Origin of the sequence: Gaetbulibacter sp. NE (assembly GCF_025548475.1) — a bacterium.
Lineage (GTDB): Bacteria > Bacteroidota > Bacteroidia > Flavobacteriales > Flavobacteriaceae > Gaetbulibacter_B > Gaetbulibacter_B jejuensis.
Window position 1 is genome coordinate 1 of sequence record NZ_JAOQHY010000012.1, and the last position, 57,671, is coordinate 57,671.

A 57,671-nucleotide genomic window follows, 5' to 3' on the forward strand; every position below is an offset into this window, starting at 1 on the left:
TCCGAACAGAGAAGTTAAGCCCGTTAGCGCCGATGGTACTGCAACTGTGGGAGAGTAGGTCATCGCCTTTTTTAGAATCCTCAACATTTATTTGTTGGGGATTTTTTTTATTTTATGCTTTTCAAATGATATGATAATAAGCCTTCACTCTCTATGTTTTTTAAGTTAAATCACATTTAATTAATTTGTATGTTATTGTGCTTTTTGAAGTGATTTTTTTGAATAATAATAAAAATATTTCATTGCCCAAATCTCAGCATAGATTCCAAGATATTGTTAATTTCATTTCGCTTTTGCCTTGAAACTGGGATTTCTTTTTTATCGTTCATAAGTACTGTTCCTCCATCTTGTTTAAGAATGGCTTTAACAAATTGTGGATTGATTAAATGGGATTGATGTACACGTAAAAAACCATAATCACTAAGCAATTTTTCTATTTCTTTAAGGGTTTTACATATAAGTAGATTATTTTCATTGACTAAAAAAAAATAAGTATAGTTATTATCTGATTCACAACGTACAATATTTTTTATATCCACAATATGGTAGCCTACTGCTGTAGGCAATGCAATTCTAGAAGCATTAATTACCGAACTGTTTATATTGTTATGTAATAATTGCCATTGTTCTATAGTGGTCTTTTTGCGTCGTTTTTCCCAGCCGGATAGTGCCTTTACGATGCTTTTCTCTGTTATGGGCTTTAGCAAGTAGTTAATGGCACTATACTCAAAGGCGCGAATAGCATATTGGTCATAAGCTGTTGTAAAAATAATATCAAAATCTATGGGTAATATTTTATCCAACAAAGCAAAACCATTAAGATTGGGCATTTCGATATCTAAAAATAGAAGGTCTGGTGGATTAGTTTTAATAAATTCCAAACCTGTTTCTGGGTTGCTAAATGTTCCGATAATCTCATAGTCAGTATTTACTTTTTTTATAAGACTTGTCAGTACGTTTATGCAATGTATTTCATCATCTATAATTATAATTTTTTTCATTGTCTAATCGTTATATGTTATTGTTATGCGCGTGCCAGAAGGTTTACCGTTATCTTCCAAGTCCAAAATGCTGAGTTGCATTTGGGTATGACTTACATGGTTGTAAAGTGTTAACCGTTCCTTTGTAATATTGGTTCCAGCAGATTGATGTGTTTTTTTTGTCTTACTACTTTCTTTTCGTCCAATTCCATTATCTTCAATAATAATTTGCAGTTGTTTGGAAGTGTCAAACACCAATGAAAGGTTTTTTTCAGGTTTATTACTTGGATAAAGCCCATGCCATATAGCATTCTCTACGAAAGGTTGTAACAATAAGGGTGGTATGTTATATTGTGATAGTATTTCACGGGAATCACATTGGATGACATAGGAAAAATTATTCCCTAACCTTCTTTTTTCTAGAGAAAGGTATAGTTCTAATATTTCAAGTTCTTCTTCTACGGTAATACTATTTTTACTGCTGTTTTGCAATATGTTACGAAGCAATAAAGAAAAATTATCCAAATAACTAATAGCATCTTCCTCTCGTGATTGCATGACTAAATTTTTAAGAGCATTTAAACTATTGAATATAAAATGTGGGTTCATTTGCGAGCGTAATGCCAACATTTTCATGTTTCGTAAACGTTCATTAAACGATTTATTTAGTTGTTCTTCTTTTTGTTTTTCAATTTTAGAGTAGACCTGTACCAGTTCTTCAGTTTTTTGGTTGATTTGTTTGTCCAATTCCTTTCGCATATTGGTTTCCATAATCTGGTTTTGCTGTAACTGCTCAATCAATTTTTGGCTCGTCTTTTCTTTATCTTTTTGCACAAGAAACATACTTTCTCCTAGAGCTATTGAAAAACAGAGTACTTCGCCCAAAAGCCCTGCCATAAAGATGATGTTTTGCGAGTGTGGGAAATTAAAAATGCCATTGGGTACTTGGTTTAAGCCACTGTAGAAAACAATGGATGAAAGAACAGAACCTATGAAAAAAAGACTTTGTCCCACAACAAAATATTTCAGTAATGGATGTTTTACCTTAAAAATTATCCAGAAAAACAAGAATAGATTAAGTGGTAAAACAATGGCACGGATAATAATGTTAGACATTCTTCTGATTTCGAAATCGACTCCAAAAAGATTAAACCCAAACCATAATATGGCATAAGAGAAGCAAATAATAGCAAATATTGTTAATGTTTTGGCCAATTTTAGGTCAAACATTTTTACTGTAAGCAAATGCTGTATAAACAAAATATAAAAACCAATAAAGGTAAATTGTGCGGTTTCCGAAATTAAGTTTGAAAAATAGGGAAAGTATGAGGCAAGGTTCGCAATGGTGGCAGGTGTAGCCTGTAAGACCACAAACGCATAAACAATCTGAAAAAATAAATACCCAAAGTAGTAGACATAAATTCGTTTCTGCAAGCGAAAGCAGAATACTAATACAAAAAGTGCAATACAGCAAAGTGAAATTAGATAAACATACATAAACGCTATAGGCGAATCATATTCCTTTTGAGCATTGTCCATAAACTCCAGATACCCATGTTTTGAGTACAGAATGGGAGCGATAGAGCCTACAGCTTTATATTCAGAACTCAATTTTATATAGCATTGTGACTGTTGTAAGGGCGAAAGTGAGAGCTCGGTAAAAAAATACGATTTAGGTTCAGGACGTTGGTTTAATGGCCTGAAGTAGCCGTTCTTGTAATGTTGATATCCATCTTCTTTTTCCAGATAAATATCGATATAAGAGCCACTGTAAAAAATATAGGTAGTAAGTATCTCTTGAGTAGGGTTTTTCAGTTTGAACCTCATCCAAACTGCTGTGTCTCTACTTGCCGTAAAAGTAGAGTCATAAGCTTTCCAAGAAGTACTTTTTATAATATTATCAATCGAAACATCGCTAACGCTTTTTAAGGCTTGCACCTCTGGATTGCCAATTAGTTTGAAACTTGAGTCAATAGCATCAGCCTTTATTTGGGCAGATAAGGTATAAAAAGCCAAAAGATAGAGAAGCGTAATGATAACCAGTTTCTTCATTTTGCCATATATTTTAAAGCCAAAAGCATCTAACCTTCAATTGCTTACAATATATAAAATGATTTCTACTCCTTTCTACAAAATTTAGAATTTGGCTGTCTGGGTTTAGAATTTGGTTAACTAAAGCTACTTTTTCCAAATTCTAAACCCAGACAGCCAAATTCTAAATATGTGTTTTTAAAACAAGTGTTGATGGTTAAGTTTGTTTCAAAACAATCATTATGAAAAAGACAAGGTTCATTGTATTCTTTTTGTTGTTGGGCTTAACACAAACTTCAGAAGCCCAATTCTTAAAAAAACTAAAAAAGCGCGTTGAGGAAAAGGTAGAACAAACCGTTGTGGAAAAGACTGCGGATAAAGCTTCCGAAAAAGCATCCAATTCCATGGACAAAATTTTTGACATCAACCTTAAAAACACGCAGGCAAAGGGCAAAAAGGTAGATGCTAAAAATGTTCCGGATTCTTATCATTTTTCATATAAATACCAGATGAAAATGATCACTTCCAGCGGAGAGATGGACGTAGATTATTTTCTGGAGCCTGATGCCACATATATGGGTATGAAAATGGATGCAGGTATGCCTTTTTTTATGGTTATTGACGATGATGCAAATGCCACTTTTATGTTTATGGAAAGCGGTGGCAACAAAGTGGTAACGGCCACCTCGTTAGAAATGAACGAAGACCTGGAGGATATTGAAGACATTGAATCTCCATCGCTGGAGGATTTAACCATAACAGACTTGCCCAACAAAACATTTTTGGGTTACGATTGCATAGGTAAAAAGTTTGAAAATGATGAGTATGCATTTGTATCCTACTCTACCGTAGATGCGCCCGTGAGTTTTGATCAAGTTTTCAAGTCAGAAATGGATCGTTATCCTGAACCTATAAAAGAACAGTTCAAAAATTATAAGGGCGCACTTTTGATGCATATGGAAATGATCGATAAAACAAACAAAGGTAAAAAAAACACTTCGGGAACTATGGAGTGTGTGGCCATTGAAGCTTTAGACTATAAGTTTAGCACCAAAGATTATTTAAAACTATAAAATACGATTGACTATATGAAATCTTTTATCTATTCTATTGTTTTTATGCTCAGTATGTATGGTACTACCGCTTTAGGGCAATCACTTTCAGGTAAACTTATTGTTGAAGGTTGGGGTAAAAGCACCACATTGAAATCACAGGAACCAGTAGCTCTGTTCAAAAACTTTAGAGATGGCAAGCACAAAATCCTGTTCCGTTTTAAAAACATTTCGGGAAGCGAAGGGTTAGTGCTCTTTCAAATGAAAACTACCATTATCCTTAACGGAAAAACCATTGGAAGCAGCAGCCGTAACGATTGGCCATGGTTGCCTGGTGATATGTATGTTCCTGTGGAAGCTTTCGATTTTATTCCGTTGCTTCAAAAAACGGCCAATAAAAACAAAGGCAAGTTTGCTCCGGGAAATTATGAGATACAATTGGAAATGAAACCCGTAAAGGCAAATTCAGAACCCATAAGTACCACGCTTTCGTTTAAGGTTGGGTAATTTTTAGATTAAAATAAAACATGAAATATATATGAAAACAACATTACAAAATTTTGCATTTTTTATAGTTTTATCTCTATGCACTATACCATTGTCCTCGGCACAAAGCTGGGAATATGTTGGATCACCTGGGTTTTCAAACGGAGGTGTGAGTTATACTTCGATGGCTCTCAATAGTGCCGATGAGCCTTATGTTGCTTTTTTGGATTCTTTACATTTGAATAAAGCCTCTGTGATGAAATTTAATGGGACTGATTGGGAAGCCGTGGGAACGCGAGGTTTTTCTGCTAATTCTGTGGAATGGTGTTCGCTCGCTATAAACAATAGTGGAGAACCTTATGTAGCTTTTCAAGACCATTCAGTTAGTGCATCTCGTGCGAGCGTCATGAAATTTGATGGAATTAACTGGACATATGTTGGTTCACCGGGTTTTTCTGCTGCTGGAGCTTATCATACTTCGCTTGCCATCAACAATGCCGGAGTACCTTATGTAGCTTATAGAGACCACGGTAATGGGCTCGGAGCAACTGTCATGAAGTTTAATGGAACTAATTGGGAGAATGTAGGGAGTCCTGGGTTTTCAGATGATCAAGTAGCCGATGTTTCCCTGAAGCTTAATGCTTCTGGAGTGCCTTATGTGGTTTTTAAAGACTACGGAGGTGCCTACTCGGAAAACGAGAGGATTACAGTAATGAAATTTAATGGCTCAAGCTGGGAAGCGGTTGGCATGCCCAGGTTCTCGGATGATGAAGCAGATTATTGCACGTTAGCGTTTAGTAATACAGATGAACCTTATGTAGCTTTTACCGATAAGGCCAATCAATTTAAGGCTACTGTCATGAAATATAATGGTAGCAATTGGGAAACGGTAGGTTCGGCTGGATTTTCCCCTGATAGGGCTTTTAGGCTCTCACTCACATTCAGTAGTGTCGGAGTGCCATATTTAGCTTACATGGACAGAGATAATGAAGACAAGGCTACCGTAGTCAAGTTTAATGGAACTAATTGGGAAACAGTTGGAAACCATGGATTTTCAGAAGGTAGGGCATTTCATCCAACTTTATTGCTAAACAGTAGTGACGAGCCTTATTTGGCAATTAGCGAAACGTCTTTAATAGGTTTATCCTACCGAAGAGCTTCGGTCATGAAATTCACAAACACCATGAGTGTAGAAGACAACGAAGTTTCAAGGGTTTCGTTATATCCCAATCCAGCAAATGATTTGGTTACCTTGGCAGATTTACCCTATGGCGAAACGCACATAAAAGTTTTTGACATTACTGGAAAAGAAATGTTTTCAACAAATAGTAACACAGCAATAGAAACCATTGATACTGCCAATCTTGCCAACGGTGTGTACCTTGTTAGCATAGCTAATAATGGAAACCTTGCCCATAAAAAATTGGTGGTAAACAAATAAATATAGGAATGTCATTTCAAGGTATGAAAAATGAACAATGAAACACTTGTTACGACCGATTGCCACAAAGTAAAGATTGTTTCGTTTTATTCTGCTTGTGAGGGTTGTAATGACAATTTGTAAAAAGACATAAGAAAAAATACAATGAAACATCAATTACTTACATTTCTTGGTTTACTACTATGTATTTCGGGGCATACACAAACCCATACCGGAAAGCTTGAAAACCCGTTAAAGAATATGCCCGAAATGGACATAGTACTTTGGCCTATGGGGATGGACAGCGCTGTAACCATTGGGAAATTAACCACCAATGGTACTTTGGAATTCAATTTTCCGGAAAAAGAAGCTTTTCAATCTGCCGATACGGAAAAACAAATGGTAGCGGACGATTTTAAATACGCACTCCGTTTTAATTGCATTGGGCAAGACGAACCCAAGTATCCAAATGTTATGGCAACTAGTATAAGCCCCATTTCGTTATGGCACAAAAACCGTTATGTGGGCGTGTTGTTTCCCGTTACCGACGAGAGGTTGATGCATTGGATGGAAGACGAAGCCTACAACAATCCCATTGAGGGCACATTTTACGAAATAGTTTACGTTGCTGAAGCCACCACACTTAAAACCGAATGCGCTGCTACATTTCAGTTTTCAGAAGAGACGGTAAACGCCAGCTACCACTATCAATTGGAACTAGAATCAGGATTGAATGTTATTGCCTATACCATTGAAGATATCCATAAAATGAATTCCAAGGTTACCTCCAACAAACCCAGTAAGGTTGTAGTTAAAAATGTTAAAGCAGAAGATGGTATTAAATGGATAGCAAAATATTTCTAAACAATAGGAAAAAACAAGATGACTTGTATATGTTGAATTTTAAAACCAAAACCTTATGAGACCCATTTTTTTGATGCTGATTTTCATCTTATTTGCAACAAGTTCATGCAAGCAATCTTCAGAAAAAGAAAACAATTTGATTGAAAAAAAGATTGATGAACTTGAAAATTCAACTAAAGTTGGTTCTTGGCAACAAAATTTGATAACAACAGAACCATTGCAAATAGACCAACTCAAGGCTAAATTGCCTAAACAATTGGCAGGCTTGCCTTTAAGAAGTTCAGATTCTCCGGCAGCTCAAACCGTTGTAGGAACCTATAGTGTAAGTACAAACCCTAATCATGAAACCGAAAATATTACAGTCCAAATTTTGGATGGTGCCGGAAATTATGGTTTTGGGCATGTCAATGCCGTCCACAAAATGATTTCCATGGAGGTAAACAACAAAGGGGATAGTAATTGGGCAAAAACCCAAGACCATCAAGGTGTTAGGATTTTATTAAAAGAAGAGCGTGTTAAAGACATCCAATTTTCAGAGTTGCAATACATCAAACAAAACCGCTATCACATATCCTTGACTGGTAGAAGACTTGACAGTAAAAAGCTGTTGCAGGCAAAAACCGATTTAGAAAAAACCAATTTTTAATAGATTGATGCCTTAAAATGGGTTCGGTAATAAGAATGAACTGAATAGGACAATTATAAAAAACGAAATAACAAAAACAGATTCACATGAAACATATACTACACATTATGGTGTTTTTCCTTTTCGGAACCATTTTCGCTCAACAGGGTATTAACTATAAGGCTATTGTAAAAGACGGCTCTGGTAACGTGGTTGCCAACGATTTAATACAGGTGCAGTTTACCATTTTACAAGGTGCCACAAGTGTATATCAAGAAATCCACAGTCCAACCACCGATGCCAACGGCATTGTTGTTCTAAACATTGGTGAGGGCACACCTATTTCAGGCACATTCAGCACCATTGATTGGAGTGCAGACGACCACTACCTAAACGTACAGATAAACACAGGAGGTGGCCTTACCGATATGGGTACGACGCAGTTTATGGCAGTACCTTATGCCATACACGCAAAAACTGCAGAAAGTGTAAGTAGTGTAACCACCTATTCTGTAGGTGACTTTGCTCACGGAGGCATTGTATTTTGGGTTGATGAAACAGGACAGCATGGACTGGTATGTGCAAAAGAAGACCAAAGCACAGGAGTAAGATGGCATGCCGGAACTGTTGGAAATACACGAGCATATGGCAATGGCTTGTATGCTGGTAAGACCAACACATCAATTATTATTGCTGCACAAGTTGCTCTTGGTGATGATGGTAGCACCTACGCAGCCCGTATTTGTAATGAATTACAAATTACAGAAGGCGGTAATACTTATGGCGATTGGTACTTACCCTCGAGAGAAGAATTAAACCTGATGTATCAAAACAAAGCAGCTATTGATGCCACAGCAGGGGCAAATGGAGGCAGCAGTTTTGCTAGTACCTACTATTGGAGTTCTACCGAGTACACTTTCGACGGAGCTTGGGGGCAGAACTTCGTCGGTGGTGACCAAATCTACGGCAATAAGGGCAGCATGGTCAGGGTTCGTGCTGTTCGGGCTTTTTAACTATTGTTCATTGCGAGGAACATAGCGACGAAGCAATCTCATCAAATATTTTCGGTTTCGACTTCAACTTCGACTTCGATTTCAAAGAGATTGTCACGACCTAAAGGTCTCTTGTAGTAGTGATAATTATAAAACAAATTGAAATGAAAAACATACTAACATTCATAATGGGCTTTGGGTGCTTATGGACACAAGCCCAAACCATAGAGAAATTCTCCATAGACAGTGGTGGTAACAGTACTTCAAACGGCAATATAACTGTACTTTATACCATAGGTGAAGTAAACGTACAAGAACTCAATGCAGGTAACATTCTTTTATCTGAAGGATTTATCAGTTCTGATTTTGGTGAAACCTTAAGTATTGGTGATGAGAATTCTATTGATAACCAATTGTTGATGTACCCAAACCCTGCTAAAGATTTTGTAACTATTACCAATTTGCCTCATGGAGAAATACAAATGATAGTTTTTGATATAAATGGAAAAGTAATTGTTTCAAAAATAGTAAATACGGAAACAGCAAGAATAGATACATCCAATTTTTCAAATGGAGTTTATATTGTGTGGTTAAACCATAATGGATACATTATTCATAAGAAATTGCTTGTAAACAAATAGCAGATCTTATTTTGAGAAATGATTTTAGGAGGTAACCTTAAATGGGTAAAAATAACCTCGTTTCAACTGTCTTGAACAACAGCAGGAAAGTTGACAAAAACAATTAAAAATTAAGCAAAAGATATGATTTACACAGTGCCTTATTGTTGTTTTCTATATACAATCTTTAATGGAAGACATTAAGCCTCACATAATATTTAGTAAACCATTGCATCTTATTAATTCAAAATAACTTTTAATTTTAGACACATTTTTGTTGTTATATAATTTAAAGAAGGTGTGTCTGGATTTTTTTGTTTTCTGCCTATTTCTGAAAGAAAATTTATATAAACAGAATTGTAATCCCTTATCAAGTTAGAGGTCAAAATTCAAGGTGGTTATAGCATTGGGACTCACCTCTTACCATTCCGAACAGAGAAGTTAAGCCCGTTAGCGCCGATGGTACTGCAACAGTGGGAGAGTAGGTCATCGCCTTTTTTTGTTTTATAAAGCTTAAGATAGGTGAGATTTGTTAAGAATAAATTATAGTATAATTACTAATTATTAAACATACTATCTAGAATAGTTTTTAAGCCTTTAAAAGCAAAAAAGATAGCTAACCCACAGATTAAACATCCAATAATTAAAATAGGAATATAGAGTGGTTTTTCTTGATTGCTAAATGCGATGTAAATTAGAGTAGGACCAAGAAACATACACAATAAAGAGAGTCCCATTTTTTTTAGGCCTTGTATTAAAACTTCTTTATTTGTTCGTTTAGTTTCCATGCTTATAGTTTTGAATAGCTAAGCGTACACTTTTATGTTTATTTAATAAGTGTTGTGCTTCCTCTTGTTGAATGTTAAGTTCGCTCATGATCATTTTTGTACCTCTATCAACCAGTTTATTATTGCTCAATTGCATATCAACCATCTTGTTTCCTTTAACATGGCCAAGTTGAATCATAGTGGTTGTTGTTATCATGTTTAAAACAAGTTTTTGGGCTGTTCCTGCTTTCATTCTTGAGCTTCCTGTAACAAACTCTGGACCTACAATGACTTCTATAGGAAATTGAGCTGTAAGTGACAAAGGACTTTTATAATTACAGGTTATGCATCCAGTTGCGATGCCTTCTTCATTACATTTTTCTAAACCACCAATAACATAAGGTGTTGTACCAGATGCTGCAATACCAACGACTACATCTTTTTTAGAGACGTCATATTCCTTTAAGTCTTTCCATGCTTGGTCTTTTGAGTCTTCAGCGAATTCTACTGCTTTTCTTATTGCTGTATCTCCTCCTGCAATTAAACCAATAACTAAATCGTGAGAGACACCAAATGTTGGAGGACATTCTGACGCGTCAACAATTCCAAGTCTGCCACTTGTGCCAGCTCCTATGTAAAATAATCGACCTCCATTTTTTAATTTTTCAACTATTACTTTTACAAGTGCTTCAATTTGAGGAATTGCTTTTTCAACAGCCATTGGGACTGTTTTGTCCTCGTTGTTGATGTTAGTCAATAACTGGTTTATTGTCATCTTTTCTAGATGATTGTAATTGGAATCTTGCTCTGTGGTTTTTGTAAAGTCCATAGCTCAAAAATAATGATTTTTTTGCTGCGTTAATGATGGTAGTGACATCCTTTTTTGTTTTTACAAAAAAGATATAACGGACAGCATGACCCGAAGGGTAACGCCCTAAAAATAAAAAAGCTCCTAATTAAAGGAGCTCTTATATTAAATTGAGTTTATAATATTGTTGAAGGTGCTGCTTGGTCGCATTACTTTGCTTTCGATGTCGTCTTCGGTTAGGTAATAGCCTCCAATATTTGTTGTTTGACCTTGAACTGCATTTAACTCGTCAACGATTTTGGTTTCGTTTTCGGTAAGTGCTTTAGCTACTGGTGAGAACATAGTTTTTAGTTCGCTGTCGTTTGACTGGTTAGCCAAAGCTTGAGCCCAATACATTGATAGATAGAAGTGACTCCCACGATTGTCTAACTCACCACATTTTCTTGAAGGTCCTTTACCGTTTTCTAAGAGTTTTCCGGTTGCTTCATCTAAAGTATCAGCTAAAACTTGAGCTTTCTTATTGTTGAAAGTTTCGCTTAAATGCTCTAAAGAAACCGCTAAGGCTAAGAATTCACCTAGAGAATCCCAACGTAAATGGTTTTCTTCTAGCAGTTGTTGTACGTGTTTTGGAGCTGATCCACCAGCACCAGTTTCGAACAAACCACCACCATTCATTAATGGTACGATAGATAACATTTTTGCACTTGTACCTACTTCTAATATTGGGAAAAGGTCTGTAAGGTAGTCTCTTAATACGTTTCCTGTTACTGAAATGGTGTCTTTTCCTTCCTTAATACGTTCTAGTGTGAATTGCGTTGCAGCAATTGGGTCTAAAATTCTTAGGTCTAATCCAGAAGTATCGTGTTGTGGTAAATATTGGTTAACTTTTTTGATTAACTCTGCATCGTGAGCACGATTTTCGTTTAACCAGAATACTGCTGGAGTTTGTGATGCTCTTGCTCTTGTTACTGCAAGTTTAACCCAGTCTTGAATTGGTAAATCTTTAGTTTGACACATTCTCCAAATATCACCAGCTTCAACTGTGTGCTCCATTAATGTGTTTCCTGATGATGCATCAACAACTTTTACTGTTCCGTTAGAAGTAATTTCAAACGTCTTGTCATGCGATCCATATTCTTCTGCTTTTTGAGCCATTAAACCAACGTTAGGAACTGTTCCCATTGTTGTTGGGTCAAAAGCACCATGTTGTTTACAAAAATCGATTGTAGCTGTGTAAATACCAGCATAACTACTATCAGGAATTACAGCTTTAGTATCTTGTTGTTTTCCTTCGGCATTCCACATTTGACCTGAAGTACGTATCATTGCAGGCATTGAAGCGTCAATAATAACATCGCTTGGTACATGTAGGTTGGTAATACCTTTATCGCTATTTACCATAGCTACTGCAGGACCATTATTGAAAGCTTCGTTAATTTCAGCTTCGATTAAAGCTTTTTTGTCGGCTGGTAATTTTTCTAATTTAGACACAAGGTTACCAAATCCGTTATTTTCTTCTACACCAATTTCTTCAAGAATATCTCCATATTTTTCATACACATTAGCAAAAAATACTCTTACTGCATGACCAAAAATAATAGGGTCAGACACCTTCATCATTGTAGCTTTCATGTGTAATGAAAAAAGTACTCCTTGCGCTTTGGCGTCTTTAACTTGTTCTTGTAAAAAGTTTAATAATGCTTTTTTGTGCATTACAGTACCATCAATGATTTCACCTTTCAAAATTGGGAAACTATCTTTTAAAATGGTTTCATTACCATTTTGGTCTGTATGAACAATTTTTATAATAGTATCGTTATCTAGTGTAAGTGATTTTTCGTTGTGAGCAAAATCTCCTTCAGTCATTGTAGCAACATGAGTTTTAGAGTCTGAACTCCAAGCTCCCATTGAATGCGGATTTTTCTTAGCGTAGTTTTTTACCGCTTTAGGTGCACGTCTGTCTGAGTTACCTTCACGTAACACAGGGTTTACAGCACTCCCTTTAATTTTGTCATATCGTGCTTTGATAGCTTTTTCTTCGTCATTTTGAGGATCTTCAGGATAGTTAGGTACATTGTAACCTCTTTCTTGAAGCTCTTTAATTGCAGCTGTTAATTGCGGAATTGAAGCACTAATATTAGGTAATTTAATAATATTTGTTTCAGGTAATTTAACAAGTTCACCTAGTTTAGCTAAGGCGTCTTCTACTTTTTGGTCTTCTTTTAAAAAGTCAGGGAAGGTTGCTAAAATTCTTCCTGCTAATGAGATATCTTTAGTTTCTATAGTAATTCCAGACGATTTTGTAAATGCTTTTACAATTGGTAAAAATGATTGAGTTGCCAACGCTGGAGCTTCATCTGTTTTTGTATAAAATATAGTAGAAGATTTTGTCATTTGTTGTTAAATTTTATCTATTTATGAACTTTGTATTTTTAAAATCTTGCAAATATAATAATTTCAAGCGGCTATCCCTTGTAGTTTATAGGCAATTATTCAATTATGATATTGTATGTGTTTAAAAGCCCAAAAATTTGCTCTTTTGAAAATTTTGCTTGATTAATAGTATTAATTTCTGGATTGATGCTGTAGTTAATTGCCGACCTTAAGTCGGCTTTTTCAAGGTTGGTGTTATCAAAAACAGCATTTTTAAGATCACAATCCGTAAAGATTGCTTTAGAAATATTAGTTTTTGTAAAATCTACTTGCTGTAAATTACAGTTTAAAAAATGAGTGTCTTTAATATTTAGATTTGTAAATGAAGCTAGATTTAAACTACAGGAATTGAATGTAAAGGATAATAAAAAATCATTACAATCATGAAAGTGGAGCCCTAAAAGTTTACAATTGTTGAACTGTACATTATTGAAAGTAGTGTGTTTTATGTTAGTATTACTAAAGTTACAATTGGTAAACTCACACTCCAGGAAACTAATATTTGAGACATCAGCATTAGAAAAATCACAATCTATAAACGAGCAATTGTCGTATTCAGCTTTTGGTAAAAGGGTTTTTGTGTAGTTTTCAGCGCTAAATGTTTTATCTAAGAGTAGTGGTAGGTCCATATTATTGTTTAAAACATCAAATATAGGTGTTAAAAAAACAAAAGCCATATCATTGTAGCTAACTACCTTGACATGGCTTTCTCTGAAACTGTTACTACGTGATCTAATTAACACTTCTGCTAAATCAGCCGTATTGGAATTTACATTCACAATCGTCTTTTTCAATTCAAGTTTCACAGTATCAATGAAACATCTCCATAACTTTCAAAATGTATTGACTTGTTATTCAATGTTTCAGTTTAATTGTTTTTCTTGATGTTTTGTCTGTTAAACTTCGTTTTCACGTTACTTACTTTTCAAAACATTGCACCTATCTTAACATTCGCTTTCGTTCCTGTTACCTTCGAGTACTTTCCACTTTTCTAGTTTTTGTCTGCCTAAACATACAGTACTTTTAAAAGCTTCATGGTTTTTCAACTTAATCATGCCTACACATGCTGTTTCAAAACCTCAAAAAACAATTTTATAAAGAACGTTACTTTATTCCGACTTTAACATTAACACCTTTTTTTATGGTGACCAACTCAAGGTTGTTGTTTAATCGTTTAGCTAATATAGGTCAAGAAATGAAAATTGCAAATTTTTTAGACCATTAGATATCAACTATTTATGAACCGAAGTTGTTAACAATGGTTAATAAAAAAAGCCTTGAGAGTATCAAGGCTTTATTATTATATGGTTTGAAGTGCTTATTTTCTAACTTCTTTAATTCTTGCTTTTTTACCAGTAAGACCTCTAAAGTAGTAAATTCTTGCACGTCTAACTTTACCTCTTTTGTTAACTTCAATTTTTTGAAGTGCTGGTAAGTTAATTGGGAAAATACGCTCTACACCAATTGTTCCAGACATTTTTCTAATGGTAAATGTTTCAGAAGTACCAGATCCTTTACGTTGTAATACTACACCTTTAAAAAACTGAGTACGTGTTTTACTACCTTCTTTAATTTCGTAGTATACAGTAATTGTATCACCTGCACCAAATTCAGGTAAGTCTTTTCTTGTTACAAATTCGTCTTGTACAAATTTTACTAAAGAATTCATTTTGTTTAATTTTAAAATGGTTGATTCAAACCAACATTCACGGATCTCGCCAGAGGTTAATCTGAAATTGGCTGCAAAGATAATTAATAAATACTAACGTACAATTAATAATTAATAATTTTTTGGTGTTCCCAAACCAAAGTGCAAACACTTGTCTTGGTCAGGCTATCCATTATATCTTTTTACGTGTCTTCGTCAGGCCTTGACTGACGTAAAAAGGATGCCATTTCTATCCTTAACACAATACACTACCTAGTCTTTCAATTTAAGAAGGATAATTAATATTGTGTTACTCCTCTAGTAAATCAGGTCTGCGCTCTTGTGTACGCTTGTAGGCTTGTTCTTCGCGCCATTTTTCAATTTCAGGGAAATTACCACTAAACAAAATTTCAGGTACTTGCATACCTTTATACTCACGAGGTCTAGTATATATTGGAGGTGCTAAAAGATTATCCTGAAACGAATCGGTTAGGGCAGAGGTTTCATTACCCAATACACCAGGAATTAAACGTATTACAGCATCGCATAATACAGCAGCTCCTAACTCGCCACCAGATAACACATAATCGCCAATTGAAATTTCTTTGGTAATAAACTTATCACGTACGCGTTGATCAACACCTTTATAATGACCACATAATATAATAATGTTTTCGTGTAAGGATAGTTGGTTAGCAATACCTTGGTTTAAGCGTTCACCATCTGGTGTCATATAAATAATTTCATCATACTTGCGTTGTGCTTGTAAACCAGAAATACATTTGTCAATAGGTTCAATCATCATGACCATTCCTGCTCCACCACCAAACTGATAGTCGTCTACAGACTTATAATTATCGGTTGTGTAGTCTCTAAGGTTATGAAAATGAACTTCTACCAAGTTAGCATCAATAGCTCGTTTAAGTATAGAGGCTTCAAACGGACTACTTAATAACTCAGGTAAAACGGTTATAATATCTATGCGCATGTTTTAAGTATTGGCTGCAAAGATAGGTTTAATTAGATTATGTTTTTAGGAGGTAATCAACTTCAATTATAAATAGTATGGATTCAATAATTTATAGATGCTGTATGGGTCTAATGCTGATGTTTTGCAATAATTTTTGTTAAAAAAATATCTTTTAAACAAAAAAACGTGCTTTTTGTCGGTGTTTTTGAGGATTCAGAATAAAAAAGCAAATATTGTTTTAGTGATAAATGGAGTGAAAGCATATAAATTAATGCTTGAAGAAGGATTTTAAAGTGTAGCGTTATGAAGTTTAAAATAAAACCTGAGTTTTTTTTTAAGAAGTTATTAATTGTTATTTTTTTATTATTAATTGGTAATATAATTGTTAATTTTTTAAAATTCAGTGATTTTCCCAAACCTCGAATAGTTGAAATTATAATCGTCTTTTTTGATTTTGATTTAGAAGAAAACCTACCAACATTTTACTCGACGTTAGCTATATCAATAGCTAGTTTGTTGCTTTTAATTATTGCAATGCGAAATAAGAAAAGGAACCTTAAATATATCGATTGGTTAGGGTTATCTTTTGTGTTTTTGTTTTTAGCAGTTGACGAGTTTACTAGAATACATGAATATTTATGGAACCCGACACATAATTTATTACAAACTACAGGACTCTTATACTACTCTTGGTACATACCTTATGCCATATTGTTTTTAATAATAGCTGTTTTTTATATAAAATGGTTTAATAGATTGCCAATTGAAACCAAAAAGTTATTTGTTGTATCAGGACTCATTTTTATAACAGGAGCTATTGTTTTTGAAGCGGTTTCAGGCTATTTTGATGAGCTATATGGTGTTTCTAATTTTTGGTACTGCTTTTTCTATACCATTGAGGAGTTATTGGAAATGCTAGGAATTGCATTGTTTATTTATGCATTATTAGAGTATATATCTGAAACAAAGTATTTAAAAATTAAAATATCTTAAACTCTTAGGTTGTTTTTTAGAAGTAGGCGAGAACTAGCAATTACTTATAGCCATTGTTATGGTTGATTTTTATTTCGGTTAATTTATTTTTTAATCTTTCAGGTTGTCTTATAGGATTATATAAAAATGGATTTTTCAACATAATAGCCAAAGTAGCATTCTCATCAAAATTCAGTTCGGAAATTTCTTTATTAAAGTAATAATTTGATGCTGCATTTATTCCGATTTTGTTTTGCGCAAAATCAAAATTTCTCACGTAATAATCTAGACATTGTTTTTGAGTAAATTCTTTTTCAAGTTTCCAGGCTAAAACATATTCATTTCCCAATAATCTATTTTGTCCAAAAATAAAACTCATTCTTGCAACATTTAGGCAAGGACATTCTCGTTTGTAATCTTCTTTTAATCCGTCAAACAGAATTCCGTTCGTATTTGTTATAGGATTTACTAATTCATAGGCTTTTGTAAAATCAGAAGTTATAGATTTAGCATCTTTAATTTCAGACTTTAGTTCAGCTAGTCGATTTTGGTCAAATGGATTATTAAAATCACTTTTTAGATATTGAATAAGTATAAAACCAATTAGTAAAATCAGAATTATAGTTTTGAGTAAAAATCTTAAAAGCTTTTTCATTTTAAAGATATGAACAGTTTTAATTGTCTATAAAGACTGTAAAATAAAGTTAGTAAATTTTAGAGAATTTTTTGATTAGGAAAATTAACCGTAATGAGCTATACACGTAGCTGTACACTGTGTTTTATAAATTATAATTCTTAAAATTTTTATTAATTAATTCTAATTTCCTTGTGGTTTCTATTATACTATATTTTGATTCTAAATATTGAATAATTTGATTTATATTATTCTCTAAATCTTCTGTAGTGTATTTCTCTAATCTTCTTTCATAATGACTAAAGTCATTACCAATTTTGAAAGTATTATTAACGAAGTTAATTAGTGGTAAAATTTCATTCAGTTGATTTTGGATTTCATCAAAACTATGTTCAGTACGCTTAAATTTTCTTTTTTTTCGAGGTGAAAGAATATTTTCAATGTTATCATAAAAGAAAAAGACTAAACCTCCAACTGTCTCACTAAGTATTATATTTTCAAATTCAGGTAGAAATTTTAATAAGAAGTCTTTAATAATAATTTCCAGAGATTTTCTATAAACCATTCCTGCACTTTCTTTATAATTAAGACAATTAATCATAGTAGCCTCTTGAAAAACATTATAAAAGTTCGGTGAGAAATTTTCGATAGTTGTATTTTTACTTATAATATTTGGGTTGTCGGTTTTTATTTTTTTTAACCAAGACCTTATTCCCATTATAAATTGTTGAAAATCTTTGTTACTGAAAACAGCCAATGAACCATCTGAATTTTTTCCAGTAGCTTCATATTGAAAAATCTTGGTCAATTTGATAGATATTTCTTTATCATTTTTAAATGATAAAATAATTTTTTCGTTAGATTCAACTGTGAATTCTATAGGAATTGCAACTGATGCTATATGTTTCTTTATTAATTGATTTTCTAATTCAGTATATTTCATTAGTCTCTTATTCAGGCGAGAATTGTGTAAAATAATATAGATATGTATGGTTTTAATAATTTATCTCGACAGTTAAACGAAGTTCGGTTTTTTATTTTATAAAATCAAGTTACAGAACTATTTAGGGTCTATTTTATAAATAAAAAAATCCGTAATAAACTTTACGGATTTGGTATTCATCTAAAAAAAGCAAATCATTATATGCCTTTTTGTTTATTAATTTCATCTTGAAGTTGGCGTCTTACTTTTTGCTCTCTTTCTAAAGCGGTTCTGCGGTGTTCTTCAAATTCTTCTTCGGTTTCAGCTAACGATTTTTTAGCTTGCTTGGTAATAGCATTGCTATTTCTAAACTTGTATATAAAGAGTAGCAACAGTGCAAATAATCCTCCAATAATACTCCACATAAGTACATTGTAGCCTCCTTTGCTCATTTGCATTCCAAACAAAGCCATACTATCTTTTTCAAGATTGGTTTTGTCTAATGTGTCTTTGGTATTTGTAAGATTGCTTTTAAGTTCAGTAATCTCTAAGGCTTGTTTGTCTACTATAGCTTGTGTGTCTGCCAAATCTTTGTGTATGGCTTTAAGAGAATCTAGTGTGTGTGCTTTTAGTGTATATAACCAGTTCTTTTTTACAACTTTATACTCTTGATAATTGTTTGAGCGTTGTATAACGAATTCAAATTGATTGTCAATACTCCCTTCGTTTAATGATAATTTGTCTTCTTCGGTAGTTTCCTGAGCAATTAGGGTTTTAAAGGATAATATGCAAAGTGTTGTAAGAAAAAGGGTTTTAAAATATTTCATTTTAGTTAGGCTGTTTTTAGCTGTGGTTAATTTTGAACAATATAGCAATTTCTATTTGTTTTTGATTATTTTTTAAGCAAATAGCCTCACATTTTGTGAGGCTATTTTATATACGAACGGTTTTGTGTTTTGGACGTTTTAGTCTATTAATAATAGGTGTAGCGTCTTACTTTTGCAATATATTTTGCTAACCTAATCACTTGATGGCTATAACCATACTCATTATCATACCATATATATAGTATCACATTTTTACCATCTTTTCTAACAATGGTTGCTTTACTATCATAGATTGAAGGAGCAGAGCTACCTACGATATCGCTAGATACCAATTCGTCGCTCATTTCATATTTAATTTGTTCTACTAGGTCACCTTCAAGTGCATATTTTTTCATAATGGTATTGATACCTTCAACAGATGTTGATTTCTCTAATTCCAAATTTAAAATCGCTAAAGAGCCATTTGGTACAGGAACTCTAATTGCATTAGAAGTTAATTTCCCTTCTAAAGATGGTAATGCTTTAGAAACTGCGCTTCCTGCTCCAGTTTCGGTAATAACCATGTTAAGTGCTGCTGCACGACCACGACGGTATTTTTTATGGAAATTATCAACTAAATTTTGATCGTTGGTATAGGCGTGGATAGTTTCTAAATGACCAGTTTTTACTCCAAAAGTGTCTTCAACAGCTTTTAATACAGGTGTAATTGCGTTGGTTGTACAAGATGCTGCTGAAAAGATATTGATGTTGTCAGGATTGTTTTCAAGATGATTAACACCATGAACAATATTTGGAACACCTTTACCAGGAGCTGTAAGTAATACTTTATCAACACCTTTTGATTTTAAGTGTCTGCTTAAAGCTTCATTGTCTCTAAAGGCTCCAGTATTGTCAATTACTAAGGCTTTATCAATTCCGTATTTGGTATAGTCGATATCTTCTGGTGCATTTGCTGAAATAATATTTACAGTTGTACCATTTATAATTAAAGCGCTGTTTTTTACATCGGCAACAACAGTTCCTGGGAAATCACCATGAACAGAGTCGTTACGTAATAAAGATGCTCTTTTTTCTAAAACAGTTTGGTCTATTGCGCCTCTTGTAACAATAGCTCTTAAGCGTAATTGACTTCCTTTTCCTGTTCTGGTCATTAGCTCTCTAGCTACCAAACGACCAATTCTACCAAAACCATAAAGCACAACATCTTTAGGTTCAATAGAGTTGTTTTTACTAGCGTCTTTAAGTTTGTTGGCTACAAATGCAGTTGCATTGCTGTATTTTTGATCTTCTAAGTGAAACTCATAGGTTAATTTTCCTATGTCTAGTTTAGCAGGAGGAAGGTCTAATGTTTTAATAGCCTGAGCGATTTCAACAGAGTCGAAAATAGAAATTGGTTTTTGTACAAACTCGCCAGCATATTCGTGTAAGTTCAAAATCTCACTAACATTTCTGTCAATTAATTGATTTCTGAACAAAACAAGCTCTATGGATTTGTCGTACCAAAGGTCGCTAACAATTTTGATAAATTCTACAGTTGCTCTTCTACGATCTGCTTGAAAAGCCAATTCACTTTCATAAGTTTTTGTAAGACTCATTTTATAATGTTTAGTGTGTTGTTAAAATGAAATTTTTTGCAAAAGTAATATATTTCAAACGTTTTCGTAAACTATTTTAACAAATAAAAAACCCTTTAACTGTTAAGTTGTTAAAGGGTGATTTTGAGTTATTGTTATCAAAATGAGTTTACTTCCAATAGAAGCTCTCTTTTTTTCCATTTTTGTTGATAATTTCAAACTTTAATGGGTCATTACTTGATTTATTTTCAAGTGCATGTTTTACTTCATCAATACTGTTTACAGATTTATCATTTATAGCTGTAACAATGCTTCCTTCTTCAATACCATTCTTTTTCCAAAAACGCTCATATGTTTTGTCTAACGATGAAATTTTAACACCATTTTGAGCATCTAATTTTCTTAAGTCTTTCTCTTTGGCATTTTTAACCAACCCAATAATAGGAAGTTGTAAGGTTTGATTCCTTATTAAAGTTACAGGAACAATTTTAGTGTCGTTGTCTCTTAATAATGTTACGTTTACAACATCATCAGGACGTTTGGTGCTTAAATATCCTTTTAGGTCAGAAAACTTAGAAATTTTAATATCATCTAGTTTTTTAATAACGTCACCACTTTGTATTCCTGCCAAATCAGCACCAGAGTCTTCTTCAACACTGTTTACATAAAATCCTTCAGTAGTAGCAACACCTAACTCTTCGGCATATTTACTATTTAATGATCCACCAGTTACTCCTAAAATTCCATTTTGAACATCACCATACTCCATAATATCTTCAACCACTTTTCTTGCAATGTTACTTGGTACAGCAAAAGAATATCCAATGTAAGATCCAGTTTGTGATGAAATAGCTGTGTTTATTCCTACCAAATCACCATTAGCATTTACCAAAGCACCACCTGAGTTTCCTGGGTTTACAGCAGCATCAGTTTGAATAAACGACTGATGGTTTTGACCTGTTAAATCTCTTGACTTCGCACTGATAATTCCTGCAGTAACAGTAGAAGTAAGGTTAAAAGGGTTACCAACTGCTAAAACCCATTCGCCAATTTTAGCTTGATCAGAATCTCCAAAAGTTACAAAAGGAAGTTCTTCATCGGTATCAATTTTTAAAAGTGCGATATCTGTTTTTTCATCACTACCAATCAATTTAGCATCATAAATTTTATTGTCGTTAGAAGTAATAGATATTTGATTTGCACCATTAATAACATGATTGTTGGTTATAATATATCCATCGGGAGAAATAATAACACCACTACCTGTTCCTACTTGAGCACGCTGAGAATTTCTTCCGTAGAATAAATCTTCAAATGAAGTTGGCCCTTTTACAATAGTTGTATTTTTAACGTGTACCACAGCGTGTACTGTTTTTTCGGCTGCATCAACAAAATCAGGAATATTTGAAATGTTATAAGCGCTTGTTACAGTATTGTTTGTGGGCAGAAAAGATACCTGCTCATTATTATTTGTATTAGATGCCAAAGCACTGTTGTCTTGTTCTAAAAATAGCTTGTAGGCGGATAATGTTATAATTCCACCTAATACTGAAACTAAAACTAAGGTTAAAATCTTTTTCATTTGTTTTATTAGGTTTTGAGTTATGATTTGATAATTATTTAACGATTAAAATTAACTATTTATTGAATTAACAGTTTCAATTTAACGATTTTTAACGTCGCATTTAACGCGTATTTAACACTGCAAAAACCAATGTTTTATTCCTATATTTGTACCGCTTATGAAACTTAATTTCTATAAATATCAAGGTACAGGAAACGATTTTGTAATGATCGATAACCGTTCATTACACTTCGACAAAAACAATACCAAACACATTGCTTTTTTGTGTGACAGACGTTTTGGCATAGGTGCTGACGGACTGATACTGCTTGAAAATCATCCTGATTATGATTTTAAAATGGTGTATTACAATGCAGATGGTAACGAAAGTTCTATGTGTGGTAATGGTGGTCGTTGTTTGTCAGCTTTTGCAAAGCAACTAGGTGTTGTTAATGATAAAGCTACTTTTATAGCTATTGATGGTTTACATCATGCTGTTATTGAGCAAGGTGTTGTGAGTCTTCAAATGCAAGATGTTTTAAAAGTTAATCAACAGCAAGACTATGTGTTTTTAGATACTGGTTCACCTCATCATATAGAAATGGTTAATGACTTGAAGCATTTTGATGTCAAAACAAAAGGTTCAGCTATTAGATATGGTAATTTATATGGTAAAGCAGGAAGTAATGTAAATTTTGTTGAAAAAATTTCAGAAGATACTTTTGCTGTAAGAACTTATGAACGTGGAGTAGAAGACGAAACGTTGTCTTGCGGAACAGGAGTGACTGCTGTAGCTTTGGCGATGCATTATATTGGAGAAACCGAAAAAAATCTAGTGACATTAAAAACAAAAGGAGGCGATCTTAAGGTGTCTTTTACTGTTGAAAATGGCGCGTATAAAAATGTATGGCTTATTGGACCAGCAACTTTGGTTTATAAAGGGACTTTTGAATGATAACTCTAAAAGGAAAGCATATTTATTTAAGAGCGCTCGAGCTAGAGGATTTGGAGTTTATCCATCAGGTAGAAAATGATGAATCCATTTGGGAAATAAGCAGTACCATTACACCATATTCCAAATTTTTAATAAAGCAGTATTTAGAAAATGCGCACAAAGATATTTTTGAAGTCAAACAATTACGACTAGTCATTTCTAGTTATAATGATGACGCTTTAGGACTCATTGATCTTTTTGATTTTGATTTCAGAAATAAAAGAGTTGGTGTTGGTATTTTAATTAAAAACCCTGAGGATAGACAAAAAGGGTTTGCTAGTGAAGCTTTAGGATTGCTTATAGATTACTGTGTAAAACATCTCGATGTGCATCAATTATATTGCAATATTTCAGAAGAAAATACTGCAAGCCTTAATTTGTTTGAAAGCCATGGGTTTCAAAAAATAGGACTAAAAAAAGATTGGACCTATACTAATGGTTCTTATAAAAACGAATATTTATTACAACGTATTTCAATTTAAATGTATATAAAGAAAATTCTTTGGGCAATTGCTCTTATAGGTCTAGCAGTAGCTGCTTACTTCGCGTATTTTGTGTATAGTGCAATGTTTAAGCCTAATACAAGTTTTAATAATGAAAATGCCTATGTGTTTATTCCTACAGGAGCCGACTATAACGAAGTAAGAGCACAATTGGAACCATTGTTATTGGATATTGATGCTTTTGATGCGTTAGCAAAGCAAAAAAAATACACAGCTAATATAAAAGCTGGTAGGTATGAAATTAAAAAAGGAATGAGTAATAACGATATTATCAATTCTATTAGAAGTAATAATATCCCAATTAAAGTATCTTTTAATAATCAGGAAACATTAGAAAAACTTGCAGGTAGAATTGCAAACCAAATAGAAGCAGATAGTTTGTCTTTAATTGAAACTATGACTTCTGAAGCATTTTATGAAAAAAGCGGTTTTTCAAAACAAACAGCTTTAGGGATGTATATTCCAAATAGCTATGAGTTTTTCTGGAATACTTCAGCTGAAGAATTTAGAGACCGAATGTTAAAAGAATATAACCGATTTTGGAACGACAGTAGAAATGCGAAAGCTAAAGCATTAAACATGTCTAGAGATAAGGTTATGGCTTTAGCGTCTATTGTATATGAAGAGTCAAAGCAAGCTAGCGAGCAACCTCGTATTGCAGGTGTATATATGAATAGGTTGCGAATAGGAATGCCTTTGCAAGCAGACCCAACATTAAAATTTGCAGCTTATCAATTGCCACAATATAAAAACACAGTAATAAAACGTGTATTGAATATTCACAAAGAAATAGAGTCACCTTATAATACATACATGAATGCTGGATTACCTCCAGGGCTTATCGCAATGCCAGATATTTCGGCAATTGATGCTGTATTGAATTATGAAAAACACAATTACCTTTATTTTGCTGCTGATGCTAAACGCTTAGGGTTTCATAAATTTGCTAAAACCTTAAGTCAGCACAATGTAAATGCTAGAGAGTATCAGCGTTATTTATCTGCTCAAGGAATAAATAGGTAATTTTAATGCGAAAAAAAATCTGTTATATAGCCTTTCTATTTGTATCAGTATCTTTTTCGCAATCTACATTTGAGTCGTTTTTAAAGCCTAGTGATAGTTTAAATCCTTCAAGACGTAATGCAGTTGTAATAGCTGAGTCTTCTTTAGCAGGACTAACGCTTATTGGTTTGGATAGACTTTGGTATGCCGATTATCCTCGTTCAAAATTCCATACATTAAATGATAACAATGAGTGGTTGCAAATGGATAAACTTGGTCATGTGTTTACATCTTATCAATTAGGAAGAGTAGGTGCTAATGTTTTAAATTGGAGTGGTGTACGTAAAAAAGACCAGCTTATTTATGGTTCTACTTTAGGCTTTACCTTTTTAACAGCTGTTGAAGTTATGGATGGTTTTTCTGAAGAATGGGGTTTTTCTTGGGGAGACATGATAGCTAATGCAGCAGGAACAGGCTTGTATGTTGGTCAAGAATTACTTTGGCAAGAACAGCGTATTGTTTTAAAATATTCTTTCCACCAAACTAAATATGCTGCTCAACGTCCTGATAAACTTGGAGATGGCTTTTTTGAAGAGTTTTTAAAAGACTACAATGGTCAAACCTATTGGCTCAGTGCTAATGTACACTCGTTTTTCAAGGATAGTAATTTTCCTAAATGGCTTAATGTAGCTATTGGTTATGGAGGAGATGGTATGTTATCTGGTGAAAATGAGACTGTTAATAACTCAATGATAAGTCAAAATAGAATTCGTCAATTCTATTTAAGTTTAGATGTAGATTTGTCAAGAATTAAAACGAACTCTCGTTTTTTACGAACGATATTTGACGTTTTTAATGTTATTAAGGTACCATTTCCAGCATTGGAGTTTACCGATAAAAATGGCATAAAGCTCCATGGAATCTATTTTTAGAGCGGTTAAACGATTAATTTTCAGGTTTTAAAAAAAAGTTATATCTTTGCACGCTGAAATTTTAGGTCCATTTTTGGGGAATTAAGGACTTAATAAATTAGCTATTATGATAAAAAAGAAAACTAATTTTTTTGTTATCCCTCTTGCAATTGGCGCTTTAATTTTTTTAGCGTTGTATTCAAACACTAAAGTAGATTTAACAAATTATTCTACTGAGGGTTTGGAAATAGATTTTACAGTATCTAAAGATATTGCTTTATTAGCAAAAGACTCTAAAGGTGCAGTATCACCTATTTCAAATGACATTCAATTTCCTTACTTAGGGAAATCTTACGTAGGTTTTAAAGAAGCTCTTGGATTCAAAGAATCTGGTAGCAATTATTTTAGAGTTAACACACTTGGTTATTTAGGAAAGTACCAATTTGGTGCAGAAACATTAAAATTGATAGGTATTTATAACCCTAATCAGTTTTTATACAATCCTGAATTACAAGAAAAAGCTTTCTTAGCAAATGCTGAACGTAATAAATGGATATTACGTAAAGACATTAACCGCTTTGTTGGAAAAACAATAGGAGGCGTTAATGTTACTGAATCTGGTATTTTAGCTGCAGCGCATTTAGCAGGTCCAGGAAGTGTAAAAAAGTATTTAAGAAGTTATGGTTCTAATAACTTTAAGGATGCTTACGGAACTTCAATTAGACATTACCTAAAGAAGTTTTCTGGTTACGATACATCGCATATTGTACCAAACAAGAAAGCTAAAGCAGTACTTTAATAAAGAATTAATCTTTATGAATAGCAAAGATTGACGGACGTTTATGTAAGTCAATCTTTGTTTTTTTCCACTCATTCACGGTTTGCGTTTTTATATACTCAGTAGGTAATGTAATATCACAAGCAATACATATTCTTGTATTTTGGTGTAACAAACTGCAAATATCTTCTAGCATTTTATTGTTTCTGTAAGGAGTTTCAATAAAGAGTTGTGTTTGATTTTGTTCAAAAGATAACTTCTCAAGTCGTTTTAAAGCAGACTTTCTTTCAGCTTTGTCTATTGGTAGGTAGCCATTAAAAGCAAAATTTTGTCCGTTCATTCCAGAACTCATTAATGCCAAAATAATAGAAGAAGGTCCAACCAAAGGTACAACCTGTATGTTGTTTTGGTGTGCAAGCTTCACAATTTCAGCGCCAGGATCGGCAATTCCTGGACAACCAGCTTCAGAAAGCAAACCCATGGGTTTTCCTGCTTTACAAGCATCTAAAAAGTTTGAAATCTCAAAATCTTCAGTGTATTTATTTAAAACATTAATATTTAACGAAGGCTGCGATTTTCTTGGGCTTACTCGTTTTATAAAATGTCTAGCTGTTTTTTGATTTTCAACAATATAATCGTCAACCATTTCAATAATTTTCTTTACTGAAATTGGTAAAACTTCAAGTGGAGGATTGTCTCCTAAACGTGTAGGTATAAGGTATAATTTACCGTAAGTATTGTTCATTCTTAATTAACAATGAGCTTTTTAAATTGTGTTTGTCCATTATTATTAACTAGTTGTACTAGATAAAGTCCGTTTGATAATTCTTTTGTAGAAATAGTAGTTAACTGATTGTCAAATTCATTAACAGACTTTACAAGCTTACCTTGCATGTTGAATAAATGAACAGAATTTAATGATGAATAAAATTGTAATAGGTCTATAGTGAAACTTTCGTTTGCAGGATTAGGATATAATTTAATGTCAGATAATTGATGTTCATCAACACTTAAATTAGCATCAATGATTTTATAGATCGTTCCAGAAGACAAGCCAGCAACATATAATTCTCCGTCAACATCTTCACCAAAACAACTCCATCCATTTCCTGAATATTGCTCAGTAAAGGTGTAACTCCAAGAGCCTTCGTTGTTACTTAAAATTCCTATTTCATTACTACAGTAATCAGCAAAAAAGTAAACACCATATAAATTAGGTTGAGCTGAACCTCTATAAATATAACCACCAGTTATTGAGCATTTAAAGGCTCCAGATGAGGTGTGACCATATTCAGCAACCGGAAAAGTCATTTCAGCCATAGGAGGACAGTCGGCTGTGTTGTAGGTAGAATTTCCTTCATAACAACGCCATCCATAATTAACACCTAAAGCAGAAGCAGAAGGAGTGACCATATTTATTTCTTCGTACTCATTTTGTCCAACATCAGCAATCCAAATGTCATTGGTTAGACTGTCAAAAGAAAACTTCCAAGGATTTCGCAGTCCATAAGACCAAATTTCATCAAGAGCAGTTGCGTCACCAACAAAAGGATTTGTAGCAGGAATAGCATAGTTGTTTCCTCCACTAGTATTATCTACATCTATTCGAAGCATTTTGCCTAATAAAGTACTGAGGTCTTGAGCTCTATTTCCTGGATCACCACCTGAACCTCCATCTCCTGTCGCTATGTATAAATAGCCATCATTTCCAAACGCCATGTCACCACCATTATGATTGATATAAGGTTGAGAAATAGTCATTAATATGAGCTCAGAACTTGAGTCTGCTGTATTGCTATCGCTTCTTGTGAATCTTGAGATTACAGTATCACCTGCGTTGTTTATATAATTAACATAAAAATAACCGTTCGAAGCATAATTTGGGTGAAAAGCTAATCCTAAAAGTCCTTGTTCACCACCATTATCAGTAACGTTTACGTCAATATCTAAAAAAGGAGTTGGGTTAATTGTGCCTTCTTGGTTTATGATTTGGATATAACCAGATCGTTCTGCAACAAAAAGTCTATTATCGCCTGAATGCTTGATATTTACTGGGTTTGAAAGTCCTGTAGCAAAAGTTTCAATCTCAATATCTTGAGCAAACCCAATAGAAAAACTAAAGAGTATAACTAGAGAGGTTAACTTTTTCATAGTATTAATTTAAGGGAGTTTGTTGCAACAAAATACAAAAAATCTAACAATATCAATGAATTTAATTGTTAATCAGGTTTTTAGAAATAATGTTGCATGAATTGTCAAGAAGAGAGTATACATGCTCAAAATCTTTAATTGTTCCATAGTAAGGATCAGGAACATTTTTGTCTTTGATGTGAGGGTCTACTTCTAAAATAAGCTTTACTTTAGAACTATCGTGAGTGTTCCTAGCGAGTTTAATTACGTTTTCAAAATTAGATTGATCCATCACAAAAATATGGTCAAAAGTATCAAAGTCAGAAACTTTAAACTGTCTTCCGCGTTGGTGCGAAATGTTAATTCCGTTAGCTCTTGCAACAGCAATAGACCTATGGTCTGGGTTGTCACCAACATGATAGTTTGCGGTACCAGCCGAATCTACATAAAACTTGTCAGAAGGTAGCTTAGATTCTAAAATACCATGAGCCAATGGTGAGCGGCAAATATTACCTAAGCAAACCATTAGAATACTTACCATAACTTAATTTTAGAGCGATAATTTTTTAGAAAGATCTTCTACGTATTTTCTAAACTGTTTGTCAGTAGAAGATAAATTGTCTACAGTTTTACAAGCATGTAATACTGTTGCGTGGTCGCGTTTTCCAATTTGAGAGCCAATACTCGCTAAAGAGGCTTTAGTGAATTTTTTAGCAAAAAACATAGCTAATTGTCTAGCTTGTACAATGTGACGCTTTCGGGTTTTAGACTGTAATGTGCTAACGTCCATTTGGAAGTAGTCAGAAACTACTTTTTGGATATAGTCAATTGAAACTTCTCTCTTTGTGTTCTTAACAAATTTTTCAACAATATCCTTAGCTAAGTTTATTGTAATTTCCTTTTTATTGAATGAAGATTGTGCTATTAAAGAGATTATAGCGCCTTCTAATTCTCTAACGTTAGTTTTAATGTTTTTAGCAACATACTCTATGATTTCTTCAGGCATTTCAACACCATCTCTGTAGAGTTTGTTTTTAAGAATAGATACTCTTGTTTCAAAATCAGGACTCTGTAGTTCTGCTGAAAGTCCCCATTTAAAACGAGACAATAAGCGTTGCTCAATATCTTGCATATCAACAGGTGCTTTGTCACTTGTTAAAATGACTTGCTTACCATTTTGGTGTAAATGGTTGAAGATATGGAAGAATACATCTTGAGTTCCAGATTTGCCTGAGAAAAACTGAACATCATCAATAATTAAGACATCAATAATTTGATAAAAATGAATAAAGTCATTTCTGTTATTCTTTTTTACTGAGTCAATATATTGTTGTGTAAACTTTTCAGCAGATATATAAAGTACTGTTTTTTCAGGATACTTGTCTTTAATATCAATACCAATAGCATGAGCTAAGTGGGTTTTTCCTAATCCAACACCACCAAAAATAAGTAATGGGTTAAACGATGTTCCTCCAGGTTTGTTAGCAACTGCTAAACCTGCATTTCTTGCTAACCTGTTTGAATCTCCTTCAAGGAAATTTTCAAAGTTGTAGTTAGGATTTAATTGAGACTCAATTTTTACATTTCTAATTCCAGGAATTACAAATGGGTTTTTAAGCTCAGTATTTTTATTGTTTAAAGGAATATCAACATCTTGCGATTTAACAGCTGTTCTGTTAGAACTTGGTATTTTTTCAGTAAATGGTTGTTTGTTACCATAGGTGTTTTCCATTTTAATAACATATACCAATTTAGCAGTTTCACCAAGTTCTTTTGTAAGCGCAACTTTAAGGATTTTTACATAGTGTTCTTCAAGCCACTCGTAGAAGAATTTACTAGGTACTTGAATGCTTAAAGCATTGTCTGTAAGTTTAACTGCTACAATTGGTTCAAACCAAGTTTTGTATGCTTGGGGTTGTATGTTATCTTTTATAAAAGAAAGGCAATTATTCCAAACCGATTGCGCAGTTACATTCATTCTCTAAGTTAATTTTTGATGTTTAGTTAGTTTAGTTTAGTAAAAAAAAGAGAAATTCGAGTTTCTCTTGAGTCATTTTTTTTACCTGACAAATATGTGAACAAAATTCTTAAAAAAAAAATCAAAACTCGTTGAATTTTAAGAATTTTTTTCTCATGTTTAAAACTTGTTGAAAGTACAAAAAAAAAATTAAAATTTTATGGTTAATCCTACAAAATGCTCTGAAAATCAGATTAGAGTACGTTATGGTGAAACAGATCAAATGGGTGTGGTTTACCATGGAAACTACGCGCAATATTTTGAAATAGGTAGAACAGAGTGGTTAAGAAAATTAGGAGTAACTTATAAACAAATGGAAGAAGATGGTGTTATGCTTCCGGTTATATCTTTAAATGTAAAATTCAAAAAGTCAGCGTATTATGATGATGTTATTAAAGTGATAACAAAACTAAAAAAAATGCCAACAGCAACTATAGAATTTGACTACGAAATTTTAAATTCTAAAAATGAAATTTTAACGACAGGAAATACAGTTTTGGCGTTTATAGATATTAACAAGAATAGACCTACAAGATGTCCAAAATATATTTTAGACAAATTACAAGATTAATCGTTTAATGGGCTTATAGAAACTTCAAATAAGCTATCAAAAGCATTAAAAATAGATTCGCTTTCTTTTAATCTTACAGAAATATTAAGTTGGCAATCTAATTCTAGTTTTTGATCTAAAACCTTTATGTTTTTTTCTTTTATAATACGCATCACTTTATTCATGTTTTTGTAATCAAAAGTGATTTTGTAATGCCTGTTAATAGTTTTAGTAACAATTTTTGAAGCTTCTAAACTTAATTGAGCCGCTGTTTTATAAGCATTTATTAAACCACTAACACCTAGTTTTACGCCTCCAAAGTATCTTACAACTACTATTAAAATATTTGTGACTTCAAAAGATTGTATTTGCCCATAAATAGGCATGCCTGCACTGTTGTTGGGTTCACCGTCATCATTTGCCCTAAACTGTATGTTGGTTTCGTCTGTTCCTATTTGGTAAGCATAACACCAATGTCTGGCTTGGTGGTGTTGTTTTTTTAAATCTTCAATATATTGTTTAACCTTATCTTCAGAAGACACAGGAAACGCATATCCAAAAAATTTACTGTTTTTGTCTTTGAATAAGATTTCTTCAGATGGTTTGTTTATGGTTTTGAAAGTATCTTTCATTATGCTAATGTCACTAAAATTATTGAGACAATCGCTAAAACAATACCTAACCAGTTTTTAGCAGAAAGTTTTTCTCCAAATAAAACCAAACCTGTTAAAGTGGAAAGCATCACAATACCTACATTATTTACTGTAAATAGAGTAGAGCTCTCAAACGTTTCATGGTCTAGTGCTTTTAATAAAAAGTAAATAGAACTGTAGTTTATAATACCAAGAGTAATACCTCCTAATAAACTTTTAGGTTGAAATTTAAATTCGCCTTTAAATAGTTTTGCAATAAGGGTTAATACACCAATTAATGCTGCGCAACCAAAAATTGTTGCAGAAAAAATAGGAATTCCATTTTCAGGAACGTAAGTAGTTTCTAGATATTTAATAGAGGTGTCTATAACTCCAGAACCTAAAAACAAAAGTATAGGAAAGAGTAAGTTTTTCTTAAAATTGATTTTAGATCCCGCTTTTATTGAAGCTAAATATACTGCAGCTAAAGCTAGTAATATACCTATCAGCTTTTGAAATCCAGTACTTTCATTATAGACGTAAATACCAAAAATAACAGGAATTACAACACTCATTTTTGAAGCTACTGAAGCAACAGAAACACCGTTTTTTTGAACTGTAATCGCCATTACAATAAAAATACTTATAAATAAAACACCTAAAAAAACGGCTCCCAAAAACCATCTTGAGCTTGTGATTTCAGAAATACTGATAGGCGAATCGTATGCGATTAAACCAACAATACATGCTATAAAATAGTTGACAACTATAGCTTGAGTAGTGTCAATTTTAAATCGTTGAAAGAGCTTAAAAACAATAAAAATTAAAGTTGAAGCGAGTATGCTAAAAACTAAATACATTAAAATAAATGGTTGTTTATAGTGAATAAATTTACAACATCTTCAGTAGTAGGGTTGATGTTCCAGGTATGGATACCTAGTTTTGATGCAGTGTCAGTGTTCTCTTTGGTGTCGTCAATAAAAAGGCACTCTTCAGGTTTTAAATTGTTTTCAAGGAGTACAAACTCATAAATGTTAGCGTTAGGTTTTCTTAAATTGATTTCGTGCGATAAATAAAACTCATGAAATTGAGTTTTAAAATCGTCGTAAAATTCCACCTTGTCTTTTATCCAATTAATATGTAATTCATTAGTATTACTTAATAAAATTAGTTTGTAGTCATCAGTTTTAGCTAGTGTTTTTAAAAACTCTAAACGATGAGTAGGGAAATCTCTTAAAATATAGTTCCAAGCATCAAGAATGGATTCTTTTGAGAGTTTAGGGAAATTCTCTACATAAAACTCTATAAACTCTTCGCTAGATATTAGTCCTTGCTCATACAAACTATTTATGGCAATGAGTTCTTCAGGGAAAGTTTCAACTTCAAACAAATTAAGAGCGTTATTCATTGCGTCTTCTTTATCTAAGTTGATAAACACATCACCAAAATCAAATATTAAGGTTTTAATCATAGTTTTTTCGTGTAAACGGATTTTTTTAGTTATACATCCTTATCAGGATTTTCATAAATCCTTAAAATATCATTTTTAATGTTTTCTTCAGAAATTAGCTTTCCTGTAAAATTAGGTGCTTTTACACCTTCTTTAAACATAGTTTGTCCTGTAAACACTCGTGCTTCATCCCAAACACCAGAATCTATAAAAAGCTGTAAGGTTTTTGAGCCTCCTTCAATAATTACAGAATTAATTTCAGCATCATATAAAGCTTTACAAATTGCTTGAGCTGACGTGTCTTTGATTACTATGGTTTGTGCATCGTTATTAAAGACCTTATGTGTTTTTGAAAGCGTTTCGTTTTTGTCTAAAACCACACGAATAGGATGTGTTCCAGTCCAATCCCTCACGGTTAAGCTTGGGTTGTCTTGTAAAACAGTATTTGTACCAACCAGAATAGCTTGTTCTTCACTACGCCATTTATGCACTAATTGTCGTGAGTAGGTGTTAGTAATCCAAACAGGTTTTTGTTCTTCTTTAGTTAATGGAGCAATAAAACCATCAGTAGTTTGAGCCCATTTTAAAATAATATAAGGACGTTGCTTGTTGTGAAATGTAAAGAAGCGTTTATGATGCTTTTTACAAGCGTCTTCTAAAACGCCAACAACAACATTGCATCCAGCCTTTTTTAGTTTTTCAATACCTTTTCCAGCAACTTTACTATGAGTGTCAATAGTGCCAATTACAACTTTAGGGATGTTATGTTTAATTATTAAATCGCTACAAGGTGGCGTTTTTCCAAAATGACTGCAAGGTTCTAAAGTAACATAAAGTGTCGCTTTTTCTAGCAAAGATTTGTCTTTTACCGATGCTATGGCATTTACTTCAGCATGATTGCCACCATAAGAACTTGTAAAGCCTTCGCCAATAATAGAATTGTTATGCACAATCACACAACCAACCATTGGGTTTGGTCTTGTGGTTCCCAATCCGTTTTTGGCAATTTCAATACAGCGTTTTATGTAATAGTCGTGTTGTTTCAAGAAGAGTAATAATTAACAAATATTATAATTTATATTTATAGAAAATTAAATAACATTGAAAAATTTCTTTTATCGCTTATTATCTTATTTAGTTTGCATTTTTATAATGATAATAGGTTATTCATATATGATTTCAATACCTGAAATGGAGTTTCCATATGTATACAAATCAATCTTAACAAGCGCTATTGTAGCATTTTTTCTGATAGCTTTACCATTGTTATATATAATTAAAGATTTAATTAAATGGTTCAGAAACAAAAACTGAAATCTACCAAAGCAATTGAATGATTTCTTATTAAAATCGAATTTATAATATGTATCTTCATTCCGTAAAATTTCGGGATAAAAATAATACAATAAAGTGAGCAATAATAATATTGTAATTAGAGAAATACAACCTGAAGATGACCAGCAAATTGCAAAGGTTATTAGAGAAGTGCTTATTGAGTTTGGAGTGCCTAAAGTTGGAACAGCCTATGAAGATAAAGCTTTGGACTGTATGACAAAAACGTATGATACTCCTAAATCTAAATATTTCGTTATTGACCACAATGGTAAAATTATTGGTGGGGCAGGTATTTCGCAATTAGATAACTACGAAGGAAATGTTTGCGAATTGCAAAAAATGTATTTTTTACCAGAAGCTAGAGGTACTGGTTTAGGTGCAAAAATGATGGCAGTTTGTCTTGAACAAGCTAAACAGTTTGGGTTTGAACACTGTTATTTAGAAACCTTGCCATATATGAAAGCAGCCACAAAACTCTACGCTAGAGTAGGATTTCAGGCACTGGATAAGCCAATGGGAAATACAGGACACTATTCGTGTAATGTATGGATGATAAAAAAGTTATGAAGTTAAAAGACATTCAAAGATTATTTCATAAAACGCTAGATACTATTTATGGTAAACAAGAGGTAGATAGTTTTTTCTATCTCTTGACTGAGCATATTGTTGGTTTAAATAGAATGGCTTTAGCTTTAGAGCCAAATGCTATCATCAATAAAAAAAACGAAGAAGTTTTTCAAGATGCTTTAAGCAGACTAGAACAGCAAGAGCCTATTCAGTATATTATTGGAGAAACCGAGTTTTACGGTTTAATCTTCAATGTCTATCCAGATACCTTAATTCCAAGACCTGAAACCGAAGAACTTGTAGAGTGGATTATCAAAAATCACTCAGTACAAAACCAAGATGCTCAATTAAACATTTTAGACATTGGTACAGGAACAGGTTGTATCGCGATTTCTTTGGCTAAACACTTGCCAAATGCTAAAGTTTATGCTCTAGATGTTAGTAAAAACGCATTGGAAGTAGCGAGACAAAATGCTGAAAATAATAATGTATCTGTGCAATTTATAAATGATGATATTTTAAACCCTGATGGGTTTAAATCAAATATTAAATTTGATATCATAGTGTCCAATCCGCCATATGTACGACAACTTGAAAAGCAGGAAATAAAACCAAATGTGCTCAATCATGAACCACACTTAGCATTGTTTGTTGATGATCATGATCCGTTGTTGTTTTATCGATCTATATGTGAATTTTCAACTATTTATTTGAAAGAAAAAGGCACTTTGTATTTTGAAATTAATCAATATTTAGGAAAAGAAATGGTTGATTTAATGCAGACATTTTCTTTTAAAAACGTAGAGCTCAAGCAAGACTTATTTGGTAATGATAGAATGGTGAAAGCAGTAAAGGTTTAAGGTTTTTAATAATTCTTAATGACTAATTGCACGTATTATGGCTTTGATTTTTTTTGAGTCAGAAAAGGTGAGAGGTGTTGAAAATAAAGAGCCATCACTTTCAATGGTTGAAGAAGCTGACGCGTGAATTTCCTTTAATCCTATTTCTTTAAAACGTTTAGCGTTATTTTGGTTAATGCCACTACCTGCTAAAATAGTAATTCTTCCTTTAGCTTTTTCGTTTAGTTTTTTTAGGGTATTAATGCCTTTTTCAGCTGAAGGTTGTAAACCAGAAGTCAGTATTCTATCAATACCTAAATTGATGAGCTGTTCGAGAGCTTCTTCAGGATTTTTAACGCAATCAAACGCACGATGAAATGTAAAAGAAAGTGGTTTGGAAAGCTCTACAAGTTCTTTTGTTTGTTTTAAGTCAATAGTATCATCTGCATTTAAAACCCCTGAAACGATGCCTTGAAAACCTAAGTCTTTACATAATTGAATGTCTTGTTTCATGATGTCAAACTCATCTTCTGTGTAGACAAAATTACCACTTCGTGGTCTGATTAATACAAACACTGGAATTGAAAGTGTATCTCTTACTTGTTTTAATAAACCATAACTAGGTGTAATGCCACCGACAGAAAGTTCTTGACATAACTCAATACGATGAGCTCCTGCGTCTTGAGCGTTTTTAGCTGATTGATAGGAATTGGCACAGATTTCTAAAAGCATGTTTTTGTGTTTGTCACATCGAGTGATTTTGATTTATCAAAATTGTATCGAGATGCTTGTTCTCGATACAAAATTATTACATAATTTTACTCGAACTGACGATTATATAGGTTAATTCACAATTATTTCATCAATAAACGTCCAAGCTTTGTTGCCAGCACCTTGTTTGCCATCTGGAATGATGCCATAGTTTGGGATTTTCAAATAAATATATCTAGATGAAACATCTGCCTTTATAATAACTGGTGGCATCTTATCTAAAACTTCTGGAAGTTTAGCCTTAGAATCCAAGCCATGAGCATCAAACCCAAATTCAATTTCCTTTGGCGAATAAATCCATTGGCCTTGTCCATTATAAAATCTAGTTTCAATGGAGTTGATTTCTGTTTCTTCACCTAAATCAATAATGATCTCAATATCTTCTCCCCAAAATCCTAACCATTCTTTGTCGCCATAACGTGAATCGCTTCCAGAAATACCATTAATTAATCCCTCAGCACCACTTCCAGAGTAGGATTTGTGAGGTGCTTTATTTATGGTAATTTTTTTTCCTACTGCCTTATGATGATTAATGTTTTGAGTGAAAACTTTACCTAATTGTTTTTCATTATTAAAGAGGGAAGCTTTAATGATCACGCTTTCAGTAATTGGAATAGGTTGATTATAAATTTCTGATTGCAGTGTAGGTTCCGAACTGTCTAGCGTATACCTTATAGTTTTACCGTCAGTTAGCGTTTTTAGGTGATAGCTAAGATTATCATTTGATAGTAACTCACCTTCAATCTCATAAAGATGATTGGCATAATTGATATCTAAAGCATCAAATCGTTTATGAAAGTTTTCAACACGTTTCACAAAGTCAGGATAATTTTTGTTTTCTGGTTTTGACCAAACCACTTCGCTCATGGCTAACATTCGTGGAAAAGCCATATATTCCAATTGACTTTTGGTGTTAATGTACTCTGTCCAAATGTTCCCTTGTGCACCTAAAATGTATTGTGCTTCGTCATCATTGAGTTCTTCAGGAATTGGGTTAAAACCATACACTTTTTCTAATGGTAAAAAGCCACCAATAGCTATAGGTTCGTTGTCGTTTTCGCTTTGGTAATAGTCAAAATAACAATGAGACGTAGGTGTCATAATTACATTATGGTGTTGCTTTGCAGCTTCAACAGCACCTTCAATCCCTCTCCATGACATTACAGTTGCATTTGGAGCTAAACCACCTTCAAGAATTTCGTCCCAACCTATAATTTGCTTGCCTTTGCTGTTAAGATATTTTTCAATACGTGCTATAAAATAGCTTTGTAGCTCGTGTTCGTCTTTCAAACCTTTATTCTTTATGAGTTTTTGACAATATTCACAGTTTTTCCATCTGGTTTTTGGAGCTTCATCACCACCAATATGAATGTATGTGCTAGGAAAAAGAGTAGCAACCTCGTCTAAAACATTTTCTAAAAAAGTAAATGTTTCTTCTTTTGGGCAAAAAATATCTTCAAAAACGCCCCATGTTGTGGCAACATCTATTTGTTTTCCAGTACAACCTAATTCAGGATAAGCAGCAATAGCAGCTTGTGCATGACCAGGAAGTTCAATCTCAGGAATTACGGTAACAAATCTACTTTTAGCATAAGCCACAACCTCTTTGACTTCTTCTTGTGTGTAAAAACCTCCATATGTTTTACCGTCAAATTGTTGAGGTTGGTCGCTATAATGACCAATAAGGGTTTCGTTTCTATAAGCAGCAACTTCTTGCAGTTTTGGATATTTTTTGATTTCTATTCGCCAACCTTGATCGTCGGTTAAATGCCAATGAAACGTATTCATTTTAAGCATTGCTAAAGCATCAATATATTTCTTTATGAATTCAACTGAAAACATGTGTCTGGATACATCTAAGTGCATGCCTCGATGCTCGAATTGTGGCTCGTCTTTAATTGTAGCACAAGGGATAAGTACTTTTGCTTCAGAAAGCATTTTGTTTTCAAATTCGGTAGGTAGTAATTGTCTTAATGATTGTATGGCATAAAACGCACCTTGATCTGTTTTGGCTTTAATTACAATTGACTTCGGAAGAATTTCAAGCAAATATCCTTCGAGATTTTCAATACTCTCATCTTTTATAAATGAAATAGAATTATTGTCTTGTAGCTTTATGGAACTTCCATTTTCAATGTAAGATTTTAAAAATTCAGCAGAGATTTTAAAATCATCAGTATACTTTATTCCGGTAGAATTATCTAAAACAAAATGCCCTTTATTAACAGTTTGCTCTGAAGGAATTGGGATAATTTGAGGCTTAATGTTGGATGTTTCAGTGTTTTGACAATTGAATAAAAAACTGATAAAAACAATACAAACGGTTATTTTCTTGAAAGGCATTTTAGTATATTAGATGCTTTAAATATAACTTAAAAAAGATAACTTTTCTCAATTACTTTAATGGATATTAAACAGCAAATAGAAACCCTTCGTGATGAATTGCGTCAGCATAATTATAATTACTACGTATTGGATAATCCTACAATAAGTGATTTTGATTTTGATGTAAAGCTTAAGCAGCTTCAAGAGTTGGAAGCAAAACACCCTGAGTTTTATGATGCAAGTTCGCCTACATTGCGTGTAGGAGGAGAGGTTACAAAGAATTTTGAAACTGTTGTTCATGAACATCGTATGTATTCTTTGGATAATTCTTATTCTAAAGAAGATTTGTTAGATTGGGAAACTCGTATTAAAAAGCAAGTTGATGGCGAAGTACAATATACCTGTGAGCTTAAATATGATGGAGCGTCTATTAGTTTAACCTATGAAAACGGACAACTTACAAAAGCGGTTACAAGAGGTGACGGATTTCAAGGTGATAATGTTACTACTAATATAAAAACCATTAAATCAGTTCCGTTGCAGTTGAAAGGCGATTTTCCACCTAAATTCGATATAAGAGGTGAAATTGTATTGCCTTTTGAAGGGTTTAATAAAATGAATGAAGAGCGCATTGAAATAGGAGAAGAACCATATAGAAACCCAAGAAATACAGCTTCAGGAAGCTTGAAACTACAAGATAGTACTGAGGTGGCTAAACGTCCTTTGGAATGTTTGCTTTATAATATTACAGGAACTAATTTGAATATTTCCACACAATTTGAAAGTTTAGAAAAAGCTAGAGCTTGGGGATTTAAAGTTCCGCAAGCCGCTAAACTAGCTAATTCAATTGATGAGGTTTTAGAATTTATTGCCTATTGGGATGAGCATAGACATAATTTGCCTTACGAAACTGATGGTGTTGTTATAAAGGTAAACAGTTTATATCAACAAGAGGAGTTAGGATATACAGCCAAAGCACCTCGTTGGGCAATGGCTTATAAGTTTAAGGCAGAGCAAGTTTCTACTCGATTAAATGAAATTACTTATCAAGTAGGACGTACAGGAGCAATTACTCCAGTTGCAAATTTAGAGCCTGTAGAATTAGCAGGAACAACTGTTAAACGAGCGTCATTGCATAATGCAGACCAGATTGCTAAGTTGGATATTAGAGAAGGTGATGAGGTGTATGTAGAAAAAGGAGGAGAGATAATCCCTAAAATTATAGCTGTAGATTTAAGTAAACGACCAGCAGATTCTAAACCAACTGAATATATTACCCACTGTCCTGAATGTCATACTGAATTGGTAAGAACTGAAGGTGAAGCACAACATTATTGTCCGAATTATAATGGATGTAATCCTCAAATTATTGGTCGCATACAGCATTTTATTTCAAGAAAAGCAATGGATATTGATGGTTTAGGAGGAGAAACCGTTGCTTTGTTGGTTAATGCAGGTTTAATTACAAATTATTCTGATTTATATGAATTAACTGTAGAGCAAGTGTTACCCTTAGAACGTATGGCTCAAAAAAGTGCTGAAAACCTTATTAATGGAATTGAAGCATCTAAGCAAATTCCTTTTGAGCGCGTTTTGTATGCGTTAGGTATTAGGTATGTTGGAGAAACCGTTGCTAAAAAACTAGTTAAACATTATAAAACAATTGATGCGATTAAAAATGCTTCGGAAGAAGAACTTGTCAATGTAGATGAAATAGGAGTGAAGATAGCAGAAAGTGTTGTTGCCTTTTTTGCTTCGGAAGCGAACAGCTCTATTATTGAAAGGCTGAAACATTTTGGAGTGCAATTGGAAATTTCAGCCGAAAAATTAGCAAATCAAACCAATAAATTAGAAGGATCTACGTTTGTAGTATCTGGCGTGTTTACTTCTGTGTCAAGAAATGAGCTTAAAAAGCTTATTGAAGACAATGGAGGTAAAGTGTCTTCTTCAATATCTTCTAAAACAAGCTATGTTGTTGCTGGAGACAACATGGGACCAAGTAAAAAAACAAAAGCAGAATCCTTAAATATACCTATTCTTTCAGAAGAAGAATTTTTATCAATGATTAGGTAAAATCCTACAAAATGTTAATTTTCATCGATAAAATGCATTTTTATTCGTTTAATTGTATTTTTTGTTTATATTTGTCCCAATAAGGGATTAATTAAATAAATGCAAAAACCAAAAACATTAATAGCATTACTTGCTGTACTTAGTGTTGTCTTTTTAGGATTACAACTCTTTAAGTATGAGTATTTTGCCTCAGGTATTAGAGCATTGCTTTTGGTCTTGCTTAGTATCTTATACTGTTCGCGCGTTGAAAATAAAAGAAAGTTTTTCTTTTTGTTTTTAATAACATTTACAGTTGCAGATGTTTTTAACTTCTTGTCTTGGCAAATTTCTCCTGATAGTTTTATGGTAGATTACTCTTATTACATTATTAATGCAATGTATATTTTATCATACTCGTTTTTGATTGTTCAAATATTAAAAACACTGGATATTAAACAAGTAGTTACCAAACTGCCAGTTCATATAATAATTTTATTGGTTTTAGATATTTCGTGTGTAATTGTGGTGACTAATACTACAAAATCTGAATTACAATTTGGAGAGTACTTACTTGAGTTTGTTTATAATGCTGTTATAATGGCTTTGTTGTCTATAGCGCTTATAAACTACATATATAAAGACGATAAAAAATCGATGAACTTTTTAGTGGGTTCAATTTTTATAGTCTTTTCAGAAGTAATACAACTAGCTTATTTTTATGTTTCGGAAGTAAACGTATTAAATGTACTATGTTCTATCTTCTTAGTGCTTGCTTTTGTATTCTTCTATTTACAGGCAAAAATTAGCCACGAGGAAAATTATAATAAACTAGAAGTTTAATTTTTTTCCAATCACAGGAATGTCTTTTTTGTAAAAATAAAGGATAATAGCAGAAAGTATAAAAGTTACTACTGCAGTTGAAAATAAAACTCCTCCATCATTATTAACTTGAATACCTAGTTGTGTTAAATGCATAACTATTGCACCAAAAATTACACCTAATGTTAGTGTTGCACCTGCCCAAACAGTTTTGGGAATAAGTAAAAGTATTCCGGCTATTAACTCAAGAATTCCGATGGTAATTCTGCCATAAGGTTCAAGACCTACTTGCGAAAAAATGTACACACTATCAGGATGTGCTGTAAACTTAAATCTAAGAGTTTGAATTAAAATAATAGCAACTGCTAATCTGAGAATAAAAAGAAGTTTAGTTTTCATGAGATTATTTTTAGTTAATATCCCATTTAGACGCAAAACTAGTTTAACCCTATCATTTTAGTGTTAAAATTCTAAACTATAATAGAGGTTCCTTCAGCAGCTTTGTTTTTATCAGCATCAAAATAAAAGTCGATTTTACCTAGGTTTATACCATAGCAACCTACTTGGTTTACAAGGGTGTTTTTACCTTCAATGTTTTTAACAACAGTTGGTTTTGGCAAAAACGTATGCGTGTGTCCACCAATAATTAAGTCAATATCTTTGGTGGCTTTTGCTAAGTTAAGGTCGCATACTTTTTCAGGGCTATTTTTGTAGTAATACCCAATATGCGAAAGACAAATAATTAAATCGCAACGTTCGGTCTCTTTTAAAACGCGTGTCATTTCCTGAGCAGTTTCAATAGGATCCATGTATACAGTTTCTTTATACATATCTTTACCTACCAAACCATCTAACTGAATTCCAAGACCAAAAACACCAATTTTAATACCTTCTTTTGTAAAGGTTTTATAAGGTTTTACATGAGTGTCCATTATGGTGTTTTTAAAATCATAATTAGCTGAAATAAAATCAAAATCGGCATGTGGTAATTGTGCATATAAACCATCTATACCATTGTCGAAATCATGATTTCCAATTGTAGCTACATCGTATTTAAGCATACTCATGAGCTTAAATTCCAATTCGCCACCATAATAATTAAAGTAAGGAGTACCTTGAAAAATATCGCCAGCATCCATTAATAAGGTATTATGATTTTCTTTTCGTATCGCTTCAATTAAACTAGCGCGTCTAGCAACACCACCTTTGTTAGCGTTTCTGCCATCTTCAGGTCCAAAAGCATCAATATGACTATGGACGTCATTGGTATGGAGAATAGTGATTTTTTTTGGAGGAGTTGCAAACGATTGTAGTCCTAAACCACCTAATCCTATTAAGGTTGATGCAGCAGCTGTTTGTTGTATAAAGTCTCTTCTTTTCATGGCTTAGTTTTTTAATTGAATAAATCTGTCATCAATTACAGGATTAATAGTGTCTACTTTTTTGAAATAATCTATAAGAGCATTTCTAATTTTGTAATCTAAATCATAAAGACTGTCATTGGTTTTGAAAAAGTCCATATGGTCACCACCATTGTATAAGTAATCATTGGTTAAAACAAAATAGTTTTTATCAAAGTCAATAGGAGAGTCGTGTAAACTAGCTGAAGCAACATTGAAATCTGCGTCAATAACTAATTTTAATTTAGAAATTGGATGCGCTCTTTTTGCTTTAGCTAAATATTCTAATAATTCTTTTACTTGAGCGCCTTTTAAGTCAACCACAACCATTGAGTTTTCAAAAGGCATTAATCCATAAGCGGTTCTTGCTGTAACATTACCTTTAGAGAGTATAGATCGAATTCCACCATGATTAAGTAAAACAAAATCGATGTCTTTTCCTGTTCTTTTCTTAAATACAGGGTTTGCTTGTTCGTAGATAGCATCAGCCATAAAATTTCCTACAGCTGTGTTGTATTCTCCATCGTTTTTTGAGTAGGTATCAACAGAATATGCTAAAACACTATCAAGGTTTTTGTTAACGTGCTCACGATAGGGTTTAATGAATGCTTCAACGTCAGAATTAGCTTGAAGACTATCGGTAATTTGTATCTGTTTGCCTTCAATTCTATATAAATGATTTTCTTGTTTACAAGAGGTGAAAATCAAGACTGAAGCAACAACTAAAAGGTGTTTGAAATTCATAGGATATTTTAAAAAGTTACAAAAAGATGTAGCACTATTTACTACATTTGCAAAAAGGATAAAGATAAATGATTTTAAAGGCATTTAGGGAAAAATCAAATCAAAAATATATCAACAAATTGTTAAATTCTAGGAATGTGTCTTTTAGCAATACTAAGGTTGATAAAGTAGGAGTGATTTTACACTTAAGTGAATTTTCTGATTTTGAAGCTTTCAGAACGTTTTTTGAGTCCATAGACATTAAGCGAAATAAAGTTAAAATTGTTGCTTATGTTGAAGATAACAAAGATAGTAACGACCTTTGGGATACCTATTTCAATCCAAAAGATTTTGGTTGGAACGGGAAAATAAAAAACGTAGAACTTCAAACATTTATTGACACAGAGTTTGACATCTTAATTAGCTTTTATAAGCAAGATGTTTTAGATCTTAATTTAATTAGTGTAGCTTCAAAAGCTAAGTTTAAAGTAGGATTAGCAGGAATTGATGATCGTTTTTACGATTTAATAATAAATGTTGCACCAAAAGAGTTTACGCTATTTAAAAACGAATTAAAAAAATATTTAACGGTTTTAAACAAAATATAATGAATACATTTTACGGCACAGGAGTTGCCTTAATAACGCCTTTTAAATCTGATTTAACTGTAGATTTTGAAGCGCTTACAAATATTGTTAATTACAACATAGATAACGGAACAGATTACTTAGTTATTAGTGGTACAACAGGAGAGAGTGTAACCATTACTGCCGAAGAAAAAAAAGCCATAATTAATACTATAGTTGAAGCAAATAATGGTCGTTTACCTTTAGTTTTAGGAATTGGAGGTAATAATACAGCAGCAGTTATTGAAGAGATTAATACAACCGATTTATCTCATATCGATGCTATTTTATCAGTGTCTCCATATTACAGTAAGCCAACACAAGAAGGCATTTATCAGCATTTTAAAGCCATTTCGCAAGCGTCACCAAAACCTATTATTTTATATAATGTACCAGGAAGAACATCGTCAAACATGTTGCCAGAAACTACATTGCGTTTAGCAAATGATTTTGAAAATATCATAGCAGTTAAAGAAGCAGGTAACAATGTGGCTCAATACTTAACCTTGATTAAGAACAAACCAGAAGATTTCTTGATTATTTCAGGAGATGACGATTTAGCGCTTGGTGTAGTGTTAGCAGGTGGAGCAGGAGTGATTTCGGTAATTGGGCAAGCATTACCTAAACAATTTACCAAAATGATAAATCTTGGTCTTGAGGGAAAAGCAAGTGAAGCTTATGCAATTCACTTTGATTTAATGGATATTACAAGTTTAATTTTTGCAGAAAACAATCCTGCAGGTATTAAAGCTGTTTTTGAAACGCTTGGTCTTGCAAAAAGCATAGTAAGATTGCCACTTGTAGAAGCAACAGAAGGATTAAAATCTAAAATTAAAGAAGCAGTTAATAAGCTAGATTAAACCTAAAAAGTTAAAGTTTATATAAAGCTTACTCATAACACGTTACAACCTTTATTTTAGCACAAAATTTTTGTTTTTATAATACGTTATAAATACGTACTTTTGCATTCTGTTTAAATTTTATGAAGAATTTATTTTACACACTTTTATTAGGATTACTGTTAACCTCTTGTAGCGAGTTTCAAAAAGCATTGAAATCTGAAGATATAGCTGAAAAGTTTACTTTAGGAACTGAACTTTTTGAAGCTGAAAAATATAGTAAAGCTAACAGGTTGTTTGCTCAAATAGTTCCGCAATACAGAGGAAAACCACAAGCTGAAAAGTTAATGTATATGTACTCTAAGTCTTATTACATGATGAAAGACTATCACTTGTCTGGTTATCAGTTTGAGCGTTTTGAAAGCAGTTACCCTAGAAGTGAAAAAGCCGAAGAAGCTTCGTTTTTGTCAGCAAAAAGTTTCTATATGCTGTCTCCAGTTTATAGTAAAGAACAAAAAGAAACTTATGAAGCATTAGATAAACTTCAAATCTTTATTTCTAAATATCCTAATTCTGAATACTTACCAGAAGTAAACGAAATGGTAAAGGAGTTGGATTACAAATTAGAAAAGAAGGCGTATGAAATCGCAAAACAATACAACAAAATAGCTTATTATGACGCTTCAGATTATGAAGCAGCTATAAAAGCTTTTGATAATTTTTTAATAGATTACCCAGGAACTAGTTTTAGAGAAGATGCTATGTTTTATCGTTTAGATTCAGCATTTACTCTAGCGATCAATAGTGTAAGAATTAAAAAAGAAGCACGTTTAAATACTGCTGTTGCCTATTACAATTCTTTTATTAAGTTTTATCCTGAGTCTGAACATGCAGAAGCAGCCAATAAAATGAACGAAGAATTACAAACAGAATTAGAGACATTCAAAGTAAAAAGTTAATTATTAAGATAATGGATTTAAAGAAAACCAATGCTCCTGTTACAACTGTAACTTATGACAGAAATGAAATTGACGCTCCAACAAGTAATATTTACGAAGCTATTTCTGTAATTTCAAAAAGAGCTGAACAAATTAACACTGACATTCGTAGAGAACTTATCGATAAGCTTGAGGAGTTTGCAACCTACAATGATAGTCTTGAAGAAATTTTTGAAAACAAAGAGCAAATAGAGGTGTCTAAGTTTTATGAAAAATTACCTAAGCCTCATGCACTAGCTGTTCAAGAATGGTTAGATGACAAAATTTATTTCAGAAATACTGAAGACAACAATCAGGAATAAGATTTAAGATGTCAATATTAAGCGGCAAAAATATATTACTTGGCATCACTGCTGGTATTGCTGCTTATAAAACAGCTAACCTTGTAAGGTTATTTATAAAAGCAGGCGCAAACGTAAAGGTCGTTATGACGCCTGCTTCTAAAGACTTCATTACACCTTTAACACTTTCTACATTATCAAAAAATCCAGTTCATTCTTTATTTACAAATGAAGAGGATGACAATGCTGTGTGGAATAATCATGTAGAACTTGGGCTTTGGGCAGATATTTTTGTGATAGCTCCTGCAACAGCCAACACCATGTCTAAAATGACTAATGGTACTTGCGACAATTTACTTTTGGCTACTTATCTTTCAGCTAAATGTCCTGTGTATTTTGCTCCTGCTATGGATTTGGATATGTACAAACATCCATCTACAGTGCAGTCTTTTAAGGCTTTAAAATCTTTTGGAAACATAATGATTCCTGCAACAAGCGGCGAACTTGCAAGTGGTCTTGTAGGGGAAGGTCGTATGGCTGAACCAGAAGATATTGTTGACTTTATTGAAAAAGATATTTTAAACAAACTACCACTTTGTGGAAAAAAAGTATTGGTTACTGCTGGACCAACGTATGAAGCTATAGATCCTGTTCGCTTTATAGGTAATCATTCTAGTGGTAAAATGGGTTTTGAAATAGCCAAAGCTGCAGCAAACCTAGGAGCTGAGGTCATATTAGTGTCAGGACCTAGTCATGAAACAGTATCTAGTAGTTTAATAAAATTAATACGAGTTACCAGTGCTTCTCAAATGTATACTGAAGTGCATGATTATTTTGGTAATGTTGATATTGCAGTGCTTTCGGCTGCAGTTGCAGATTACAGGCCAAAAAATGTTGCAGACCAAAAAATAAAAAAGAAAGAAGCAACGTTTAGCATAGAGTTAGAAAAGACTAAGGATATATTAGCTTCATTAGGAGCTATTAAAACCAAACAGTTTTTAGTTGGCTTTGCATTGGAAACAAATAACGAGTTAGAACATGCAAAAGGAAAATTAAAAGCTAAGAATTTAAATTTAATTGTATTAAATTCGTTAAACGATAAAGGAGCAGGTTTTGGAGGTTCAACAAATAAAGTTACTTTTATAACTAATGAAGACCAAATCATTGCCCAAGAGCTAAAGTCTAAAACACAAGTAGCTGAAGACTTAATGAATCAAATATTAAAACAACTCAATGCGTAACTTTCTTTATATCTTATTTTTATGTTTCGGTTTAAATGTTACTGCTCAAGAACTTAATTGTAACTTGGTAGTTAACGCGCAACAAACTGGTAACGAAAATGTTCAGGTGTTTAAAACTTTAGAAAGACAATTAACAGAGTTTGTAAACAACACAACTTGGACAGATAAGAATTTTAAACCACAAGAACGCATCAATTGTAGTATGGTAATCAATATTTTAGATTACAATAGCGATGTGTTTAATGCGACGTTGCAAGTGCAATCGTCACGTCCTGTTTTTAATTCAACCTATAGTACTCCAGTTTATAATTTTAACGATAAGAATTTTACATTTAGATATCTTGAGTTTCAAAACTTAGTATTTAATCCTAATCAGTTTGAATCTAATTTGGTATCGGTTTTAGCATACCATATTTATATGATTCTAGGTTTAGATGCTGATACTTTTGAGCAAAATGGAGGTGATGAATATTACAGACAAGCGCAAACTATTTTAAACTATTCGCAGCAAGAAAACTTTAAAGGTTGGAAGCTAGAAGATGGTCAGCAAACACGCTTTGTTTTAATAGACAATATTTTATCTCCAATGTTTAAAGAATTCAGAAATGTGATGTACGCTTATCATATGGAAGGATTAGATAAAATGCATAGAAACGCAAAATCTTCAAAAGAGGAAATAGCTTCGGTTATAGAAGAGTTAAAAGCTATGAATAGCAGACGTCCTAATTCTTTTCTTATGCGTGTGTTTTTTGATGCAAAATCCGAAGAAATTCAAGACATTTTTTCAGGTGGACCAAGTGTAAACATTACTGAGGTAATCACATCACTTACTAGAATAGCTCCTATGCATGCTTCAAAATGGAGAAACATAAAATACTAGACACTTTAAAAAAGTGGTACTAGTATAGATTTTTGTTGAAACTTTAGCTTACAATACATTGCTTACATCACTATCCATAAAAAATTACGCTTTAATTGATAACCTTCAGGTTAATTTCAATAATGGGCTTACCATAATTACTGGTGAAACAGGAGCAGGAAAATCAATACTGCTTGGAGGTTTGTCTTTAGTGCTTGGTAAAAGAGCCGATTTGAGTAACGTTAAAGACGCATCAATAAAATGTGTTATTGAAGCCACTTTTGATGTTGCTAATTACGATCTAAAATCGCTTTTTAAAGAAGAGGACTTAGATTACGAACCATTAACCATTGTACGTCGCGAAATATTGCCTTCAGGCAAATCTAGAGCATTTATAAACGATACACCTGTAAACTTAGATAGTTTGCAAACCTTAGGCGAACATCTTTTAGATATTCATTCGCAACATCAAACCTTACAGTTAACCAATGACGATTTTCAGTTTCAGGTTATAGATGCATTGGCAGATAACGCTAAGTTGCTTTCAGAATATTCTAACCAACTTTCAACATATAAATCGCTAAAACGAGAATTAACTCAATTGCAAGAGCAAAAAAACGAGTTTACCAAAGAGCTAGATTATAACCTGTTTCTTTTAAAAGAATTAGAAGCAGCAAAGTTGGAAGACGACGACTTGGAAACTATAGAGGAAGAGTATGAAACGCTTAATAATATAGAGGAGATAAAAGATAAACTTTCGGCATCTTATCAATTGTTAAGTAATGAAGATATTGGTGTTATTAGCAATTTAACAGAACTCAAAAATCAGTTTGCTAAAATTTCAGAATATTCGGCAAACTATAAAGCTATTTTTGAAAGAATCAACAGTAGTTTAATAGAGTTAGATGATGTCTTTTCAGAAATTGAAACAGCTCAAGATCAGCTAGAAGATGACCCTAACCGATTAGAAGTAGTGAATGCTAAACTGCAAGTGCTTCATAATCTAATGCAAAAGCATATTGTGTCTAATGTTTCTGAATTAATTTCTATTCGAGAAAACCTTAAGGAAAAAGTATCTGTAACTGAGAATATGGATACTCAAATTGTTGCTATTGAAAAGAAACTTAAAACGATTGAACAACAATTAAATCAACTCGCTAAGGATATTCATAAAACACGAGAAAACGCAATACCAACCTTAACTGAGCAATTAGAAGCTATTTTAGGAAGTTTAGGAATGCCAAATGCTAAATTTAAAGTAGAGTTAAAGCTGGTAGATAAATTCCTTTTAAACGGAAAAGATGAATTGAGCTTTTTGTTTTCAGCCAATAAAGGTGGTCAATTTAATGAACTTAAAAAAGCAGCATCAGGAGGAGAGTTATCTCGTATTATGCTTGCTATAAAGTCAATTTTATCAAAATATACGCAATTACCAACCATAATGTTTGATGAGATAGATACAGGAGTTTCAGGGGAAATTTCAAATAAAATGGGATCTATTATGCAGCAAATGAGTAAAACAATGCAAGTGTTTACCATAACACATTTACCGCAAATAGCATCAAAAGGAGATACACACTTTAAAGTCTTTAAAGAAGATGTTGATGAGGTAACCCAAACGCAGTTAAAAAAGTTAACTTCAGAAGAACGTATTGTTGAAATAGCACAAATGCTTGGAGGCGCAACCCTTTCAGATTCGGCTTTAGAGCATGCAAAACAATTATTAAATTAAGATAATGTGAAAAGCAAGTATTATTTATTAGTCTCTTGTTGTGTGGCTTTAATGGTATTAAGTAGCTGCAATAACGATCCTTGTGATGTAGCGCATACAGTTGTAGATGGCGAGTGTATACCTGATTATGTCTTTCCTCAGAATGAAAACCTAATATCAGGAGATCGATTTTACCACACCCAATATGGAGTTATTACCTTTAAAGACGATAATTGGTATAATGATAGAGGAAGTATTATTGCAGAATTGAACACTAAAAAGCAGTAATACATTTAAAGTTTTATTAATTTTGAATTTAATATTGATAAAACCTAAATAGGTAATCAAATACCAACTAAATTATAAATATTCAAAAAACTAGTAATATGTCATATAACTTATTAAAAGGAAAAAAAGGAATTATTTTTGGCGCATTAGACCCAAACTCAATAGCTTGGAAAACAGCAGAGCGCGTTCATGAAGAAGGCGGAACATTTGTGCTTACCAACGCACCAATTGCTATGCGAATGGGACAAATAAATGAACTTGCCGAAAAAACAGGTTCAGAGATTATTCCTGCAGATGCCACATCAATTGAGGATTTAGAAAATTTAGTGTCAAAATCAATGGAGATTTTAGGCGGAAAGATTGATTTTGTTTTGCATTCTATTGGAATGTCTGTAAACGTGAGAAAAGGAAAAGCTTATACTGATCAAAATTACGATTGGACTCAAAAAGGAACCGATGTTTCTGCAATGTCATTTCATAAGGTAATGCAAACATTGTATAAAGCAGATGCAATGAATGAATGGGGAAGTATAGTAGCCTTAACATATATGGCTGCACAACGTGTGTTTCCAGACTATAATGATATGGCAGACAATAAAGCCTATTTAGAAAGTATAGCGCGTAGTTTTGGGTATTTCTTCGGAAGAGATAAAAAAGTAAGAGTAAACACTATTTCGCAATCACCAACACCAACAACAGCAGGTCAAGGTGTAAAAGGGTTTGATGGTTTTATTGCTTATGCTGATAAGATGTCGCCTTTAGGAAACGCCACAGCTTTAGACTGTGCTAACTATACAGTCACTTTATTTAGTGATTTAACCAAACGAGTAACGCTTCAAAACTTATTTAACGATGGAGGATTTAGCAATATGGGCGTAAGTGATGCAATTATGGAAAAATTTGTTGAATAAATAACATACATAATTTTAATATATACAATTAAAAAGAAGAAGGGCTTTTGGCTCTTCTTCTTTTTTTATACAATCGCTTGATTTTTAAGTAACTGTTTTTCGTCGATTTTTTTAGTTTTTAATCGATTAGAATTGAGAGTAGTTTCTTAACAGAAAATTAATCAATACATTTATGCATTAACGTTTTATTAACTATTAATTAAAATTACAAATTATGAAAAAAATTACTTTTAGCTTATTTATTTTGTGTTGTTTTGCTTTTTCGTGGCAGGGGATGGCGCAAGTAAACATTAGCGAAGATTTTGACTCAGGAACACCTACAGGTTGGACAGACTCATATGGTAACACATCTAGTGCAGCTTGTTCTGGTAATTCTGAAAGGGATAATTTATGGAGTTCAAGTACTACAGGTAACTTAACAACACCTAATTTAGTTGGAGCTTCCAATGCTACCGATTTAAATATTAGTTTCGATTATAAAATTTTAGATTATAGTTTTTCTACACCAACAGACGCTACACCTGAAGGTTGGGGAACCGCTGAGTTACAATACTCTACAGATGATGGAGTAAACTGGACAACAATTTTAACTATTGACGATGCTAATCATGTTGTGTCTACCGATTGTGCAACAATGACAGCAACTGTTCCTGCAGCAAGTTTACCAACAGGATCTGATGTGAAATTACAAATAGCAAATACATGGGTGTCAGGGGATTATTATTTTTATGTTGACAATTTTGTTGCTCAACAAGATTTAGGTTGTACTCAGGCAGTAGTTAGTTCTTCTACTGTAGTTGAAAATTGTGGAGATTCTACATTTACTATTGATGTAGTGGTATCTGATTTAGGAGATGCAACAACAATTACAGATGGGACAACACCTCAACCTATAGCAGCTTCAATGACTTTTGGACCTTATGCTTCGGGAACCGATGTAACTTTAGATGTGGTGCATAGTGTTGCAGCATGTGATTACACATTAGGAACTTATACTTACATTTGCCCACCAGCAAACGACTCTTGTGCAGGTGTGATTGATTTAGGAACACAAACAAGTCCATTAACAGCTTCAACTGTAGGAGCTAATAATAATTTTGTGGTAGATTGTTTAACAAATACTAGTGCACCAGATGTTGTTTATTCTATTTTAGTACCTAATGGAAGTACATTAGATATCGGTCAGACTTCAAATGCTTATGATTCTAAGCATAGATTAGCTTATGGAGGATCTTGTCCTGGTGATACATTAATTGCATGTACTGATGATCCTGATACTGAAACATTGTCTTGGACTAATACTACAGGTTCAGACCAAACAGTATATTGGGTACAATCTGCTTATTCAACAGGAAGTGGAGAGTATACTTTAGCTTGGAGTGTATATTCTTGTACACCTCCAGCGGCAACATATACAGTTGTTAACGATTGTGATGTAAGTGGTGGATTCTTAATTGATGTAGATGTTACAGATATGGGTAGCGCAACATCTTTAACAGTATCTGATGATCAAGGATCAACTCCTGAACCTGTTACAGGTACAGGTGTTGTTCAGTTTGGACCTTATGCTAACGCTACAGATGTAGTTATAACTGTTGGGCATGATCAAGATGGTTTATGTGACATAATGAGTGGTACTTTAACTCAAGAAGCTTGCCCTCCTGCAAATGATGAATGTTCAGGTGCTATAGAATTAACAGTTGAAGGAGAAATAGCAGATTTACCTTCTGCAACTCAAATTCCAGGAACAATTGCAGAAGCAACAGACTCAGGTATTGCAGCACCTACAGGTACAGCTAATGATGATGTTTGGTATAGCTTTACAGCAACTGCAACAGATATAAATATTGATGTAACTGATGATTTTGATGGAGTTATCCAGTTATTTTCAGGAGATTGTAATAACCTTACCTCAATTGAATATGATGACTATGACAGTACTTATGGAAATCCAAGAATAAGTCGTACTGACTTTGTTGTAGGACAAACATATTATGTAAGAGTATATTACTATTATTCTGGAACACCAACTTCATCAGATTTTACAATAGCTCTATGGTCTACTTCTGAAGTTTTATCGGTAGGTGATGTAGAAGAGAATAGTCAATTTACATATTTCCCTAACCCAGTTAATGATAAATTAACGCTTAACGCTCAAAGCAACATTCAAAATGTTGCAGTATATAATATGTTAGGGCAAGAAGTAATAAACGCTTCTCCAAACACATTAGATGCTGAGGTTGATATGGTAAATCTTAATAGTGGTGCTTATTTTGTTAAAGTAACAATTGATAATGCTACAAAAACTATTAGAGTTATAAAAAACTAAATAGTTTTTAAATAAAAAGAAGAAAAGCCTTAGCTAAATAGCTAGGGCTTTTCTTTTTTTAGTACTTTTAAAATTAAACACTTATATAAATGAAAAAAAACATTTTATCTTTTAAAATAGTATTTCTAATGAGTGTAATTGTTTACTCTCAAACATATTTTTCAGACCAAGCTTCTAATATCGGATTAGGTTTTAGTAGTGGTAATACTCCTTTTGGTAGTGGAATAACTTTTTATGATTATGATAATGATGGTTGGGACGATATAACTTTGGCTTCTCAAGCTGGAACTGCTTTACGCTTTTTTAAAAATGTTAATGGCGTTTTTGTTGAAGAAGTGCTAATTGTGCCAAAAATAAACTCACAATCAAAGCAAACAAATTGGGTTGATATTGATAATGATGGAGATAAAGACCTTTATGTGACAAGTAACGTGTCAGGAAATAGGCTTTTTGTTAATAACGGAAGTATGAGTTTTCACGAAGTTACTTCAACTTGTGGTTTACCAACTAATAATATTTTTACTTATGGTGCATCTTGGGGAGATTATAATAACGATGGCTACCTTGATGTTTTTTTAAGTAATAGAGATGTTACAGGTGTAGTGCCAAATTATTTGTATAAAAATAATGGTGATGGAACATTTGTAAATGTAAGTAATCTTGTAGGTATACTAGAAGTTAGTGATTTATCTTTTTGCTCTGCTTTTTTTGATTATGATAAAGATGGTTGGCAAGACATTTACGTGTCTAACGATAGAGTAGATAACCCAAATGTACTTTATAAAAACAATGGAGACGGTACTTTTACTGATGTTAGTGTTAACACAGGTACTAATCTTTACATCGATGCTATGTCTGTAACAATAGATGATTATAATAATGACGGTTGGTTAGACATTTATGTAACAAATACACCAAGTGGAAATGTGTTATTACAAAATAATAATGGAGAGACGTTTACCAATGTTGCTTCAACAACAGGAGTCCTTTTTAATAGCATAGGTTGGGGAGCAGTTTTTTTGGATGCTGAAAATGATATGGATTTAGACTTGTATGTAAGTGGAGAATTTAATGGTTCAGTACCAGGTTTTTTATCGGCAGCTTTTTATGAAAATAATGGTAGTGGCTTTTTTAGTATTCCTACCAATGTTGGTTTTGTTAATGACTACAGAAAAAGTTTTTCTAACGCAATTGGAGATATTGATAATGATGGGTTTCCTGATATTGCTGTGAATAACATTAATAATGAAAATATATTTATTTGGGAAAACCAAACAGTTTCAAGTAATAATTGGCTAAAAGTAAAACTTCAAGGAACAGTTAGTAATAGAGATGGTATTGGTTCTTTAATTGAAATTTCAATTAATGGAGAAAAGCAATATAGATATACACTTTGTGGAGAAGGTTATCTCTCTCAAAACACAGGGACCGAAATTTTTGGACTTGCAGATAATACAGTTGTTGATTATGTAAAAGTTACATGGTTAAGCGGTATTGTTGATGTTATTAATAATGTAAATGCAAATCAAGTTTTAGAGATTATAGAAGGTGAAAACTCGCTGTCTAAAAATGATAATGAGTTTTTAGATTTTAATTATAATAATCCAGTATCTGACTATTTAAAGATAAACTCACAAAACAACTTAAATAAAGTTTCAATTTTTAATATGTTAGGGCAAGAACTGTTAACTAAAACACCAAATTCTTCAAAAGTAATTATAGATGTAACTGGTTTAATAAAAGGAGTATACTTGGTAAAAGTCTTGACTAGTGAAAGAACTGAAAAGACAATTAAGGTAGTAAAAAAATAATCTATTTTAAATACAACCTAATATAAAAAATAGACTTAAATAGTGTTGTGTGATAATCAAAAGTGTTTTCAACTAAGAAAAAAGTATTTTATCTAAGTTTCGAACTTTAAAACAAGGGTTTAATCTTTTTTTAATATTTTTAAGGAGTTATTAATCTAATTATAAATGAAATATGAAAAAAATTACTTTACTACTCTTTACAATTGCTATTAGTTCATTTACACTAAATGCACAGCATACATTTTCAACTGTTCCTGGGCCTGTGAACGTAGCAGAAGGTTCACCAGTTACTTTAAACATCAATGATATGGTAAATTCAGCATCTGTACCTGCTGGGTCATATTTGTCTTACACTGTCACTCTTGATTGGGCTGCAGGAGGAGGAGGCCCTTGGTCAAATGAAGCTGAGGTTAGAGCTTTAACAGCGGCAGGGGCAACCAGTTTATCACCAGCAACTTCTGGTGCTGCAAGTAATGGTACATCAACTACAATGACTTTTGAAGGAATTTTTAGTGATTTTTATGATCCAACGGTAGATGGAACACTTGATATTGTTCTTTTTCAAACATATGATTCTACTGATGCCAATTTCTCTAATATTGTAGTTACAATTGATGCATACACACCACCACCACCACCAGCTACTGTAGCTACAATTACTATTGGTTCAGCACAATGCGGTGTAGCACAAACCACAACTAATGCTTATGACCCTGGTGTGTCAGACGTAAATTGGATTGAATTTGTATACGATGGAACTTGTGATGCTCTTACTTTTGATACATTTTCTTCGGTATTAGAAGATACAGAAATAGGACTATATGATAGTGATGGGATTTTTATAGACTCTAATGATGATGCTCCTTCAGGAGGATTGTTAAGTGAACTTAGTATATCTAGTTTAGCTGCTGGTACTTATTATATTGCTGTTGGAGGTTATGATATAACATTTGGACCAATATCTTTTAATGCTACTTCTGATGAAACTGAAGTGAATGATATCACTGTTAATGTTTTGGCAGATGCTCCTTTATCTTTAGATAATGTAGATGCCTTTGATAACTTTTCTTATTTCCCTAACCCAGTTAAAAATGAGTTGAATTTAAAAGCTCAAAGTAATATCCAAAATGTATCTATTTACAACATGTTAGGACAAGAAGTTGTTAGAACTGCTCCTAATAGTTTACAAAGTGAAGTTAGCATGAGCAACTTAAGTAATGGTGCTTACTTTGTAAAAGTTACTATCAATGATGTAACTGAAACTATCAGAATTATAAAGCAATAAAAATATAAAATATTGTATTTCAAAAGCCACCAATTAGGTGGCTTTTGTGTTTAGTTTAATTACCTTTGTGGTATATGAATACACTTGATTTTTCATTTATAATACCAGTATTTAATAGACCTGATGAGGTTAATGAGCTTTTAGAAAGCATTACTTTGTTAGAAGGCGATTTTAGCTTTGAAATAGTTATTGTAGAAGATGGTTCTAATATTGACTGTAAAGCAATAGTAGCATCTTATATTGACAGATTGAATATTTCCTATTACTTTAAACCTAATTCAGGACCTGGAGATTCTAGAAACTTCGGGATGAAAAAGGCAAAGGGAAATTACTATATCATATTAGATTCAGATTGTTTATTGCCTAAACATTACTTACTAGCGGTTAAAAATAGTCTAGATAACGAATTTGTAGACTGTTTTGGAGGTCCTGATGCGGCTCACCATTCGTTTACATCACTGCAAAAAGCTATAAACTTTGCTATGACTTCTTTTATTACTACTGG

The 57,671-nt window shown here is 32.9% G+C and carries 57 protein-coding genes and 2 rRNA genes (1 of these 59 running past the window's edge); 33 read left to right on the top strand and 26 right to left on the bottom strand.

Annotated elements, in window-relative coordinates; genetic code table 11:
• Window positions 1-71: ribosomal RNA gene (rrf, locus tag OD803_RS14680) — 5S ribosomal RNA — on the top strand; the annotation flags it as partial.
• Between the two features lie 168 nt (window positions 72-239).
• On the opposite strand, the gene OD803_RS12595 is transcribed toward rrf (OD803_RS14680), so the two are convergent.
• Together OD803_RS12595 and OD803_RS12600 are read right to left on the bottom strand one after the other, a co-directional pair.
• Window positions 240-1,001: a LytR/AlgR family response regulator transcription factor gene (locus OD803_RS12595; protein ID WP_262733658.1), complete on the bottom strand. Its 762-nt coding sequence runs from the start codon at window positions 999-1,001 to the stop codon at window positions 240-242.
• A gap of 3 nt (window positions 1,002-1,004) precedes the next feature.
• A complete protein-coding gene (locus OD803_RS12600) occupies window positions 1,005-3,032 on the bottom strand; it encodes a histidine kinase (RefSeq protein WP_129760386.1) in 2,028 nt (675 codons plus the stop codon).
• Between the two features lie 221 nt (window positions 3,033-3,253).
• Between OD803_RS12600 and OD803_RS12605 the strand changes: the two genes are divergently transcribed.
• From OD803_RS12605 to rrf (OD803_RS12640), 8 genes are all read left to right on the top strand, one after another.
• The gene (locus OD803_RS12605; protein ID WP_262733661.1) at window positions 3,254-4,084 is read left to right on the top strand and encodes a DUF4412 domain-containing protein; all 831 of its coding nucleotides are present in this window, start codon (window positions 3,254-3,256) and stop codon (window positions 4,082-4,084) included.
• A gap of 15 nt (window positions 4,085-4,099) precedes the next feature.
• A complete protein-coding gene (locus OD803_RS12610; protein WP_262733663.1) occupies window positions 4,100-4,570 on the top strand; it encodes a hypothetical protein in 471 nt (156 codons plus the stop codon).
• A 91-nt stretch (window positions 4,571-4,661) separates the two neighbouring features.
• Complete coding sequence (locus OD803_RS12615) at window positions 4,662-5,990, top strand: T9SS type A sorting domain-containing protein (protein ID WP_262733665.1); 1,329 nt, start codon at window positions 4,662-4,664, stop codon at window positions 5,988-5,990.
• Between the two features lie 144 nt (window positions 5,991-6,134).
• A complete protein-coding gene (locus OD803_RS12620; protein WP_262733667.1) occupies window positions 6,135-6,833 on the top strand; it encodes a hypothetical protein in 699 nt (232 codons plus the stop codon).
• A gap of 55 nt (window positions 6,834-6,888) precedes the next feature.
• A complete protein-coding gene (locus OD803_RS12625) occupies window positions 6,889-7,479 on the top strand; it encodes a hypothetical protein (protein ID WP_262733669.1) in 591 nt (196 codons plus the stop codon).
• An 86-nt stretch (window positions 7,480-7,565) separates the two neighbouring features.
• Entirely contained in the window at window positions 7,566-8,471 is a 906-nt protein-coding gene (locus OD803_RS12630; protein ID WP_262733671.1) for an Lcl C-terminal domain-containing protein, read from the top strand.
• Between the two features lie 143 nt (window positions 8,472-8,614).
• Entirely contained in the window at window positions 8,615-9,091 is a 477-nt protein-coding gene (locus OD803_RS12635; protein ID WP_262733673.1) for a T9SS type A sorting domain-containing protein, read from the top strand.
• A gap of 369 nt (window positions 9,092-9,460) precedes the next feature.
• Window positions 9,461-9,568, top strand: a 5S ribosomal RNA gene (gene rrf / locus OD803_RS12640).
• A gap of 59 nt (window positions 9,569-9,627) precedes the next feature.
• Here rrf (OD803_RS12640) and OD803_RS12645 read toward each other — a convergent pair.
• The 6 genes from OD803_RS12645 to trmD all read right to left on the bottom strand — a co-directional run bounded on the left by OD803_RS12645 (window position 9,628) and on the right by trmD (window position 15,714).
• Complete coding sequence (locus tag OD803_RS12645) at window positions 9,628-9,858, bottom strand: DUF6095 family protein (protein ID WP_243832958.1); 231 nt, start codon at window positions 9,856-9,858, stop codon at window positions 9,628-9,630.
• On the bottom strand, window positions 9,848-10,666 hold the full coding sequence (gene murQ, locus OD803_RS12650; RefSeq protein WP_262733675.1) for an N-acetylmuramic acid 6-phosphate etherase: 819 nt from the start codon (window positions 10,664-10,666) through the stop codon (window positions 9,848-9,850). Before murQ ends, OD803_RS12645 begins: the two co-directional genes overlap by 11 nt.
• A 144-nt stretch (window positions 10,667-10,810) precedes the next feature.
• Entirely contained in the window at window positions 10,811-13,039 is a 2,229-nt protein-coding gene (locus tag OD803_RS12655; protein ID WP_262733677.1) for an NADP-dependent isocitrate dehydrogenase, read from the bottom strand.
• Window positions 13,040-13,134: 95 nt separating this feature from the next.
• On the bottom strand, window positions 13,135-13,857 hold the full coding sequence (locus OD803_RS12660; protein WP_332006942.1) for a pentapeptide repeat-containing protein: 723 nt from the start codon (window positions 13,855-13,857) through the stop codon (window positions 13,135-13,137).
• A gap of 539 nt (window positions 13,858-14,396) precedes the next feature.
• Window positions 14,397-14,747 carry a 50S ribosomal protein L19 gene (gene rplS / locus OD803_RS12665; protein WP_129760375.1) on the bottom strand — a complete coding sequence of 117 codons (351 nt, stop codon included), beginning with the start codon at window positions 14,745-14,747 and terminating at the stop codon, window positions 14,397-14,399.
• Window positions 14,748-15,036: 289 nt separating this feature from the next.
• Window positions 15,037-15,714: a tRNA (guanosine(37)-N1)-methyltransferase TrmD gene (gene trmD / locus OD803_RS12670; RefSeq protein ID WP_129760374.1), complete on the bottom strand. Its 678-nt coding sequence runs from the start codon at window positions 15,712-15,714 to the stop codon at window positions 15,037-15,039.
• 285 nt (window positions 15,715-15,999) lie between these two features.
• Between trmD and OD803_RS12675 the strand changes: the two genes are divergently transcribed.
• On the top strand, window positions 16,000-16,689 hold the full coding sequence (locus tag OD803_RS12675; protein ID WP_129760373.1) for a hypothetical protein: 690 nt from the start codon (window positions 16,000-16,002) through the stop codon (window positions 16,687-16,689).
• 40 nt (window positions 16,690-16,729) lie between these two features.
• On the opposite strand, the gene OD803_RS12680 is transcribed toward OD803_RS12675, so the two are convergent.
• From OD803_RS12680 to OD803_RS12700, 5 genes are all read right to left on the bottom strand, one after another.
• The gene (locus OD803_RS12680; RefSeq protein WP_262733679.1) at window positions 16,730-17,323 is read right to left on the bottom strand and encodes a transglycosylase domain-containing protein; all 594 of its coding nucleotides are present in this window, start codon (window positions 17,321-17,323) and stop codon (window positions 16,730-16,732) included.
• Between the two features lie 124 nt (window positions 17,324-17,447).
• Window positions 17,448-18,245, bottom strand: a complete 798-nt coding sequence (locus OD803_RS12685) for a hypothetical protein (protein ID WP_262733681.1) — start codon at window positions 18,243-18,245, stop codon at window positions 17,448-17,450.
• Between the two features lie 197 nt (window positions 18,246-18,442).
• The gene (locus OD803_RS12690) at window positions 18,443-19,051 is read right to left on the bottom strand and encodes a tRNA (guanine-N1)-methyltransferase (protein ID WP_262733682.1); all 609 of its coding nucleotides are present in this window, start codon (window positions 19,049-19,051) and stop codon (window positions 18,443-18,445) included.
• 146 nt (window positions 19,052-19,197) lie between these two features.
• Window positions 19,198-20,646, bottom strand: a complete 1,449-nt coding sequence (locus OD803_RS12695) for a glyceraldehyde-3-phosphate dehydrogenase (protein WP_262733683.1) — start codon at window positions 20,644-20,646, stop codon at window positions 19,198-19,200.
• Between the two features lie 148 nt (window positions 20,647-20,794).
• Window positions 20,795-22,207 carry a trypsin-like peptidase domain-containing protein gene (locus tag OD803_RS12700; protein ID WP_262733684.1) on the bottom strand — a complete coding sequence of 471 codons (1,413 nt, stop codon included), beginning with the start codon at window positions 22,205-22,207 and terminating at the stop codon, window positions 20,795-20,797.
• 160 nt (window positions 22,208-22,367) lie between these two features.
• On the opposite strand from OD803_RS12700, the gene dapF reads away from it, so the two are divergent.
• The 5 genes from dapF to OD803_RS12725 all read left to right on the top strand — a co-directional run bounded on the left by dapF (window position 22,368) and on the right by OD803_RS12725 (window position 26,398).
• Window positions 22,368-23,144 carry a diaminopimelate epimerase gene (gene dapF, locus OD803_RS12705; protein WP_262733685.1) on the top strand — a complete coding sequence of 259 codons (777 nt, stop codon included), beginning with the start codon at window positions 22,368-22,370 and terminating at the stop codon, window positions 23,142-23,144.
• Window positions 23,141-23,665: a GNAT family N-acetyltransferase gene (locus tag OD803_RS12710; protein WP_129760367.1), complete on the top strand. Its 525-nt coding sequence runs from the start codon at window positions 23,141-23,143 to the stop codon at window positions 23,663-23,665. Before dapF ends, OD803_RS12710 begins: the two co-directional genes overlap by 4 nt.
• A complete protein-coding gene (mltG, locus tag OD803_RS12715) occupies window positions 23,666-24,709 on the top strand; it encodes an endolytic transglycosylase MltG (RefSeq protein ID WP_129760366.1) in 1,044 nt (347 codons plus the stop codon).
• A gap of 5 nt (window positions 24,710-24,714) precedes the next feature.
• Window positions 24,715-25,620 carry a YfiM family protein gene (locus OD803_RS12720; protein WP_262733686.1) on the top strand — a complete coding sequence of 302 codons (906 nt, stop codon included), beginning with the start codon at window positions 24,715-24,717 and terminating at the stop codon, window positions 25,618-25,620.
• A 106-nt stretch (window positions 25,621-25,726) separates the two neighbouring features.
• The gene (locus OD803_RS12725; protein WP_129760364.1) at window positions 25,727-26,398 is read left to right on the top strand and encodes a peptidoglycan-binding protein LysM; all 672 of its coding nucleotides are present in this window, start codon (window positions 25,727-25,729) and stop codon (window positions 26,396-26,398) included.
• 7 nt (window positions 26,399-26,405) lie between these two features.
• Here OD803_RS12725 and OD803_RS12730 read toward each other — a convergent pair whose 3' ends face one another.
• The 4 genes from OD803_RS12730 to dnaA form a co-directional block, all read right to left on the bottom strand.
• Window positions 26,406-27,122: an SAM-dependent methyltransferase gene (locus tag OD803_RS12730; protein WP_131507178.1), complete on the bottom strand. Its 717-nt coding sequence runs from the start codon at window positions 27,120-27,122 to the stop codon at window positions 26,406-26,408.
• Between the two features lie 2 nt (window positions 27,123-27,124).
• Window positions 27,125-28,528: a PQQ-dependent sugar dehydrogenase gene (locus tag OD803_RS12735; RefSeq protein WP_262733687.1), complete on the bottom strand. Its 1,404-nt coding sequence runs from the start codon at window positions 28,526-28,528 to the stop codon at window positions 27,125-27,127.
• Between the two features lie 61 nt (window positions 28,529-28,589).
• Window positions 28,590-29,048, bottom strand: a complete 459-nt coding sequence (locus OD803_RS12740; protein WP_262733688.1) for a low molecular weight protein-tyrosine-phosphatase — start codon at window positions 29,046-29,048, stop codon at window positions 28,590-28,592.
• A 9-nt stretch (window positions 29,049-29,057) separates the two neighbouring features.
• On the bottom strand, window positions 29,058-30,485 hold the full coding sequence (gene dnaA, locus OD803_RS12745; RefSeq protein WP_262733689.1) for a chromosomal replication initiator protein DnaA: 1,428 nt from the start codon (window positions 30,483-30,485) through the stop codon (window positions 29,058-29,060).
• A gap of 199 nt (window positions 30,486-30,684) precedes the next feature.
• Between dnaA and OD803_RS12750 the strand changes: the two genes are divergently transcribed.
• Window positions 30,685-31,095 (top strand): acyl-CoA thioesterase, encoded by a 411-nt coding sequence (locus OD803_RS12750; protein WP_131507174.1) that lies wholly within the window; start codon window positions 30,685-30,687, stop codon window positions 31,093-31,095.
• On the opposite strand, the gene OD803_RS12755 is transcribed toward OD803_RS12750, so the two are convergent.
• Genes OD803_RS12755 through ribD form a run of 4 tightly spaced genes read right to left on the bottom strand, consistent with a single transcriptional unit; the run spans window position 31,092 to window position 34,202 of the window.
• A complete protein-coding gene (locus tag OD803_RS12755; protein WP_131507172.1) occupies window positions 31,092-31,706 on the bottom strand; it encodes an IMPACT family protein in 615 nt (204 codons plus the stop codon). The two genes, OD803_RS12750 and OD803_RS12755, sit on opposite strands and share 4 nt — an antisense overlap.
• Complete coding sequence (locus tag OD803_RS12760; protein WP_131507170.1) at window positions 31,706-32,566, bottom strand: EamA family transporter; 861 nt, start codon at window positions 32,564-32,566, stop codon at window positions 31,706-31,708. Before OD803_RS12760 ends, OD803_RS12755 begins: the two co-directional genes overlap by 1 nt.
• The gene (locus tag OD803_RS12765; RefSeq protein WP_262733690.1) at window positions 32,566-33,177 is read right to left on the bottom strand and encodes an HAD family hydrolase; all 612 of its coding nucleotides are present in this window, start codon (window positions 33,175-33,177) and stop codon (window positions 32,566-32,568) included. The genes OD803_RS12760 and OD803_RS12765 overlap by 1 nt, the downstream gene beginning before the upstream one ends.
• A 29-nt stretch (window positions 33,178-33,206) precedes the next feature.
• Entirely contained in the window at window positions 33,207-34,202 is a 996-nt protein-coding gene (gene ribD, locus OD803_RS12770; protein ID WP_131507167.1) for a bifunctional diaminohydroxyphosphoribosylaminopyrimidine deaminase/5-amino-6-(5-phosphoribosylamino)uracil reductase RibD, read from the bottom strand.
• 364 nt (window positions 34,203-34,566) lie between these two features.
• On the opposite strand from ribD, the gene OD803_RS12775 reads away from it, so the two are divergent.
• Window positions 34,567-35,058, top strand: a complete 492-nt coding sequence (locus OD803_RS12775) for a GNAT family N-acetyltransferase (protein WP_262733691.1) — start codon at window positions 34,567-34,569, stop codon at window positions 35,056-35,058.
• Complete coding sequence (gene prmC, locus OD803_RS12780) at window positions 35,055-35,918, top strand: peptide chain release factor N(5)-glutamine methyltransferase (protein ID WP_262733693.1); 864 nt, start codon at window positions 35,055-35,057, stop codon at window positions 35,916-35,918. Before OD803_RS12775 ends, prmC begins: the two co-directional genes overlap by 4 nt.
• 15 nt (window positions 35,919-35,933) lie before the next feature.
• Here prmC and OD803_RS12785 read toward each other — a convergent pair whose 3' ends face one another.
• A complete protein-coding gene (locus tag OD803_RS12785; RefSeq protein WP_262733695.1) occupies window positions 35,934-36,629 on the bottom strand; it encodes a copper homeostasis protein CutC in 696 nt (231 codons plus the stop codon).
• Between the two features lie 111 nt (window positions 36,630-36,740).
• Window positions 36,741-39,011 (bottom strand): beta-N-acetylhexosaminidase, encoded by a 2,271-nt coding sequence (locus tag OD803_RS12790; RefSeq protein ID WP_262733696.1) that lies wholly within the window; start codon window positions 39,009-39,011, stop codon window positions 36,741-36,743.
• 60 nt (window positions 39,012-39,071) lie between these two features.
• Between OD803_RS12790 and ligA the strand changes: the two genes are divergently transcribed.
• Together ligA and OD803_RS12800 are read left to right on the top strand one after the other, a co-directional pair.
• The gene (gene ligA, locus OD803_RS12795; RefSeq protein WP_262733698.1) at window positions 39,072-41,066 is read left to right on the top strand and encodes an NAD-dependent DNA ligase LigA; all 1,995 of its coding nucleotides are present in this window, start codon (window positions 39,072-39,074) and stop codon (window positions 41,064-41,066) included.
• A 99-nt stretch (window positions 41,067-41,165) separates the two neighbouring features.
• The gene (locus tag OD803_RS12800; protein ID WP_262733700.1) at window positions 41,166-41,885 is read left to right on the top strand and encodes a hypothetical protein; all 720 of its coding nucleotides are present in this window, start codon (window positions 41,166-41,168) and stop codon (window positions 41,883-41,885) included.
• On the opposite strand, the gene OD803_RS12805 is transcribed toward OD803_RS12800, so the two are convergent.
• The 3 genes from OD803_RS12805 to OD803_RS12815 all read right to left on the bottom strand — a co-directional run bounded on the left by OD803_RS12805 (window position 41,874) and on the right by OD803_RS12815 (window position 44,008).
• A complete protein-coding gene (locus OD803_RS12805) occupies window positions 41,874-42,263 on the bottom strand; it encodes a DoxX family protein (RefSeq protein ID WP_129760348.1) in 390 nt (129 codons plus the stop codon). The two genes, OD803_RS12800 and OD803_RS12805, sit on opposite strands and share 12 nt — an antisense overlap.
• Before the next feature lie 71 nt (window positions 42,264-42,334).
• Window positions 42,335-43,246, bottom strand: coding sequence for a bifunctional metallophosphatase/5'-nucleotidase (locus tag OD803_RS12810; RefSeq protein ID WP_262733702.1), 912 nt, complete (start codon window positions 43,244-43,246; stop codon window positions 42,335-42,337).
• Between the two features lie 3 nt (window positions 43,247-43,249).
• On the bottom strand, window positions 43,250-44,008 hold the full coding sequence (locus OD803_RS12815; RefSeq protein WP_262733704.1) for a 5'-nucleotidase C-terminal domain-containing protein: 759 nt from the start codon (window positions 44,006-44,008) through the stop codon (window positions 43,250-43,252).
• 68 nt (window positions 44,009-44,076) lie between these two features.
• On the opposite strand from OD803_RS12815, the gene OD803_RS12820 reads away from it, so the two are divergent.
• The 13 genes from OD803_RS12820 to OD803_RS12880 form a co-directional block, all read left to right on the top strand.
• Window positions 44,077-44,595 carry a DUF6913 domain-containing protein gene (locus tag OD803_RS12820; protein WP_129760345.1) on the top strand — a complete coding sequence of 173 codons (519 nt, stop codon included), beginning with the start codon at window positions 44,077-44,079 and terminating at the stop codon, window positions 44,593-44,595.
• Window positions 44,595-45,473: a 4-hydroxy-tetrahydrodipicolinate synthase gene (dapA, locus tag OD803_RS12825; RefSeq protein ID WP_262733706.1), complete on the top strand. Its 879-nt coding sequence runs from the start codon at window positions 44,595-44,597 to the stop codon at window positions 45,471-45,473. The genes OD803_RS12820 and dapA overlap by 1 nt, the downstream gene beginning before the upstream one ends.
• Window positions 45,474-45,595: 122 nt before the next feature.
• Window positions 45,596-46,411 carry an outer membrane protein assembly factor BamD gene (locus OD803_RS12830; protein ID WP_129760343.1) on the top strand — a complete coding sequence of 272 codons (816 nt, stop codon included), beginning with the start codon at window positions 45,596-45,598 and terminating at the stop codon, window positions 46,409-46,411.
• A gap of 11 nt (window positions 46,412-46,422) precedes the next feature.
• Window positions 46,423-46,752 (top strand): DNA-directed RNA polymerase subunit omega, encoded by a 330-nt coding sequence (locus OD803_RS12835; RefSeq protein ID WP_262733708.1) that lies wholly within the window; start codon window positions 46,423-46,425, stop codon window positions 46,750-46,752.
• Window positions 46,753-46,760: 8 nt separating this feature from the next.
• On the top strand, window positions 46,761-47,972 hold the full coding sequence (gene coaBC / locus OD803_RS12840; protein ID WP_262733709.1) for a bifunctional phosphopantothenoylcysteine decarboxylase/phosphopantothenate--cysteine ligase CoaBC: 1,212 nt from the start codon (window positions 46,761-46,763) through the stop codon (window positions 47,970-47,972).
• Window positions 47,965-48,852 (top strand): type IX secretion system protein PorD, encoded by an 888-nt coding sequence (gene porD / locus OD803_RS12845; protein ID WP_262733711.1) that lies wholly within the window; start codon window positions 47,965-47,967, stop codon window positions 48,850-48,852. The genes coaBC and porD overlap by 8 nt, the downstream gene beginning before the upstream one ends.
• 58 nt (window positions 48,853-48,910) lie before the next feature.
• Window positions 48,911-50,563 (top strand): DNA repair protein RecN, encoded by a 1,653-nt coding sequence (gene recN, locus OD803_RS12850; RefSeq protein WP_262733712.1) that lies wholly within the window; start codon window positions 48,911-48,913, stop codon window positions 50,561-50,563.
• Window positions 50,564-50,569: 6 nt separating this feature from the next.
• A complete protein-coding gene (locus OD803_RS12855) occupies window positions 50,570-50,830 on the top strand; it encodes a hypothetical protein (protein WP_262733713.1) in 261 nt (86 codons plus the stop codon).
• Window positions 50,831-50,928: 98 nt separating this feature from the next.
• Window positions 50,929-51,741, top strand: coding sequence for an enoyl-ACP reductase FabI (locus OD803_RS12860; RefSeq protein ID WP_134199312.1), 813 nt, complete (start codon window positions 50,929-50,931; stop codon window positions 51,739-51,741).
• Between the two features lie 214 nt (window positions 51,742-51,955).
• Entirely contained in the window at window positions 51,956-54,070 is a 2,115-nt protein-coding gene (locus OD803_RS12865; RefSeq protein WP_262733715.1) for a T9SS type A sorting domain-containing protein, read from the top strand.
• Between the two features lie 89 nt (window positions 54,071-54,159).
• Window positions 54,160-55,881, top strand: coding sequence for an FG-GAP-like repeat-containing protein (locus OD803_RS12870; RefSeq protein ID WP_262733716.1), 1,722 nt, complete (start codon window positions 54,160-54,162; stop codon window positions 55,879-55,881).
• A gap of 172 nt (window positions 55,882-56,053) precedes the next feature.
• The gene (locus tag OD803_RS12875) at window positions 56,054-57,166 is read left to right on the top strand and encodes a T9SS type A sorting domain-containing protein (protein ID WP_262733718.1); all 1,113 of its coding nucleotides are present in this window, start codon (window positions 56,054-56,056) and stop codon (window positions 57,164-57,166) included.
• Window positions 57,167-57,240: 74 nt separating this feature from the next.
• Window positions 57,241-57,671, top strand: partial view of a glycosyltransferase gene (locus OD803_RS12880; protein WP_262733719.1) — the start only. Its footprint extends 580 nt past the window's final position; the window shows 431 of its 1,011 coding nt (coding positions 1-431); it begins with the start codon at window positions 57,241-57,243; the stop codon falls past the right edge of the window.

Coding starts and splice junctions, on each gene's coding strand:
- OD803_RS12595 (WP_262733658.1), bottom strand. CDS start 1,001: ATGAAAAAAATTATAATTATAGATGATGAAATACATTGCATAAACGTA.
- OD803_RS12600 (WP_129760386.1), bottom strand. CDS start 3,032: ATGAAGAAACTGGTTATCATTACGCTTCTCTATCTTTTGGCTTTTTAT.
- OD803_RS12605 (WP_262733661.1), top strand. CDS start 3,254: ATGAAAAAGACAAGGTTCATTGTATTCTTTTTGTTGTTGGGCTTAACA.
- OD803_RS12610 (WP_262733663.1), top strand. CDS start 4,100: ATGAAATCTTTTATCTATTCTATTGTTTTTATGCTCAGTATGTATGGT.
- OD803_RS12620 (WP_262733667.1), top strand. CDS start 6,135: ATGAAACATCAATTACTTACATTTCTTGGTTTACTACTATGTATTTCG.
- OD803_RS12625 (WP_262733669.1), top strand. CDS start 6,889: ATGAGACCCATTTTTTTGATGCTGATTTTCATCTTATTTGCAACAAGT.
- OD803_RS12630 (WP_262733671.1), top strand. CDS start 7,566: ATGAAACATATACTACACATTATGGTGTTTTTCCTTTTCGGAACCATT.
- OD803_RS12635 (WP_262733673.1), top strand. CDS start 8,615: ATGAAAAACATACTAACATTCATAATGGGCTTTGGGTGCTTATGGACA.
- OD803_RS12645 (WP_243832958.1), bottom strand. CDS start 9,858: ATGGAAACTAAACGAACAAATAAAGAAGTTTTAATACAAGGCCTAAAA.
- murQ (WP_262733675.1), bottom strand. CDS start 10,666: ATGGACTTTACAAAAACCACAGAGCAAGATTCCAATTACAATCATCTA.
- OD803_RS12655 (WP_262733677.1), bottom strand. CDS start 13,039: ATGACAAAATCTTCTACTATATTTTATACAAAAACAGATGAAGCTCCA.
- rplS (WP_129760375.1), bottom strand. CDS start 14,747: ATGAATTCTTTAGTAAAATTTGTACAAGACGAATTTGTAACAAGAAAA.
- trmD (WP_129760374.1), bottom strand. CDS start 15,714: ATGCGCATAGATATTATAACCGTTTTACCTGAGTTATTAAGTAGTCCG.
- OD803_RS12675 (WP_129760373.1), top strand. CDS start 16,000: ATGAAGTTTAAAATAAAACCTGAGTTTTTTTTTAAGAAGTTATTAATT.
- OD803_RS12680 (WP_262733679.1), bottom strand. CDS start 17,323: ATGAAAAAGCTTTTAAGATTTTTACTCAAAACTATAATTCTGATTTTA.
- OD803_RS12685 (WP_262733681.1), bottom strand. CDS start 18,245: ATGAAATATACTGAATTAGAAAATCAATTAATAAAGAAACATATAGCA.
- OD803_RS12690 (WP_262733682.1), bottom strand. CDS start 19,051: ATGAAATATTTTAAAACCCTTTTTCTTACAACACTTTGCATATTATCC.
- OD803_RS12695 (WP_262733683.1), bottom strand. CDS start 20,646: ATGAGTCTTACAAAAACTTATGAAAGTGAATTGGCTTTTCAAGCAGAT.
- OD803_RS12700 (WP_262733684.1), bottom strand. CDS start 22,207: ATGAAAAAGATTTTAACCTTAGTTTTAGTTTCAGTATTAGGTGGAATT.
- dapF (WP_262733685.1), top strand. CDS start 22,368: ATGAAACTTAATTTCTATAAATATCAAGGTACAGGAAACGATTTTGTA.
- OD803_RS12710 (WP_129760367.1), top strand. CDS start 23,141: ATGATAACTCTAAAAGGAAAGCATATTTATTTAAGAGCGCTCGAGCTA.
- mltG (WP_129760366.1), top strand. CDS start 23,666: ATGTATATAAAGAAAATTCTTTGGGCAATTGCTCTTATAGGTCTAGCA.
- OD803_RS12720 (WP_262733686.1), top strand. CDS start 24,715: ATGCGAAAAAAAATCTGTTATATAGCCTTTCTATTTGTATCAGTATCT.
- OD803_RS12725 (WP_129760364.1), top strand. CDS start 25,727: ATGATAAAAAAGAAAACTAATTTTTTTGTTATCCCTCTTGCAATTGGC.
- OD803_RS12730 (WP_131507178.1), bottom strand. CDS start 27,122: ATGAACAATACTTACGGTAAATTATACCTTATACCTACACGTTTAGGA.
- OD803_RS12735 (WP_262733687.1), bottom strand. CDS start 28,528: ATGAAAAAGTTAACCTCTCTAGTTATACTCTTTAGTTTTTCTATTGGG.
- OD803_RS12740 (WP_262733688.1), bottom strand. CDS start 29,048: ATGGTAAGTATTCTAATGGTTTGCTTAGGTAATATTTGCCGCTCACCA.
- dnaA (WP_262733689.1), bottom strand. CDS start 30,485: ATGAATGTAACTGCGCAATCGGTTTGGAATAATTGCCTTTCTTTTATA.
- OD803_RS12750 (WP_131507174.1), top strand. CDS start 30,685: ATGGTTAATCCTACAAAATGCTCTGAAAATCAGATTAGAGTACGTTAT.
- OD803_RS12755 (WP_131507172.1), bottom strand. CDS start 31,706: ATGAAAGATACTTTCAAAACCATAAACAAACCATCTGAAGAAATCTTA.
- OD803_RS12760 (WP_131507170.1), bottom strand. CDS start 32,566: ATGTATTTAGTTTTTAGCATACTCGCTTCAACTTTAATTTTTATTGTT.
- OD803_RS12765 (WP_262733690.1), bottom strand. CDS start 33,177: ATGATTAAAACCTTAATATTTGATTTTGGTGATGTGTTTATCAACTTA.
- prmC (WP_262733693.1), top strand. CDS start 35,055: ATGAAGTTAAAAGACATTCAAAGATTATTTCATAAAACGCTAGATACT.
- OD803_RS12785 (WP_262733695.1), bottom strand. CDS start 36,629: ATGCTTTTAGAAATCTGTGCCAATTCCTATCAATCAGCTAAAAACGCT.
- OD803_RS12790 (WP_262733696.1), bottom strand. CDS start 39,011: ATGCCTTTCAAGAAAATAACCGTTTGTATTGTTTTTATCAGTTTTTTA.
- ligA (WP_262733698.1), top strand. CDS start 39,072: ATGGATATTAAACAGCAAATAGAAACCCTTCGTGATGAATTGCGTCAG.
- OD803_RS12800 (WP_262733700.1), top strand. CDS start 41,166: ATGCAAAAACCAAAAACATTAATAGCATTACTTGCTGTACTTAGTGTT.
- OD803_RS12805 (WP_129760348.1), bottom strand. CDS start 42,263: ATGAAAACTAAACTTCTTTTTATTCTCAGATTAGCAGTTGCTATTATT.
- OD803_RS12810 (WP_262733702.1), bottom strand. CDS start 43,246: ATGAAAAGAAGAGACTTTATACAACAAACAGCTGCTGCATCAACCTTA.
- OD803_RS12815 (WP_262733704.1), bottom strand. CDS start 44,008: ATGAATTTCAAACACCTTTTAGTTGTTGCTTCAGTCTTGATTTTCACC.
- OD803_RS12820 (WP_129760345.1), top strand. CDS start 44,077: ATGATTTTAAAGGCATTTAGGGAAAAATCAAATCAAAAATATATCAAC.
- dapA (WP_262733706.1), top strand. CDS start 44,595: ATGAATACATTTTACGGCACAGGAGTTGCCTTAATAACGCCTTTTAAA.
- OD803_RS12830 (WP_129760343.1), top strand. CDS start 45,596: ATGAAGAATTTATTTTACACACTTTTATTAGGATTACTGTTAACCTCT.
- OD803_RS12835 (WP_262733708.1), top strand. CDS start 46,423: ATGGATTTAAAGAAAACCAATGCTCCTGTTACAACTGTAACTTATGAC.
- coaBC (WP_262733709.1), top strand. CDS start 46,761: ATGTCAATATTAAGCGGCAAAAATATATTACTTGGCATCACTGCTGGT.
- porD (WP_262733711.1), top strand. CDS start 47,965: ATGCGTAACTTTCTTTATATCTTATTTTTATGTTTCGGTTTAAATGTT.
- OD803_RS12860 (WP_134199312.1), top strand. CDS start 50,929: ATGTCATATAACTTATTAAAAGGAAAAAAAGGAATTATTTTTGGCGCA.
- OD803_RS12865 (WP_262733715.1), top strand. CDS start 51,956: ATGAAAAAAATTACTTTTAGCTTATTTATTTTGTGTTGTTTTGCTTTT.
- OD803_RS12870 (WP_262733716.1), top strand. CDS start 54,160: ATGAAAAAAAACATTTTATCTTTTAAAATAGTATTTCTAATGAGTGTA.
- OD803_RS12875 (WP_262733718.1), top strand. CDS start 56,054: ATGAAAAAAATTACTTTACTACTCTTTACAATTGCTATTAGTTCATTT.